Here is a 57212-nt window from a genome sequence, read left to right as displayed (position 1 = left end):
AGATGTCTGGTCGATCGGCTGGCCGATCGCGCTGATCTATGCGGCGGAGCTCGGCATGACGCTGGTGTTGACGCTGATCACCAGCCGTTTCGGGACGGTCGCGATCGTCGCCAACCAGATCGCCTATACGCTGAACAGCATCGCCTTCAATCCGATCGTTGCAATCGGCCAAGCGGCGACTGTTCGCGTCGCCTACCATCTGGGTGCGGGCAGGGACGCCACCGCCCGGCTGGCCGGCAATCTCTCGCTGATCGTCGCAGCCGGCCTGATGGCGCTGTTCGGCACGATCCTGCTCGTGGCGTCGGATGATATTACCCGCCTGTTCCTCTCCACGGCGACCGCCGATTTCGCGGCCATCCAGGCCATGGCACAGAAGCTGATCATGATACTTGCCGCCTTTCTGGTCTTCGATGGCCTGCAGTCGGCCGCCAATGGCGCGCTCCGCGGCCTGAAGGATACAAGGGTGCCGATGATCATTGGCCTCTGCGGTTACTGGCTGCTCGGCGTGCCGATCGCCATCCTTCTATCCTTCGGTGTCGGCATGGACGTGGTTGGCGTCTGGTTCGGCATTCTGGCCGGCATTACCAGCGTCGCCTGCGCGCTCCTGCTGCGCTGGAAGAGCCTTGCTCATATCGCAGTTGCATCTGTTGCCGACCCGTCCGATACACGCCGAGGTCGAAGCATGTTGCGCAAGCTCACCAGTGCGACATAAGAATACCGCAAGAGATGGCCGCCTTGGACAGGATAATGAAGAACAAAACCAGCCGTACCAAAGACCTTCCTTCCGTCAGCGAGGCGGGATCGCGGCGGAAATTGACACGTGCCGAGGAAGTGCGCACGCGGCTTGCCGACGACATCGTCGACGGCAAGCTTTCACCGGGAATGCCGCTGGATGAAACAGAGATTGCCGCGAGCTATGGCGTTTCGCGGACCCCGTTGCGGGAAGCGATCCGGGATTTGGCGGCAATGGGTCTCGTCGAGACGCGACCGCACCGGAGCGCGATCGTCACGCGTCCGTCGCCGGAACATTTGCGGCAGATGTTCCGGGTCATGGCGGAGCTGGAAGCGCTGTGCGCAAGCCTTGCCGCCACCAGCATGACCCTTTCGGAACGGCGCAACCTCGAGACCATTCACGAGGGCCTTGCCCAGATTCTCAAGGAAAACGATCCGAGCCACTATCATGTGCTCAACGAGAAGTTTCATGCGGCGATCTATGCCGGCAGCCACAATGCCTATCTGGTCGAGATCACGCTCGCGACGCGCCGGCGGCTGTCGCCCTTCCGTCGCGCGCAGTTCCTGACATCCGGCAGGCTGGCTAAGTCCTACGCAGAACATGACGCGATACTCGTTGCGATCTTGCAGGGCAATCGTGATCAAGCTGCGACAACGATGCGAGCACACATTTTGACGGTCGAGGATTCCTACGAGGAGTACGCAGGTCTGAAGACCGACTGACCGGGTAACGGGAACGACGCCGCAAAAAACTATTCTCTCCCTTAGATGCCAGCGCGAGAAGGCCGCTGGCAAGCGTCTCGCCTGGTCGCGCGGCGGCAAGATCGTTCGAGTTGACCGCAACCATTTTCGACCTTTCTGTCGAATCTTTGTTGCAATTAATTCTCAATTGCAGAATAAAAGAAACCTACGGGTATCAATCCTTATTGCAATTGATTCTGAATTGCATGCAGGGCCGGATCGACGATGAGGTGCAATTAAGTCCTATTCGCAAAAGGAGGAATTATGCTCAATGGAGTAATGCGGTTGGTGCTGACCGGAATGACGGGGGCGGCATTCGCGGCCGCTCTGGCGGTTGTGCCCACTGTCGCTCAGGAGAAATTCAAGGCGGTCACGACCTTTACGGTCATCGCCGATATCGCCAGGAACGTCGCAGGTGACACGGCGATCGTTGAATCGATCACCAAGCCGGGAGCGGAGATTCACAACTATCAGCCGACACCGGGCGACATCCGGCGGGCGCAGGGTGCGCAGCTGATCCTCTGGAATGGTCTCAATCTCGAGCTCTGGTTCGAGAAGTTCTTCCAGAACCTGAAGAGTGTTCCCGGAGTTGTCGTATCCGAAGGCGTAGAGCCGATAGGCATCACCGAAGGCCCTTACACCGGCAAGCCAAACCCGCATGCCTGGATGTCGCCGACGGCGGCTCTGATCTACGTCGACAATATCCGCGACGCCTTCGTGAAGTATGATCCTGATAACGCTGATGCCTACAAGGCCAATGCCGAGGCCTACAAGACAAAGATCAAGGCTGTCATCGACCCGATCAAGGCGGAACTCGCCAAGGTCCCGGAAAACAAGCGCTGGCTGGTCTCGAGCGAAGGGGCCTTTTCCTATCTCACCCGCGACTTCGGCCTGAAGGAACTCTATCTGTGGCCGATCAACGCCGATCAGCAGGGTACGCCACAGCAGGTCCGCAAGGTGATCGATGCGGTGCGCAAGAACAAGATCGCCGTCGTCTTCTCCGAAAGTACGATCTCGTCCGCGCCTGCCGAGCAGGTGGCACGCGAGACCGGCGCCAGATACGGCGGCGTGCTCTATGTCGACTCGCTGACCGAAGCCGATGGTAAGGTTCCGACCTATATCGATCTGCTCCGTGTCACGTCGGACACGATCGCGAAAGGGCTGATCCAGTGACGAGGCCAGTCATCAACCTCGTCCGCCCCGCATCTTCGGATGCGGGGCCAGGCATCGTGGTGAGGGGCGCCACCGTTACCTACCGCAATGGCCATACAGCTCTTCGGGAGGCGAGCTTCCAGATCCCGACGGGCACTATCGCAGCACTTGTCGGGGTCAATGGTTCCGGCAAGTCGACCCTGTTCAAGGCGATCATGGGCTTCGTCCACCTCGCCAAGGGCGAGATCCGGGTGCTCGGCCTGCCGGTCGCTGAAGCGCTCCGCAGGAACCTCGTCGCCTACGTGCCGCAAGCCGAAGAGGTCGACTGGAATTTTCCGGTCCTGGTTGAAGACGTCGTGATGATGGGCCGCTACGGCCACATGGGCATGATGCGCCTACCGAAGGCGGCCGACCACGACGCCGTTTCGAAGGCGCTTGCGCGCGTCAATATGAGCGAGTTCCGCAAGCGTCAGATCGGGGAGCTTTCGGGCGGGCAGAGGAAGCGCGTCTTCCTCGCCAGGGCGCTCGCACAGGACGGCCGCGTCATCCTGCTCGACGAGCCCTTCACCGGCGTCGACGTCAAAACCGAAGATCAGATCATCAAACTGCTTCGGGAATTGCGCGACGAGGGCCGAGTGATGCTGGTCTCGACGCACAATCTCGGCAGCGTGCCGGAATTCTGCGACCGGACCATCCTGATTAAGGGTACGGTGCTCGCCTATGGCCCGACAATGGAGACCTTTACGCAAGCGAATCTCGAGCAGGCGTTCGGCGGCGTGCTGCGTCACTTCGTGCTGAACGAGGCCGCTGGCGGCAAGCCTCACGCGATCGGCGTCCTTACCGATGATGAACGTCCGCTGGTGCTTCAGGATGGCAAGGCGACGATACGAAAGCCGGACCTGGGTGACGGAGACCGGGAATGATGACCGGTCTCCTCGAACCCTTTACCTATGATTACATGCTGAACGCCATGTGGGTCTCCGCCCTTGTCGGCGGTGTCTGCGCGTTCCTGTCCTGCTATCTCATGCTCAAGGGCTGGTCGCTGATCGGCGACGCGCTTTCCCACTCGATCGTGCCAGGCGTGGCCGGCGCATATATGCTTGGCTTGCCCTTCGCCATCGGCGCATTCTTCTCGGGTACACTGGCTGCCGCTGCGATGCTCTTCCTCAACCAGCGCACCAAGCTGAAAGAAGATGCCATCATCGGTTTGATCTTCTCGGCATTCTTCGGGCTCGGCCTGTTCATGGTCTCGATCTCGCCGACCTCGGTGAACATCCAGACAATCGTGCTGGGCAACATCCTGGCGATTACGCCCGGCGATACGATCCAGCTCGCCATCATCGGCTTCGTCTCACTTGCGATCCTCCTCGTCAAATGGAAAGACCTGATGGTCACCTTCTTCGACGAGAGTCATGCGCGCTCGATCGGCCTCAACCCGACCGCCCTCAAGATCATGTTCTTCACACTGCTGTCGGCTTCGACGGTGGCTGCGCTCCAGACTGTGGGCGCTTTCCTCGTCATCTGCATGGTCGTCACACCAGGCGCAACGGCCTACCTGCTGACCGACCGTTTTCCGCGGTTGCTGGCCATCTCTGTCGCAATTGGTTCAATCACCAGCTTCGCCGGTGCCTATGCGAGCTATTTCCTCGACGGCGCGACCGGCGGCATCATCGTTTGCCTGCAGACACTGATCTTCCTGATCGCTTTCCTCTTCGCACCCAAACACGGAATGCTGGCCGCTCGTCGTCGCGCGGCACAAGCGCTGGAGGCTGGACTATGAGCTTCATCGAGACGCTTCTGTCGCCCTTCCAGTTCGACTTCATGGTCAACGCGCTTATTATCTCCGTGCTGGTCGCAATCCCGATGGCGTTGCTCTCATGCTTCCTCGTCCTCAAGGGCTGGTCGCTGATGGGCGACGCGATCAGCCACGCCGTCTTCCCCGGCGTCGTCATCGCCTACATCGTTGGCTTTCCCTATGGGATCGGCGCCTTCGTCGCCGGCATGTTCTGCGCCGTCGCCACCGGCTTCCTAAAGGAAAACAGTCGAATCAAGCAAGACACGCTGATGGGCATCGTGTTCTCCGGCATGTTCGGCCTCGGCCTCGTCCTCTATGTCAAAATCCAGTCGGACGTGCATCTCGACCATATTCTGTTCGGCGACATGCTCGGCGTCTCCTGGCGCGACATCGGCGGGTCAGCCGTCGTCGCCGCGATCACTGCCGGCATTATCGGCATCAAGTGGAAGGACTTTTTGCTCCATGCCTTCGATCCGGCCCAGGCGAGAGCCGTGGGCCTGCGCGTCAACCTACTGCACTATGGTCTGCTTTCCCTGATCTCGCTGACCATTGTCGGGGCGCTGCAGGCCGTCGGCATCATCCTGGCCATCGCCATGCTGATCGCGCCCGGAGCCATCGCCTTTCTGCTGACGCGGCGGTTCAGAACGATGCTGGTTCTCTCCGTTGTCATCGCAGCGGTCGGTTCCTTCCTCGGCGTCTATCTGTCGTTCTTCATCGACAGCGCACCGGCACCCACCATCGTACTTCTGCTCTCGATCGTCTTTGTGCTGGCGTTCATTCACGCCACGCGCAAGGCAGCGCGGGTCGAGACGTCACAGTCGGCCTGAGGCTCGTTCCCGCAGATCTGACAGACAGGAGCGGGCGTTGCGTTCTGTCACTCAAAGCCAGTTGATCCGCTTGAGGATCATCAGCGTTGCGACCGACGTGACCGCGACGAAGGCAACGATGATGATGAAAGCCCAGGTATCGTTGACGCCAGGGATTCCGCCGACATTCATCCCGAAAAGACCGGCCACTACGCTCGGCGGCAGCAGGAGGGCGGCGAGCGCCGCAAGCCGGTTGGAATTGCGGGCAATGCGTTCGCTGATGACAGTGGACAGGTCGTCATGAAGAATGCCGGTGCGGTCGCGGATGGCGTCGAGATATTCGATGAAGCGCATCAGCTTATCGATGACCTCGCGGAAACGCAGCTTGTCACGCTCCTTCAGCCAGAGAGCGTCGTCATGTTCGATACGGTTCAAGGCATCGCGCTGAGGTGCGAGATAGCGCCGAAGCTGCACGGAGCGGCGGCGAAGCTGTTTCAACCGCTCGCGCACCTCGCTGGCTTCGCCGTGAAAGATCAGCTCGTCCAATTCGTCGACCTCTTCGTCCATCGTGTCGAGCACTGGCTCGAGGTCGCGAACCAGCTTTTCGCTGACGAGAGCGAGCAGTTCTCCCGTCTGTCTGGGGCCTTTGCATTTGTCCAGGGCAAGGCGGATATCGCGCAAGGCGGTTATATAATGGCCGCTGTCGCGAAGGGTCACCAGCCTGTGCTCGTCCGCCCATATATGGAGGGGAACGAGATCGATTTCGGCCGGCCCGGCTTTTTCTTCTTCCGGCGGCCCGGCGCAGACGCTGCGAAGGATGATCAGCAGCCCGTCATCGATGCTTTCGACCCGTGGGCGCGACTCCTCCTGCAGCAAGGCGTCGGCGACCAGCGGATCGAAACCACCTCTCGTTGTCACCCATTCTGCGGCGGCCGGGTGATCGCGCTCGAAATGCAGCCAGACGACGCCGTCATCCGGCGCCCACCGACGCACCGCTTCCATATCGAGGGTGCGACAGCCGCCGCGTCCGTCAAGGAGTACGGCGAAACGCAAACCCGGCTCGGCGCCGTAATTTGCAACGCTCATGACCTGCTCGTGCATGAGAAACCCCCACCGCCAAAGTCCACGTCTCGTAAGCACACATCAATAGCTTAGCGAGTCGCCGCCGGGCGGCAAGACAATCGAATACAATGGTGCCGTAGGGGCAAAACTGCAGGCATCTTAAAATCTTGCAATGGTCGGATCGGGGCGATCCTTTTAGGCGCTCGATGCTCGTCACCGCCGTATGTCAGCAATTCACGAAGCCTTGGCCTCGAACGTGGGAGTAAAATCACCCAGCGATTTCGCCTTGAGGATCGTGCCCTCGATATCCTGCTCCACGATCGCTTCAAGATCGGCGAAACTATCGATGACATAATAGATCGGCTGGAGAATATCGATCCGGTAGGGCGTCCTCAGCACGCTCAGCAGATCGAACGGTCGAAATTCGCACGCCTTGCCTTCCGTTGCCGCCTTCGCTTCGCTTGGCGATGAGACGATGCCCGCGCCGAAGAAGCGGCGGCCTTGCGCCGTATTGATCAGGCCGAATTCGACCGTGAACCAGAAGATCCGGAACAGATGCCATGAATAGCCCTTGCCGAGGCGGACGGCAGTTTCGCCGAAATGCCGAACGAAATTGGCGTAGCTCTGGTTGGTCAGCATGGGGCAGTGGCCGAAAACTTCGTGGAACAGGTCCGGTTCCTCGATATAGTCGATATGCTCGCGACGACGGAGGAACGTTGCGAGCGGGAATTTGCCCTGCGACAGGAGTTCATAAAAGCGCGAGGGCGGAATGAGCGCCGGCACGCCTTCGACGCCGAAGCCGGTGGTCTCGTTCAGGCGTCGGTTCACATCGCGAAGCTGAGGCACCTTGTCCGGGTTCAGCCCCAGCATTTTGACGCCGTCAAGATATTCGCGGCAGGCCGTATCGGTCAGCAGCTTCATCTGACGCCGGTAGAGCTCACCCCATATCGCATCTTCTTCGGGCATGTAGGAATACAAACCATCCGGGCCGGGTAGTTTGGCGGTGTAGGTGCTTTCCTTGGTCACAGGCTTGATCCTCCCAGGCCGGTGCTATTCCTGCCATTATGATCCGGGTTTGGAGGATTTTCTTTTCTTTCCCGGCGGCAATTGCCATAATGGTGGGAAATATTCCCTGATATGATGCAGAAAATGAAAGAACCTGGGAATTTTCGCCGCACGCTTCTGCAACTCATCCAGGCCGACGGCAGCCTTTCGCTGGCAGACCTGGCGGAAAAGGCCGGCATGTCGCAGAGTTCGGCCTGGCGGAAGATACAGGAATTGGAGGCCGACGGCGTCATCCGAAAGCGCGTGACGCTGCTCGATCCCGGAAAACTCGATCTCAAGCTTTGCGTCATAGCGCATGTGACGCTGGAGGATCATCACGAAGAGGCGGTGGCATCCTTCGCTTCAGTGGTGCTGGAGCGGCCGGAGATCATGGAGTGCTACGCCCTGTCAGGTGCCTTCGACTACATGCTGAAGATAAGGGCGAGGGACGTGGAAAGCTACGAAGCCTTCATGACCCGCTACCTCATGCGCAACCCGCATGTGCGTACAGTCGTATCGAGCTTTGTGTTGCGCGAGCTCAAATTCTCGACCGAACTGCCGCTCTGAACCTCATGCCCGATCACCGCGTGCTGTCGCCATGCCAGCTACCCGGCATGTGTATCGGAAAGCCTTCGAATGTCTTCAGTGTATCGAGCACGATCGACGTCTTCACGTGCTGCACCGACTCGTGGGGCAATAGAACGTCGTTGACGAATTTTGAGAGGTCGGCGAGCCCGCGGGTCGCGACTTTCAGGTGATAATCCATTTCACCGGTCAATGCATAGGCTTCGAGAACTTCCGGCAAACCGTTGATCAACTGCGAAAATCTGCGGGCATTGTCTCTGTTGTGGGTCGCAAGCGTCACAGAGATGACCACCAGCATATCCAGGCCCAGCTTCTGTTGATCCAGATAGGCCCGGTAGCTGCGAATATATCCCTCGGATTCCAGTCTCGTCCGCCGACGCGAGCATTGCGAGGGTGAAAGCGCGATCCGCTCCCCCAGTTCGTTGTTCGTCAGTCGGCCGTCTTTTTGAAGTTCCTGGAGCAGGCGCAAATCCAATTTATCGAGCTGTTCATCCATTGCGCAAAATCTCCAAAAAACTCACGAACCGTGCATAATGTCTTCCTCCTGTGTGAAGAATGCAAGAACCTTGCATGCGTTTTGGGTCACACTTTGCACAGTCAAAGTCCAGTTCTTCAGGAGGAGAAAATGGGTCCTTTCCCGCATGATGCTCCGCCGTCGGAAATCACCGCCGACAATCCGGCCGGCACCGATGGCTTCGAATTCGTCGAATTCGCTCATCCTGAGCCTGAGAAGCTGCGCGAGCTCTTCACACGCATGGGTTATGTTGCCGTCGCAAAGCACAAGACGAAAGACATCACGGTCTGGCGTCAGGGCGATATCAACTATGTCCTGAACGCCGAAGTCGGCAGCCATGCCGCTCGTTTCGTCGCAGAGCATGGTCCCTGTGCTCCGTCGATGGCGTGGCGCGTTGTCGACGCCAGAGACGCTTTCGATCACGCGGTGTCGAAAGGCGCTGTCCCCTATGAAGGCGATGACAAGGCGCTCGACGTCCCGGCGATCGTCGGCATTGGCGGCTCGCTGCTCTATTTCGTCGAGAACTATGGGGCAAAGGGATCGGCATACGATGCCGAGTTCGATTGGCTTGGCGAGCGCAACCCGTATCCCCAGGGGATCGGTTTCTACTATCTCGACCATCTCACCCACAATGTCTTCCGTGGCAACATGGACAAGTGGTGGGATTTTTACCGCAACCTGTTCAATTTCAAGCAGATCCACTTCTTCGATATCGATGGGCGCATCACCGGGCTGGTGAGCCGGGCCATCACGTCGCCCTGCGGCAAGATCCGCATTCCGCTCAATGAATCGAAGGACGACACGAGCCAGATCGAGGAATACCTGAAGAAATACCGGGGCGAGGGCATCCAGCACATCGCCGTTGGAACGGAAGATATCTACGAGGCCACTGACAAGCTTTCACACAATGGCCTGCGCTTCATGCCGGGTCCGCCGGAAACCTATTACGACATGTCCTATGAACGCGTGAACGGTCATAGCGAACCTGTCGACCGCATGAAGAAGCACGGCATCCTCATTGACGGCGAAGGTGTGGTGAATGGCGGGATGACGAAAATCCTGCTCCAGATCTTCTCCAAGACCGTCATCGGACCCATCTTCTTCGAGTTCATCCAGCGCAAGGGCGACGAAGGTTTCGGGGAGGGCAATTTCCGCGCCCTTTTCGAGTCGATCGAGGCCGATCAGATCAAACGTGGTGTCATCGGTACTGCGGCGGAGTAAACTCGTAGGGTCACCTCGCGCGTCTGAAAAGACGCGCGAGCGTCGGAGGGTTTTCGGGGAGGAGTTGAGCATGGACCAAGCATCGATCCAGATGTCAGACAGTGAAGCAGCGACGGCAAACAAGCTGAAATATATGCCGGGGTTCGGCAACGATTTCGAAACGGAGTCGCTTCCCGGCGCCTTGCCCCAAGGCCAGAACAGCCCCCAGAAATGCAACTACGGTCTTTATGCCGAGCAGCTTTCGGGCTCGCCGTTCACTGCGCCGCGCGGGACGAACGAAAGGTCCTGGCTTTATCGCATTCGCCCGGGCGTGCGTCACACGAGCCGCTTCTCGAACGCCTCCTATCCGGACTGGAAGACCGCGCCTTGCCTGGACGAGCATTCGCTTCCCCTGGGCCAGCTTCGCTGGGATCCCGTCCCCGCACCCATCGAGAAGCTGACGTTTCTTCAGGGCGTGCGGACAATGACGACCGCAGGCGATGTCACGACCCAGGTGGGCATGTCGGCACATGCTTACGTCTTCAATGAGGACATGATCGACGATTATTTCTTCAACGCCGACGGTGAACTGCTGATCGTGCCGCAGCTCGGCGCCATCAGGGTGTTCACCGAAATGGGCATCATGGATGTAGAACCCCTGGAAATATGCCTCATACCCCGCGGCATGATGTTCAAGGTGCTGCGCAGCGGCAAACAGCCGGTCTGGCGCGGATATATCTGCGAGAACTACGGCGCAAAATTCACGCTGCCGGATCGCGGACCCATCGGTGCGAACTGCCTGGCAAATCCGCGGGACTTCAAGACGCCTGTCGCTGCTTTCGAGGACAAGGAAAAGCCTTGCCGCGTCCATGTGAAGTGGTGCGGAAAGTTCTATGTGACTGATATCGGCCACTCGCCCCTCGATGTAGTGGCCTGGCACGGAAATTACGCCCCCTTCAAATACGACTTGCGGACGTTTGCGCCGGTCGGCGCGATCCGCTTCGATCATCCCGATCCGTCGATTTTTTCGGTGCTGACCGCCCCAACTGAAGATGCAGGCACGGCGAATGTCGATTTCGTGATCTTTCCGCCGCGCTGGCTGGTGGCCGAGCATACTTTCCGTCCGCCGTGGTACCACCGCAACATCATGAGCGAGTTCATGGGCTTGATCCATGGCCAGTACGACGCCAAGGAGGGGGGCTTCGTGCCGGGCGGCATGAGCCTGCACAATATGATGCTTCCCCACGGGCCGGATGCGCTCGCCTTCGAAAAGGCATCCAATTCCGAGCTCAAGCCTGTGAAGCTGGATCATACCATGGCCTTCATGTTCGAGACCCGGTACCCACAGCAATTGACGAAATACGCAGCCGAGCTTGAAACGCTGCAGGACGATTACCTGGAGTGCTGGGACGGCCTGGAGCGCAAGTTCGACGGAACCCCAGGCATCAAATGATGGCATCAAGTGATGATCGGCCAAGCATCCTCTGGCACGGGAATGGAATATGAAGCTCGCGACGTTAAAAGACTCCACGAGAGACGGCCGGCTCGTCATCGTTTCCCGTGATCTTACCCGTTGTTGTGAAGTCGGTCACATTGCCCGGACCTTGCAGGCAGCACTCGATGACTGGGAACACCTGGCTCCGAGACTTGAACTGATTGCCGAAGGCATCGAGACCGGAGCCCAGCCGGCGATCAGGTTTCACGAACATGACGCCACATCGCCTTTGCCGCGGGCCTACCAATGGGCCGACGGTTCGGCCTACGTCAACCATGTCGAACTGGTGCGCAGGGCGCGGGGCGCCGAGATGCCGGCGAGCTTCTGGTGCGACCCGCTGATGTATCAAGGTGGTTCGGACGGCTTCCTCGCGCCGCGTGACCCGATCCTGGTAGCTGACGAGGCTTACGGGATCGACCTGGAGGGCGAGGTTGCCGTCGTCACCGGCGACGTTGCGATGGGTTCCAGTCCGGAGGCTGCGCGCGACGCCATCCGGTTGGTGATGCTCGTCAACGATGTGTCGCTGCGCGGTCTCATACCGGATGAACTGGCAAAGGGATTCGGTTTCTTCCAATCCAAACCGGCATCATCATTTTCCCCGATCGCGGTGACGCCGGACGAACTCGGAAAGGCGTGGGACGGCGGCAAGCTGCATCTTCCTTTGCTCGTGAGCTTGAACGGCAGGGTATTCGGCAAGGCGAATGCCGGCGTCGACATGACATTTGATTTTGGCCAGCTGATCGCCCATGCCGCCAAAACGCGCAATCTCGTGGCCGGAACGATCGTCGGCTCGGGAACGGTTTCCAACAAGCTGAACGGCGGCCCGGGCAGGCCGGTGGAAGACGGAGGAAACGGCTACTCTTGCATTGCCGAACTGCGGATGATCGAGGCCATCGAGACCGGGTCGCCGAAAACGCCGTTCATGCGGTTTGGGGATCAGGTTCGCATCGAGATGAAGGATCATGCCGGCCATTCGATCTTTGGGGCGATCGAGCAGACGGTCGAAGAATACAGGGGGACCGGGCCGCGATGAACGAGGTCGTTCTCTATGACTACTGGAGATCGTCCGCGAGTTATCGCGTCCGTATCGCGCTCAACCTCCTTGCGATCGACTATAAGATAGTGTCGATCAACTTGCTGCAAGGAGCGCACAAGATGCCGGAATATCTTGCGCTCAACTCGCAGGGCCTCGTGCCGACGTTGGTGATCGATGGAAGAACGCTGACGCAATCGCTGGCAATCATAGAGTACCTCGCCGAGGTTCGGCCGGAATGCGGATTGCTGCCGTTGGATATTGCCGATCGCCAGAACGTGCGTGCCCTCGCATATGCCGTCGCCATGGACATCCATCCGATATGCAACATGCACGTCGTGGCGCATCTCATGACCATGACTGACAAGGCCGACGCCCGGGAAGAATGGATGAAACATTTCATCACGGACGGACTTGGCAAGCTGGAAGCCATGATCGGCAAATTCGATGGAGAGTTCAGCCTTGGGGATACGCCAACGATGGCGGATCTCTGCCTTGTTCCACAAGTCTACAATGCCCGCCGCTGGGGCGTTGATATGACCGATTTCAAGCGCATCGTCGATATCGACGCCAAATGCGCCAAGCTGCCCGCCTTCCAGGCGGCACATCCCGACCGTGTGAGGCCGTAACCGAGCCCGAACCGTGACGAGAACCGAGCTGCCCATGTGGATCCAGCCCGCCTCTGCCATTGCACACCGCTCTCGCGCCCTTCATGATGCCCTCACCCTCAGCATACACGGTCAGACATGCGCATCTTTCTGGTTCGACACGGCGAATCTCTCGGCAACATCAGCGAGAGCGCCTACCGGCAGTTCGGCGATCACAATGTTCCGCTGACGGAATGGGGCTACCAGCAGGCGCTGGCGGCGGGGCGTAGCATCGCTTCCTATCTGGCAGCGCTGCCTCGCGCCGCGCCGAAGGCGACCATTTGGCATTCGCCATATCTGCGGACGCGCCAGACCAAGGACGCAATCATCGAGGCCTCGCCTTCGGATGCCATCGGCGATGTTCATGAGGATTATCTGTTGAGGGAGCAGGATTTCGGCCTGTTTACCGAGATCTACGACCGGGCCGAGCAGCGGCGCAAATTTCCGGAAGAATTCGAGAAATGGGCCAGGCTTCGCAACAACAGCGGCAAGTTCTATGCCCGCCCGCCGGACGGCGAGAGCCGGGCGGATGTTGCCCAGCGGGTGCGGCTGTTTCTACAGACCGTCATGCATGACATCGGCAGCGGTAACGACACCGCGATCATCGTCGGTCACGGCGTCACCAACCGTGCTTTCGAGATGAATTTCCTCCATCAGAGCGTCGAATGGTTCGAGCGCTCCGACAATCCGGGCAACGCCGATGTGACGCTGATCGAGGGCTCGCATGCGCAAGGCTATCGCTCGATGCTTCTGCACACGGCTGACGACCGCGAACCGACCGAGGCGACAGAAATGCGTGGCGCCCATGGTTCGGAACTGACGATCGCGCCGAAGACCCGCGACTAATGCCTCGCTGCGCGAGTATAGAAGCTGGGCGGCTGTATGTTGCGATGGTGGCGGCTCAAGGCTAGAACGGCCTGAAAGCGGAACACTGGGATCGCGCCGCATACTTTTCGCGGCTTTGCAAACCATGCCGTTTGCCACCCGCTTGCCAAAAAACCATAATTGCCCACCTAGATCACACATCGACAACAGGCATGAAGAATTGGATCAACGCTGGATGCGCATACACTACGTTTTTCTTGGTGCATTTCTTGCAATCGCACAGACCGCCTATGCTGAAGTGGCGTCACCGCCTGTTTTGGCGCCCCTAAAGCAACAGGCGCAAGCTGCTCAGTTGAGTGCGCAAGTTCTTACGCGTTTCAGCTACAAGCCCGTTACACTCGATGACGCCTTGTCGGCCAGGATCATGGATCGTTTCATCAAATCACTCGATCCGGACCGTGTGCTCTTCCTGCAAGCGGACATCGACAGGTTCATGTCTGACCGCAGCGAAATCGACGATGCCATCGAACGGAAGGACTTGAAGATCCCATTTGCGATCTTCAACGCGTATGAACAGCGCGTTGTCGACCGTATGAGCTATGCGCGCAACCTGCTTAAGCAGGGCTTCGATTTCAGCGTGCAGGAAAACTATTCCGTGTTGCGCGATAAGGAGCCCTGGCCACAGTCGGAAGCTGAGAGCAATGAGCTTTGGCGCAAGCGCGTCAAAAGCGACTGGTTGCGGCTGAAACTGGGCGGCAAGACCGATGCGGCTATTCGCGAAACGCTCGACAAGCGCTACGCAAACACGCTCGAAGGCGTTTACAAGTTTAAAAGCGATGACGTTTTCCAGTCGTTCATGGACGCCTACGCAACGTCGATCGACCCGCACACGGACTATTTCGGCGCGGCCGCTTCGGCCGACTTCAATATCTCGATGAAGCTCTCGCTGTTTGGCATCGGTGCGGTTCTTCAAGACCGCGACGACTACACGACGATCCGTGAGCTCGTGCCTGGTGGGCCGGCGCAGTTGTCCGGCAAGCTGGCCGTCGGAGACCGCATTACCGGCGTTGGTCAAGGCAAGGATGGGGCGATCAAAGAAGTGGTGGGCACGCGCCTTGATGAAGTCGTGCAGATGATACGAGGAAAGAAAGGTTCCGTCGTGCGGCTGGACATCCTGCCGGCGGATGCTGGAGCAGATGGCCCACATCGCGTTGTCAGCCTTGTGCGTGACAAGATCAGTCTCGAAAAACAGGCTGCCAGCAAGGCCGTGCTGTCCGTGAACGTGGGCGAAGCCACGCGTAAAATCGGGGTGATTACTCTGCCGGTCTTCTATGAGGATTTTGAAGCCAAGAGCAGAGGAGACAATGACTACAGGAGCGCAAGCCGCGATGTAGCCAAGCTTCTCGGCGAACTGAAGCAAGAAAAGGTCGACGGCGTTCTCATCGACGTGCGCAACAATGGCGGTGGTTCATTGGACGAGGCGATTGACTTGACCGGTCTCTTCATCGGCAATGGTCCGGTCGTTCAGCAACGCGGCAGCGATGGTAAGGTCGAGGTCAGAAATGCTGATTTTGCAGCACCTGTCTGGACAGGCCCGATGGGTGTCTTGATCAATCGCGGGTCGGCGTCGGCTTCGGAGATTTTTGCCGCGGCAATCCAGGATTACGGTCGAGGCGTCATCGTCGGCGAACCCAGTTTCGGGAAGGGTACCGTTCAAACCGTCCTCAATCTCGACCGGATGGTCCGCAACAGCAAACCCGAATTCGGGGAGCTAAAAGTGACCATCGCACAGTTTTTCCGGGTCAACGGCGGTACGACGCAGCTGCGCGGCGTGACACCTGATATCAGCTTGCCGGGGATCTCCGATCCGGCGAGCTTCGGAGAGACCAGTTATGACAACGCTCTCCCTTGGGCCCAGATCAAGCCGGCGAACTACACGCCTTCCGACACTGTCACCACGCTGCTGCCGACATTGCAAAGCCGCCATGATGCGCGGGTTGAAAACGATCCGGACTTTCAGCGCCTGCTGAAAGACATTGCCGACCTGAAGGCGCAGCGCGAGAAAGGGATTATCTCGCTCAATGAAGCCGAACGTCGCAAGGAAGCGACTGCTCGCGAAAATCGGCTCAAGTCGCGAGCGCAGGGAAGCGTTGGCGAGGATCCTGGTGGAGATGATGGTCTGCAGTCGGACGAGCGCAGCCTGAGTGCTGACATTGCCATTGAAAATGCCCGTAAGAATGCAAAGGACGTCTTGCTGAACGAGGCAGCCGCCATTCTTGCCGACGAGGCGGATTTGCAGGCAGGTGCGCCGAAGGTAGCCACAAGGCCATCGGCAAATACAGGCGGAAAATAGTCATACATGATCGGTGCAACAGTATGAGCCGCCCCGCTGCGGCGCTGCCGATGCCAAACCGCTGTCAATGTAGAGCTCCGTATCCGCATGAACTATCTCCTGGCGAATTATGCCCTTTCCATCGGTGCGGATCGCCGCACCGATGCCATATCCCGTGGCTAGATCGGAACAGGTTCGTGAAGCGGCCGCATTGGAGAAGGAAACGAGATGCAGTTGAACGGCGAATTGAACCCGAACGATCCCGAATTCTTTGAGCTCCTCACAGGCAGCTTCCGGCGCCTTGTCGGCACGGCTCTCGTACCCAAGGATCGGGGACCGGAGTGGCTCTACGGCGATGCCCCTTTTGTGGTTCTTGCCCACAATACCGCGCCGGATCCCGTCTTCGTCTATGCCAATGGTGCAGCACAGAGGCGGTTCGGATATAGCTGGAGCGAGTTCGTAAAGCTGGAATCCCGGCTGTCGGCTGGCCCCAGCGAGCGTGGAGCGCGCCAGGCGTTACTCGATGCGGTGACGCAAAACGGGTTCATGGCGGGCTATCGTGGCTTGCGGGTCATGAAATCGGGGAGCCGCTTCTGGATGGAAGATGGAATAGTCTGGCAGCTCCGGAACGCGGAAGGGCAGGATTTCGGGCAGGCTGCGACATTCTCAAAGTGGGTTGAGGTCCCTCCCTCCTAGATCATCAACTGCGCTGGGGAGTCACGCCGGGCTTTCTTGATCGAGTCGCTGCCGGAACGCCTCACAGTTCCAACTGCGTATGATCCTGCCTCCAGCGGGTCTGGCGTCGATCGGGAGGCAATCGAAGGGTCCGATTTTGGTGGCTCGTGTGCCTTGCTGCGGTCAGTGAACGCATCGTTAGCGAGGCGGTCTAGCCGTGACTGATAAGCTTCTGAACATAGAAGCCTTGCCCATCTCAGTCTCTTCTGCCTTTCTTTGTCGAAATACCATCCGGAGAAGCCAGATGCCAGAGCCCGATCCAGAGGAGAAGATCGACGCGACGTTCCGAAACGGCTCTCTAACGGCTGCGGGGATCATTCTCGGCTTTTCGCTGAGCTTCATCGGTCGCTGGGTATCGAATCCCAACGACTGGAGCGCCATCGACATCGCACCGATGGTGTTGCTCACCGTGGGCATCGCGCTTCAGGTGAAAGTGTTCGCTGACCTCTTGGCGCGGGATTCCTTGATCGCCGAAAAATACGACCGCGCGCGGCGACTGTTTCTGATCGGCCTTGTCATCGTGGCGATAGGGATGGGGATTGCGTTGCTGAATGATATTCTGGGGTTGGGGTCGATGCAGATGCTGGGGTGAGACGTGCCCGCGCGGCGAAATTTTAGCCAAACGATCAAATGTGGAAGGTACCAATTGCCGTTCGGGCGGCAGAGAGAGATTTTAGTTGTCAGTAATACGATCGTCCGGCAACATCACTGGCTAGCTGCTAGAATTGCGAAGTATTGCCACCAGCACGTTGGGGAGACGGGCATGTGCGCAGAGCTTGTTGAACGTCGATTGGCGGCTATTCTGGCTGCCGATGTGGTGGGGTACAGCCGTCTCCTCGAGGCGAACGAAGAAGACACTCTCAACGCCCTTCGTCAGCATCGCCGGGAGCTTTTCGATCCTGCTGTCGCATCTCATGGCGGGCATATCATCAAGGTAATGGGCGATGGTTTCCTGGTCGAGTTCAGCAGCGTGCTGAGCGCTGCTCGCTGCGCGGTGGAAATCCAGCGTGGCATGCTGGAGCGCAATACCGGGCTTCCGCCGGACAAGCATTTTTTGTTCCGAATAGGCTTAAATCTGGGTGATATCGTCTTTGATGCGGATGACTTTCATGGGGACGGCATCAATGTGGCGGTCCGGCTGCAAGCCCTTGCAGCTCCTGGCGGTATCGCCTGTTCAGCGGCCGTGCGCCACGAAGTCGCAAACAAGCTCGACATCGAATTCGCGGACCAAGGCGCGGTGACAGTCAAGAACATTGCCCGTCCGGTCCACGTCTATTTTGCCGATTGGGGCAATGTCGCTTCCGTCGAGGCGTCTCCGCTTGCCGCGGTCAGCCACACGCGGGCGCCCGCCAACAGGCCGTCGCTTGCAATCCTGCCATTCGCCAATATCAGCAACGATCCGGAGCAGGAGTTTTTCAGCGACGGCATCACCGAGGATCTCATCACCGACCTGTCGAACGTTTCAGGTCTCTTCGTGCTGAGCCGCCATACCGTGTTTGCGTGGAAAAACCGTAGCGAAAACCTGCAGCGCATCGCCGCCGAACTTGGCGTTGCCTATATCGTGGAAGGCAGCGTCCGCAAGGCAGGCAACCATGTGCGGATCAATGCAGAACTGATCGAAGCGGCCAGCGACGGCCATGTCTGGGCCGAGCGATACGACCGCGAACTCACCGATATTTTCGAAATGCAGGACGAGATCCTGAAAGCGATCGTCGAGCAACTGAAGGTCAAGCTGCTCCCGGAGGAGAAGAAGGCAATCGAGCAGGCGCCGACAGGAAATGTCGAAGCTTATACGCATTTTCTCAGGGGCCGCGAATACTATCATATAGCCTCGCGCTCCAATCACCTGATGGCCAGGCAGAGTTTCGCCAGAGCCATCGAACTGGATCCTGGCTATGCCCGCGCCTATGCCGGTATTGCAGTTTGCGATGCCCGTCTGCGCTCTCAGTTCGGCGCGGAGATTTCAGTGGAGGATATTCTCGCCAATACCGCAACAGCGCTGACGATCGATCCTAATCTGGCAGAAGCCCATGCCGCCAAGGGATTTGCTCTGGCGGTGGCCGGCAATCGCGCGGCGGCAATTTCGGCATTCGTACAGGCTTTGTCGCTCGATGCGAATTGTCATGAGGCCAACAGATACTATGCCGAATTCTGCGTCACCGACGGCCAGTTCGAACTCGCGGCGACGTATTTTCAGCGCGCTATGGAAATCAAGCCGGCCGATTACGGCGCTCCGATCATGCTTGTGAACGTCTTCCGCTCACTCGGGCAAATGGATAAGGCCAGTAGGCATGCCCGGATCGCTCTGACGAAGGCGGAGGAGGAGCTTCGGCTTCATCCGGAGAACGCCAATGCCGCCTGCCTCGGCGCAACGGCGCTGGCCTTTCTCGGTGAAGGGGGTAAGGCATTGGAATGGTTGGCGCGCGCGCTCGCGACTGATCCCACCGACATCAACATTCAGTACAATGCCGCCTGCACCTATTCACTGCTCGGCGAGATCGACAGGGCGATAGATCTGCTTGAAGTATGGATGCCTCAGGTTGGTGCCGAGATGCGGCTGTGGTTCAAGAACGATTCCGACCTCGACCCCATCCGCAACCATCCGCGTTATTTGAACCTGCTCGACTTACCTGAATAAAACCCGCCGCGGGGCAGCGGATATTTCTAGTCCTATTTTATTACTTGCTAAATTTTCTGAACGCGGTGAAGATCAACTTAAACTGGCATTCATGAAAGTCTATTGAGGGGGAGCGGATGGGCACCCGGTTCAGACTTTTTGTGCAGCCTCCATTTGAAGATGCTCGGGCAAGACCTGAGATTGTGGAAGTGTCGTCGCCGTCGGGCAGCCTGACCGCTGGCCCGGCCGACGATCGCATGTTTGTCGTGGAGCCGGTCGGGAAGGTCGGTCCCTACGGTGTGAACCGGGGACCGCTCGGAACGCCTTTTATGTATCTGCCGCCTTGGACCGGAAGGATCATTGAGCCGGCCACGCCTGACGCGCGGGGCAATTTCGACTACCTGCGGCCTTCGATGCCCGGCTTCGAAGCCGCGCATGTCTTCGGTTGCGTGCGTTTCACGCTTGATGTGTGGGAACGCTATCTCGGTCAGCCGATCACCTGGCATTTCCGCGATCATTATGACCGTCTGGAGATCTCGATCCTGCCGCAATGGGACAACGCCCAATATGGCTACGGCTTCCTCGAAGTGGGCAGTCAGTTCGAGAAGGATGGCAGCATCCTCCCGTTCAGCTTGGATTTCGACGTCGTTGCCCATGAAGTAGGGCACGCGATCATCTTTAGCGTCTTGGGCGTGCCGGACCCGGCAGCCGAATATCCGGAATATCTCGGTTTCCAGGAGGCTTTCTCGGATTGCGTGTCGCTGATCGCAGCCATGCATTTTCCGTCCGTGATCGACAACGTTCTCGAGGAGACGCACGGTAATCTGTACCGAGCCAATCGCCTCTCGCGCTTCTCGGAGTTTTCGCCGCATCGTCAGATACGCTCGGCAAACAACAAACGGACGATGGACGAGTTCGCGCATGGCTGGAAGGATGAGCACGAACTCTCACAGCCGCTGACCGGCGCGATATTCGATATCCTCGTCGATATCTTTCATGAGAGACTGGTCGCGCGCGGCCTGATTGCGCGGGCTGTTGAAGATCTGGCAGATGTTGCCGAATTCGATCCGACCGTTGAGGCGTCTGTACAGTACGCTTTCGATCGCGCCTTCGAGCGGAACTCGGAGGGGTTCGTCGCAGCATTGCTCGAGGCACGAGATATTGTCGGCGCCTATCTGGCGGAAACGCTCTGGGCTCTTGCTCCCGACTTTCTGGATTATGGCGATGTCGCGGAAACGATGCTTGCGATTGATCGGAGTGAAAGTGGCGGTCAATTCGCCAGGATCATCACCAGAAATTTCAGGCAAAGGACGATCGGCGTGTTGCACGCCGGCGCACATCTTAAAGGCGGCGAGCATTGCAGCCATGTCCATTCCGCGCGAATCTTGCTGCCGATCGATCATTTCGATCTTCCGAAGATGAGCTATCGCGAGAAGGTTCTGCTGTCGAGATCAGGCATCGGCCAATAGTGAGGTAGATGGAGGGAAAAGTGGCACATCAAGAAAATCTGCTTAGTATTTCATCGGTATATCTGTTCGGGCGTGAACTTCAGGACGTTCTTCTCAGGGGTGGCACCTCTGCGCCTCTAGGCCCGCCTCAAGCAGGTGCGAATAATTTCCTGAGGAACCAATTTGCTGAGCCGAGTGCGACGCTTGCGCGAATCTACGCTTTCTCATTCGAGGGTGCCTTTATTGAACTGGCCAGGCCGGCAATTTTTCTTGTCCACGGCGTTGGCATGGATCCTGACAATTCCCCTCCGCGGAACGCCGACGGTGATATCGAATACGAAAGATTGTACCGATCACCTGGCGCAAGTGCGCTGACAGGCCTCGGCTCCCAAATTGGAGCTCTCGCTGAGGATATTAGGGTCTGGATTTACGAGAAGGGCGATCTCTCGATGAGACTCGATGCCCAAACAGGAACCTTTGAACAAATCTTGCTCTCGGCCGAGGTCTCTGTTGATCCCAGAGGAATGGCGAGTGGAATGTCCAGATCTGGCGGAGCATTATCTCGTTCCGGCGGGGTTATGTCGAGATCGGGTGGATTCATGCCTCGCAGATCAAACGACAGTGATTGATTTGCGGATACGAGCGATCAAGGGAGGTTAGTATGCCTACAAAATCTGAAGATCAACACGACATTGACATTAAATATCTGAGCGGCAAGCCTGTGAAGGCAGCAACTGAAAAGGATACTCGCTTCTCACTTGGTGGCACCGGCTTCGTCAAGGGGATGATTATCTATATAGCGCGTAATTCAAACGGCACCGATCAGGTTGACGTGGAAATATGTCCTGATCCTGATGCCGACAGCACGGAGAAACTGTGGCCGGTCATTGCAAGGCCTGCGCATGGCCTTGAGCCGACCGATCCCGCAAATCCCTTATGGGTCGCTGTTAAACTGGACGATCAGTTCAAAGACGCCTATCAAGGATTTTTAGTTGTCTAATTATCTGGAGATCCAGTGAATTCGGATGACGCCCTCCGTTTTCGCGACCGCAGTATCGATGGTGACCTGTCGTCGGAAAGGTGGGTGCGGTCGCTATGGATACGTGACCCACGGGACCAGTTGCCGGGTTGAACCGTTATCTCACCGGCTACGGCCGATGCTCGCATACATCCCCGTCGTTCGGAACTCGGTCGGCGTGATGCCATAAACACGGCGAAAAACCTTGGCAAAATAGTTCGCGTCCTCGAAGCCGCACATGATCGAGACTTCCTTGACCGGCAGGAAGTCGGCCTTGGTCAAGAGTTTGGCGGCCCGCTGCAGGCGTTGCTGCAGCACATATTCGGCCGGCGGCACGCCTTCGCTTTCGGCGAAGCTTCGGGAGAAGTGCGCACGGCTGAGGCCCACAATTGCCGAGAGCTCGCTGACCGGCAGCGGTTTTTCCAGATTGGCGTTGATATGGTCGATCACCGGCTGCATGGCGCTCTGTTCGGCCATGAAGGCCGACGAGCCGAAAATGTCGTCGTAAAGAGCCATGGCGGCTTCATAGGCAATCGCCGAGGCTGAGCCGGGGGTGTTCGCACCCTTGACGAGGCGCAGGCTGCAATCGGCCAAATGATCGATGGTCGATTGCTGCAGCTTCAGGACCGGGCCTGCCAGAGCTAGCACCATCTGGTGGATGCGCAGCGTCTCCTCGCCGTTCATCGAGATCCAGAAATATTCCCAGCGCTCGCCCTTTTCCAGCCAGTAGCGGTGATTGTGCGGCACCAGCACCATCATCGTATCGCCGCTCTGGAGCTTGTAGTTGCGGTTCTGGTAGCGCAGGTGGCCGGTGCCGCTGATCGTGTGCTGCAGCACCGTAAACGGTGTCTGGCCGCGCTTCCGGCCGTCCCAGTCATAGGTCTCGTTTTCGCGCAACTCGTAACCGGCGCTCGTCGGCATGGCGTGCAGGCGCTGGCGTCCACGCGGCAAAGAAACGGTTCTCATCGACTGTCCGTTGGCGATCAAATCCTGCAGCACAAAATTACCCTCGAAAGCATAATCCTTCTCTGGCCGCCCTGTCGAATATGCGCATAATCCCGTCTCACAAGAGGAAGAGAGCGCGGTCGAAAGAATGGCCGGGAGGAATACAAACACCATTTTCCGGCATTTTTAGACGGTATGCGCCAGCGTGCCGTCCAATCCTCCCTTGCTGTCTTTCTCCCTAGCATTTGATCGGATCGAGGTGAAGGATATGAGTTTCAAAATCGCTATTATCGGGGCAGGCAGCGTCGGCTTCACCAAGAAGCTGTTCACGGACATTCTTTGCGTGCCGGAATTCAAGGGCATTGAATTCGCGCTGACGGACCTCAGCGAACATAACCTTCAGATGATCAAGGCAATTCTCGACAAGATCGTCGAGGCAAACAAGCTGCCGACGAAGGTGACGGCGACAACGGATCGCCGCAAGGCGCTGGAAGGCGCCCGTTATGTCATCAGCTGCGTTCGCGTCGGGGGTCTCGAAGCTTATGCCGACGATATCCGCATTCCTCTGAAATACGGTATCGACCAGTGCGTTGGCGATACGATCTGCGCCGGCGGCATTCTCTATGGCCAGCGCAATATTCCCGTCATCCTCGATTTCTGCAAGGACATACGCGAGGTTGCGGCACCAGGCGCGAAGTTCCTGAACTATGCAAACCCGATGGCCATGAACACCTGGGCTGCCATCGAATATGGCAAGGTCGATACGGTTGGCCTCTGCCACGGCGTCCAGCATGGCGCCGAACAGATTGCCGAAGTGCTCGGCGCCAAGTCACAGGGCGAACTCGATTACATCTGCTCGGGCATCAACCATCAGACCTGGTTCGTCGATCTGCGTCTCAACGGCCGCACGATCGGCAAGGACGAGTTGATCGCCGCCTTCGAGGCGCATCCCATCTATTCGCAGCAGGAAAAGCTGCGCATCGACGTGCTGAAGCGCTTCGGCGTCTATTCAACCGAGAGCAATGGCCATCTCTCCGAATATCTGCCCTGGTACCGCAAGCGGCCGGACGAAATCACCCGCTGGATCGATATGTCGGACTGGATTCATGGCGAAACCGGCGGTTATCTGCGTCACTCGACGGAGACCCGCAACTGGTTTGAGACGGAATTCCCGCAATTCCTCGCTTCGGCCGAAAAGCCGATCGATCCGGCCAAGCGCTCCAACGAGCATGCAAGCCATATTCTCGAGGCGCTGGAAACCGGTCGCGTCTATCGCGGTCACTTCAACGTCAAGAACACCGGCGTTATCACCAATCTGCCATCCGACGCGATCATTGAGTCGCCCGGCTTCGTCGATCGCTTCGGCATCAATATGGTCTCCGGCATCACCATTCCGGAAGCCTGCGCGGCAACCTGCATCTCATCGATCAATGTCCAGCGCATGTCGGTGCATGCGGCGATTTCCGGCGATATCGATCTCCTGAAGCTCGCCGTCCTTCACGATCCGCTGGTTGGCGCCGTCTCGACGCCGGAAGAGGTCTGGCAGATGGTCGACGAGATGGTCGTTGCCCAGGCCCGCTGGCTGCCGCAATATGCTCATGCCGTTTCGGCTGCCAAGGAGCGGCTGGCAAATTCCAAGGTGAAGACGAGGGAGTGGGAAGGGGCTGCGCGCCGCCATGTCCGCTCCATCGAGGAGCTTCGTGTTGAAAAGGCGGCGCTGAAACAGGCCGTCTAAAGTCAGGGTGAGGGAGGCTGCGGCGGCTCTTCGGGAGGAAGGTCGCCCGCGCTGAAGCTTTCTTCATTGTCGTTTGAGGAGAAGCGGAGACGCGTACGAGCGCTCCGGAACAAGAGGGAGAGACGATGACGAATTTCCATAGGATCGGCATCCTGGCAGGACTGGCGCTTGGCGTTTCAGTCGCGGCCCTGAATGCCTACGCGTCCGAGCCGACGGTGCCGCCGGCACCGCCGGCTTTCCCGGCGGAAGGCAAGATCAAATATGTGTCGCGCGACTCCATCCTGGAGTTCAAGGCGCTGCCCGAATATCACGAGCCGGACTGGGTGACGAAGAATTTCGTCGATACCGGCAAGCTGCCGGCGGTCAAGGATCGCCTGCCCAAGGAACCAATGGTTTTCAAGACCGAGAACATGCCTGACGGTCCCGGCGTCTATGGCGACGTGATGCGCCATGTCATCGGTGGCCGGCCGGAAGGCTGGAACTATGGCGCCGGCCAGACGCAGGGCTGGGGCGGCATAGACATCGGCCTCTCAGAATGCCTGACACGCACAGCACCGCTCTTCCAGGTGGAAGCCAAGGATACTGAGCCGTTGCCGAACCTCGCTAAGAGCTGGGAGTGGTCGCAAGACGGCCACAAGCTGACCATGCACCTGATCGAGGGTGCTAAATGGTCCGACGGCGCGCCCTTCAATGCCGATGACCTCATGTTCTATTGGGAAGACGAAGTCATCGACCCGAACGTTTCGCCGCTCGGTGGCGGCGCATCGCCGGAAGCCTTCGGCGAGGGAACGACACTCACGAAGATCAATGACTACACGGTCGAATGGACCTTCAAGGAAGCCTTCCCGAAGCAGTATCTCTATACGATGGCTTACCCGAACTTCTGCCCGGGTCCGTCCCATATTCTTAAACCCCAGCATCCGAAGTATTCGAAGAACACCTACGATCAGTTCAAGAACGCCTTCCCGCCGGAATTCATGAACATGCCGGTCATGGGCGCCTGGGTACCGGTCGAATACCGGCCGGACGATATCATCGTCATGCGCCGCAACCCTTACTACTGGAAGGTCGACGAGAAGGGCAATCAACTGCCTTATCTCAACGAGCTGCACTACAAGCTCTCGACCTGGGCCGACCGTGACGTGCAGGCGGTTGCCGGTTCTGCCGACTTCTCGAACCTCGAACAGCCGGAAAACTTCGTGGCCTCGCTGAAGCGTGCCGCCGAAAAAACCGCTCCGGCGCGTCTCGCCTTCGGCCCGCGCCTCATCGGCTATAACCTGCGCATGAACCTCTCGGCCAATGGCTGGGGTGATCCTGATGCCCGCAGCCAGGCGATCCGCGAACTCGACCGCAACGAGGACTTCCGCAAGGCTATAACCATGGCGGTCGACCGCAAGGCGATCGGTGATTCCCTCGTCAAGGGACCGTTCACGGCGATCTATGCAGGCGGCCTCTCCTCCGGCACGAGCTTCTACGATCGCAACTCGACCGTCTACTATCCCTTTGATCTAAAGGGTGCCAAGGCGCTGCTCGCCAAGGTCGGACTGAAGGATACCGACGGCGATGGCTTCGTGAACTTCCCGGCCGGAACAGCTGATGGCAAGAACGTCGAGATCGTGCTTCTCGTCAACAATGACTACACGACCGACAAGAGCCTTGCCGAAGGTGTCGTTGGGCAGATGGAGAAGCTCGGCATCAAGATCATCATCAATGCTCTTGATGGTCCCAAGCGGGATAATGCGCATTATGCCGGCCAGTTCGACTGGCTGATCCAGCGCAATACAACCGAGCTCGCCTCCGTGGTGCAGAACACCGAACAGCTTGCCGCTGTCGGCCCGCGTACCAGCTGGCACCACCGCGCCGGCAAGGATAATCAGCTCGACCTCCTGCCTTATGAAAAGGAGCTTGCCGACATCGTCAACAAGTTCCGCACGAGCCAGGACAATGACGAACGCGTGGTACTCATGAAGCAGTATCAGAAGATGGCGACCGAACATGTGGATACCGTCGGACTGACGGAATATCCGGGCGCGCTGATCATCAACAAGCGCTTCTCGAACATTCCCGAGGGTACGCCGATCATGATGTTCAACTGGGCCGAGGATTCCGTCATCCGCGAGCGTGTGTGGGTGGCTGCCGACAAGCAGGGCAAGTACGAACTCTTCCCTCAACAGCTTCCCGGTAAGCCCGGGGACAAGGGTCCCATAAACTAAGAGCTCCCTCCCGAACGACAAGAGCTTCCGGTCGCGCGTGCTGCGCGCGGCCGGTCAGAATCAACAAGCCGGCCGCGCTGAGACGAGCGACTGGCGGCAAGGAGAAGCGAACCGTCTGATGTTACGATTCCTGCTCATGCGCATCGCCTCGGCGATCCCCGTCCTCTTCATCCTGAGCGTGGTGACCTTCGCGATTATCCAGGCACCCCCCGGAGATTATGCCGATTACATCCGTTCGCAGTTGATCAATCAGGGCGGAGCTTCCTTCGCGCAAGCCGATGCCCAGGCTCAGGCCTACCGCATCGAACATGGCCTCGATCAGCCGATTGTCATCCAGTACGTCAACTGGATCACGGGAATCGTGACCAAAGGCGATTTCGGCTACAGCATGTTCTACAACAAGCCGGTTGCCGACGTGGTCGGCGAGCGCCTGCCGCGCACGCTGGCCCTGGCGCTGGTCTGCCACATTTTCGCGTCCATCCTCGGCATCACTTTCGGCATCTGGGCGGCGACCCGCCAATATAGCTGGATCGACAGCCTGCTCTCCGGCATCTCTTTCCTCGGCATGACCGTGCCGCGCTTTCTCATGGCGCTGATCATCGTCTACCTTCTCGTCTTCCAGTTCAACGTCACGGAAATCGGCAGCTTCTTCTCGCCGCAATATGGCGGAGCGCCCTGGTCCTGGGCGAAATTCATGGATCTCGTCAGCCATGTCTGGCCGGTTGTCGCGATCGCCACCTTCGGCGGGCTCGCCTACAACATGCGCGTCATGCGCGGCAATCTGCTCGATACGCTGAACGCCCAATATGTCGAGACAGCGCGTGCCAAGGGGCTTTCGGGCGGCGCCGTCGTCATGCGCCACGCCGTTCCAAACGCGCTCCATCCGCTCGTCATGTATCAGGGCGTCGTGCTTCCCTACATGCTGACCGGCGAGATCGAAACCGCGATCATCTTCGCCCTACCGACAGTTGGGCCGGCGATCGTCGGCTCGATGGCGATCGGTGACGTCTATGTCACCGCGACTTTCATGCTGGTGCTGTCGGCCACGCTGATCGTCGGCAATATCATCGCCGACATGCTGCTTGCCATGCTCGATCCGCGGGTCCGTCAATATGGAGGAGCCTGATATGTTTGCCTTCGACTCTTCCACGCCGCCGCCACCACACGAGGAAACGGTCAAGAATACCAGCCATGGCAATGAGAGCTATATGGCGCTGGTCTGGCGCCGGCTGCGGCGCTCCTGGACCGGCATGATCGGCCTCATCCTCGTCGGCCTCTTGATCATCATGGCGATCTTTGCCGATTTCTTCGCGCCGATGGACCCGAAGGCGACCGATGTCGGCTTTGCGCCGCCGCAGCTCGTCAGCATCCATGACAAGGAGGGCAGTCTCGTCTGGCCGCGCGTCTATGCGCTGGCAGATTCCGAAGAGCTCGATCCGGTTACCTTCCAGCCGATCGTCGGCCTGGATTATGACAATCCGCGTTCGCTCGGCTTCTTCGTCAAGGGATCGGACTATAATCTGCTTGGTCTCATCCCGGCCAATCGCCATTTCTTCGGCACGGTCGATGGCCAGCCGGTGCATTTCCTCGGCACCGACAAGTTCGGCCGAGACGTGCTGTCTCGCGCCATCATCGGCTCGCGCATCTCGCTGATGATCGCACTGACGGTGGTCTTCATCGTCACTGTCGTCGGCACGACGGTCGGTATGGTGTCGGGCTATTATGGCGGCGCCTTCGATGTCTGGGTGCAGCGCTTCGTCGAGCTGGTGCTCGCCTTCCCGCAACTGCCGCTTTATCTCGCGCTGACATCGCTGATCCCGATCACGGCACCCACCAACGTCTTCCTCGCCTTCGTGATCTTCGTCATGTCGGCGCTCGGCTGGGCGCAGATGTCGCGCGAGGTGCGCGGCAAGACGCTGGCGCTGGCGCGCATCGAGTATGTGCGCGCGGCGATGGCGGTCGGTGCCACCGACCGGCGCATCATCTTCCAGCATATTTTCCCGAATGTGATGAGCCATGTGATCGTTGCGGTCACCATCCACATTCCAAGCGTTGTATTGCTGGAATCTTTCCTCGGCTTCCTCGGCTTTGCCGTAAAGCCGCCGCTGATCTCCTGGGGTCTGATGTTGCAGGATACGGCCAACTATTCCGTCATCGGAACCTACCCCTGGATTCTCGCTCCCGTCGCCTTCGTGCTGATCACCGTCTTTGCCTTCAATGCGCTGGGTGACGGTCTGCGCGATGCGGTCGATCCCTATTGAGGTGATGAAGATGGCCCTTGCTCTCGTCAGTTCTTTCGCCCCGCCCGTCCGTCACGATCATGACGGCCGCAAGGAGAACCCTGTTATCGATGCACGCAATATCGGCGTGAACTTCAAGGTCGAGCATGGCATCGTTGAAGCCGTGAAGGACATTTCCTTCCAGCTTTATCGCGGCGAAACGATCGCTATAGTCGGTGAATCCGGCTCCGGCAAATCGGTGACGGCCCGCACCGTCATGGGGCTTCTTTCCAAACGTGCGGTGATCTCGCCACGCTCGAGTGTCGAATATGACGGCGCCAATATCCTGAAATTCTCCGAGAAGGCCCGCCGCAAACTGCGCGGCGACCGCATCTCGATGATCTTTCAGGAGCCGATGAGTTCACTGAACCCGATCTATACGATCGGCAGCCAGATCGTAGAGGCGATCCGCGTCCATCGGAAGATGAGCCGCAAACAGGCCAACGCCAAAGCGCTGGAGCTTCTGAAGCAGGTACAAATCCCCGATCCCGAGGCACGGTTGCGGCAATATCCGCATCAACTTTCGGGCGGTCAGCGCCAGCGCGTGATGATCGCCATGGCGCTTGCCAATGATCCCGATGTCCTGATTGCTGACGAGCCGACGACGGCACTCGACGTGACCGTTCAGGCGCAGATCCTCAACCTCATCCGCAACCTGCAGACGGAATTGCGGATGGCGGTGATCCTGATCACCCATGACCTGACGGTCGTGCGCAAGTTCTCCGACTATGTCTATGTGATGCAGCATGGCGAGATGCGAGAGCACAATATAACCGAGCAGCTCTTCGCCAATCCGCAGCATCCTTATACCAAGCATCTTCTGGCATCCGAGCCGCGCGGCCAGGCCAACCCGCTGCCGGAGGGATCGGATATCATTCTTGATGCTCGTGGCGTGCGTGTCTCCTTCATGCTGCGTCATGGCGGTTTCTTCCGGCCGGAACTGCGCGAACTGGTCGCCGTCGACAGCCTCAATCTGACGCTGCGTCGGCATGAGACACTGGGCCTCGTCGGCGAATCCGGCTCGGGCAAGACGACGTTTGGCCAGGCTATCCTCAGGCTCAACGATACTGATAATGGCGAGATCTATTTTGACCGGCAGCCGATCCACGGCAAGTCGCGGGCGGAAATGCGCCCCTTGCGTTCACGCATGCAGATCGTCTTCCAGGATCCGTTCTCCTCGCTCAACCCGCGCATGACGATCGGTCAGATCATCGAGGAAGGGCTTGTCGTCAACAATCTCGGTGCCACCAAGAGTGAGCGGCTGGACCGCGTACGCGAAGCGCTGACTGCCGCCGGCATGCCGGGCAATATCCTGTCGCGTTTCCCGCATGAGTTCTCCGGCGGCCAGCGCCAGCGCATCGCTATTGCAAGGGCGATCGCGCTGGAGCCGGAATTCATCCTGCTCGACGAGCCGACCTCGGCGCTCGATTTGTCGGTCCAGGCGCAGATCATCGAACTCTTACGAAAGCTGCAGGACGAGCGAGGCCTGAGCTATCTCTTCATTTCGCACGACCTGAAGGTCGTGCGTGCCCTCTGCCACCGTGTCATCGTCATGCAGCACGGCAAGATCATGGAAGAGGGTCCCGTCAACGAAGTCCTTTCCAAACCCAAGACACCCTACACCGAACGGCTCGTCAAAGCCGCTTTCGAGGTAGCGTAATTTCAGAATGCCGGAGGTTCATATGGCAAATCCCAGAATAGCGTTCATTGGAGCTGGCTCCACCGTTTTCATGAAGAATATCGTCGGCGATATCCTGCAGCGTCCGGCGCTGTCGGGCGCCACGATCGCGCTGATGGACATCAATCCGCAGCGGCTCGAGGAAAGCGCCGTCGTCGTCAACAAGTTGATTTCGACGCTTGGTGTGAAGGCGAAGGCGGAGACCTATGGCGATCAGCGCAAGGCTCTGTCAGGTGCCGATTTCGTCGTCGTCGCCTTCCAGATCGGCGGCTACGAGCCCTGCACTGTGATGGATTTCGAAGTGCCGAAAAAATACGGCCTGCGCCAGACGATCGCCGACACGCTCGGCGTCGGCGGCATCATGCGCGGTCTCCGCACCGTGCCGCATCTCTGGAAGATCTGCGAGGACATGCGCGCCGTCTGCCCCAACGCTATCATGCTTCAATATGTAAACCCGATGGCGATCAATACCTGGGCGATTTCAGAGAAATACCCCGACATCAAACAGGTCGGCCTCTGCCATTCCGTCCAAGGCACGGCGATGGAGCTCGCCCACGATCTCGACATCCCCTATGACGAGATCCGCTATCGCTCGGCCGGCATTAACCACATGGCCTTCTACCTGAAGTTCGAGCACCGTCAGCCGGATGGTTCCTACAAGAACCTCTATCCCGATCTCGTACGCGCCTATCGTGAGGGACGTGCGCCGAAGCCGGGCTGGAACCCGCGCTGCCCGAACAAGGTGCGCTACGAGATGCTGACGCGGCTTGGCTATTTCGTCACTGAGAGCTCGGAGCATTTTGCCGAATACACGCCTTACTTCATCAAGGAAGGCCGCGACGATCTGATCGAGAAATTCGGCATTCCGCTCGACGAATATCCGAAGCGCTGCATCGAGCAGATCGCCCGCTGGAAGGGGCAGGCGGAAGCCTATCGTTCGGCCGACAAGATCGAGGTCAAGGAATCGAAGGAATATGCTTCCTCGATCATCAATTCGGTATGGACGGGCGAACCCTCGGTTATCTACGGCAATGTGCGTAACAATGGCTGCATCACCTCGCTGCCGGCCAATTGCGCAGCCGAAGTGCCGTGCCTCGTCGATGCCTCCGGGATCCAGCCGACCTTTATCGGCGACCTGCCGCCGCAGCTGACCGCGCTGATCCGCACCAATATCAACGTCCAGGAACTGACGGTTCAGGCGCTGATGACGGAAAATCCCGAGCATATCTATCATGCTGCGATGATGGATCCGCATACGGCTGCTGAGCTCGACCTCGACCAGATCTGGTCGCTGGTGGACGAACTGCTCGCCAGCCACGGCGACTGGCTGCCGGAATGGGCGCGGCCGAGCAAGGTCCGCGCTGCCTGAGCTGCATTAATGCGATCAGCGCCGGTCGTTATGCCGGCACTGATCGCGCTCGATGATTATGACAATCGGCCTTCGTCGTCGATCAGGGTCAAACGGCAGGGCGCCGCATCGCTCCACCGCCAAAGCACGAGATTGAGATCGTCGTTTCTCGCTGCTGGAGCAAAACTTCTGACCAGGAGACCGTGATAGCCGCCAGACACGAGCTGGCGGGCGAAAGCCTGTGTCCGAGCTTCTCCGCTTGCCTTCATCTCGTCGCGCCAGTTTGCCGCGGCAATCGCTGCCGCATCCATGCCTTCCGCCTCAAGGGCAGCCTTATCTCTCGTGTCGAACACGCGCTCGAGCTCAGCTTCGTAGCAGACGAGGGTCGTGGGCTGCAGGCTGCCGACCTGATTGGCTTCCCGAAGTGCCGTCAGCACCGAGAGCGACGTATAAAGCGCCGGCGTTCCCTTGGGGTTGAAGCGGCCGCCATAAAGCTCTGCACCCCGGCCGGAGAGCGGGTGGCGTGCATAGATCGGGTTCAGTGCGCGATATAGCTTTCCTTCGTAGCGCATCGGCCGGGATCAGGCGTGGATACCGGCATCAATTGCATCGATATAGTCGAGGACTTCCTCCGCCCGTCCGTCGCGAACGAGCTGCATAGCCGTCTGGCCGGAAAAGCCTGACAGGGGCTCGGAACGATACCAGGCATACGCCATCAGCGCCGAGCCGAAGCGGGGTTCCACCTTGTTGACGACCTCGATCATTTCGCGCAGGCGCCGTTGCGTCCTGTGAGAACGCAGGCGGTCCTTGCGCTGGATCGCATCCTTGCCGAGACCGGCCGTGCGGGCGATCTCCTCGCTGGTTGTGCGAAAGGCATCGGCGATCTTGCGCGGGGCAAACAGACCGTCATCTGCATATTGTGCGAGGCCCATGATCCATCTCCATGCCAGTTGTTCTGACAATATATAGCGTCAAAATAAGCGGCATTCAATGATCGATGGCTATTTCGGCAATCGTTCCCGATCATCTCGACCGCCTAGGAGCCTATCGCCGTGTCCGTGGCCAAAGAACAGCGTTTCGGCATTGTCGATGAAGATTCTCCGGGTCAATTCGGGTGTACCAATCGCTTCCTGCATTCTGTCGATCAGGTCGGCATCGTCGGGCATATCGCTCCAGAGTTCGGTGTGCGGCCAGTCGGTGCCCCAGAGTAGCTTTTCAGGATGGCTGGCCGCAAGCGCCTGCGCCACCTCGGCAAAACCGGCATAGTTGCGCTCGCTTGTCAGGCGGTAGGGCGCCGTGAGCTTGATGTAGCCGCCGGGACTATCGGCCAGTCGCTGGAGTGCTGGAACATGCTCGCACCAGGCCCCATCGGCGAGCGGCATGAAGCCCAGATGATCAATGACGAAACGAACGCCAAGCTGCGGCAAGCGACCAGCCAGATCACCGATCTGATCGGGGCTGATCTGCAGCTGCAGCGACCAGCCGAAATCGCGAATGGCCGCCGCAAGTTTCTCGGCCGCTGCAAGCGGCAGGCCGCCCTTGTTGCGGGTATTGATGCGCACGCCGCGCACGCCGAGCCGGTCGAGACGGGCAATCTCCTCGGGGACTGTCTCGGGATCGATGACGACGATACCACGCAGGCGGTCCGGAAAGGCAGTCAACGCCTCGATCAGAACCTGGTTGTCGAGGCCATAAACGCTCGGCTGCACGAGAATGCCCCTGCCGACGCCAAGCCGGTCGGCAAAGGTAATCCAGTCGGCCGTCGTTGCAATATCGGGCGTATAGCTGCGCGGCGTATTGAGCGGTGCCCCGGACCGGAAGACATGGAAATGCGTGTCGATCGTGCCTTGTGGCAGCGGGTAAGCCGGAAGACGCGTCAGTGGCAATCGCGGCAGGCAGAGTGGGGCTTCGCTATCCACCATGCTCATTTCGTTTCCAACTCCTCGTGCTGGAGGAAATCGAAGTCAACGCCTTCGTCGGCCTGCAGCACGTGGGTGTGAAAGAGCTTTGCATAACCGCGCGCCGGCTCGGGCGTCGATATCGTTTCAAGCTCTGCCATGCGCCGGTCAAATTCACTTTGGTCGATGGCAATATCTATGCGCCGCTCTTTGACGTCGAGGCGGATACGGTCTCCTGTCCGGACGATCGCCAGCGGTCCGCCGGCTGCCGCTTCCGGGGCAATATGCAGAACGATGGTGCCGAAGGCGGTGCCGCTCATGCGGGCATCGGAAATGCGCACCATGTCCTTGACGCCCTGCCGGGCAAGTTTGCGCGGGATCGGCAGATAGCCGGCTTCCGGCATGCCTGGCGCCCCCTTCGGCCCGGCATTGCGCAAAACGAGAACATCCTCGGCGGTAACATCGAGGTCGTCGCTGTCGATCCGCAAGGTCATGTCCTCAACGGAATCGAAGACGACCGCGCGGCCTTCATGCTGCAGCAGATCCTTTGATGCGGCAGACTGCTTGATGATGGCGCCGCGGGGCGCGAGATTGCCGTAGAGCACGGCAATCGTGCCGATCGGCTTCAGCGGTTTTTCTATGGTGCGGATGATCGTCTGGCCGGGCTCGTCCGCCGCAGCATCAATGACCTCGCCGATCGTCTTGCCGCAGACCGTCCGCTGGCTCCCGTCGATTTCATGGCGCAGGGCTTTCAGCAGCGTCTGCACGCCGCCGGCTTCATGAAACTGTTCCATATAATGCTGGCCGGAAGGCTGGAGATCGACAAGCAGCGGAATGATCTTGCCGAGCCTGTCGAGTTCGGCCATGTCGAGGCGCAGGCCGAGCCGCCCGGTGATGGCAGCAAGGTGGACGACGGCGTTGGTCGAGCCGCCCATCGCCTGCAGTGCGACGAGGCCATTGCGGATAGCTGCGGGTGTCAGGATATCGCGTACGGTCGGCGCGTCCGGGTTGGTTGCAAGTCCGGCGGCGATGCGGCCGGTCTCTTCGGCGAGCCGCACACGCTCGGATTCGGCTGCCGGAGCCGATCCCGCCCGCGGCACGCAAAGACCCATCACCTCGGTCAGGTTGGCCATGGTGCTTGCCGTTCCCATGACTGTGCAGGTACCGACCGAACTGGCGAGCTTGTTGTTGACGTCGGTGATTTCTGCTTCATCGATTTCGCCGGCGCGGAAGCGTCCCCAGAAGCGGCGGCAATCGGTGCAGGCGCCGAGCCGCTCGCCCTTATGGTGGCCGACGGCCATCGGCCCAGTCGGCAGGAAGATCGCCGGGATCTCGCTGCTCGCTGCGGCCATGATCTGTGCCGGCAAGGTCTTGTCGCAACCGCCGATGAGGATCACCGCATCCATCGGCTGGGCGCGGATCATCTCTTCGGTTTCCATCGCCATCAGGTTGCGCAGATACATCGAGGTCGGCGAGGCGAAGCTTTCGTGGATGGAAATAGTCGGAAAAACCATCGGCATGGCGCCCGCCAGCATGACGCCGCGCTTGGCCGCCTCGATCAGCTGCGGCACATTGCCGTGGCAGGGATTGAAGTCGCTGTAGGTATTGGCAATCCCCACGATCGGGCGATCCAGAGCATCGTCCGAATAGCCCATTGCCTTGATGAAGGCCTTTCGCAGGAATAGGGAGAAACCCTGATCGCCGTAACTCGTCAGCTTGCGACGCAGACCGCTCGACATTGTTCCTCCCTCGTCCTCCAAATCGATGCCAAGCCTAGTTGGATATGTAAGATTGTCAATAAAGAAGATGTGACTGTAGATCTGCCTGTTGCCGTCGCCATAGAATTCTATAGGAAAAACTCAAGATAATTCGCGATATTTTCAGATCTTGTCTCAACTTTCGCATTGGCTTTCGGAGAGTTAACGTCTAAATTATCGATAAAATGAGATGGAGCGAAGCATGACGGAGAGTGGGCGAAGGCGAATAGGGGTCATCGGCGCCGGCTGGGTCAGCGAGTATCACCTGCCGGCCTGGAGGAGGCAGTCGGCCCGTGCTGAGGTCGTCGCGATTGCCGACCCTTCATCGGAAGCCCGGACAGCCAGAAGCAGGCCTTTCGGTATCCTCCGCAACTATGCGAGCGCGCAGGATATGCTGACCGAGGAAGTGCTGGATGCCGTCGATATATGTGCCCCGCGTGAGGCCCACGTGGAACTTGTACGACTGGCGGCCACGAAGGGCATCGATATTCTCTGCCAGAAGCCCTTGGCGCCCGATTACGATCAGGCGGTCGCCCTCGTTGCCGGTCTGCCCTCATCGATCCGGCTGATGGTGCATGAGAACTGGCGGTTTCGCGCCTATTACCGCCGGCTGAAGGCGTGGCTGCAGGAGGGTTTTGCCGGCGAGATCAGGCAGGTCCAGTTCGAATTTTTCTCGAGTGGCATGATTGCCGATACCGAGGGGAACAGGCCGGCGCTCATCCGGCAGCCGTTTTTCCGCAGGCAGCAGCGTCTGCTGGTCATGGAAGTGATGATCCATCACCTGGATACGCTTCGCTACCTGCTTGGCGAGATGGAGGTGGTTGCCGCACGGCTCGAGCGCAGCAATGACGATATTATTGCCGAGGATGTCGCTGCTGTCGTTCTGCGCCGTCTGGACGACGGGGTGATCGTCACTGTAAACGCCAATCTCGCAGTGCATGGTGCGCCGCCGGCGCCGCGGGATCATTTACGGATCTTTGGTACCCAGGCCACGCTGGAGCTGAACGGAAACCGTCTTTCGGCAAAGGGCAATGTCGCGCGCGTGGAGGAGTTCGATGCCGATGCTGTCTATCAGGGCGCCTATGATGCGACGATCGCGCACTTTCTCGACGGACTGGACGGCCGGGCGGCGATGGAGACGGTGCCTGACGATAATCTGAAGACGCTGGCGCTGGTGGAAGAGATCTATAGGCTGAGCCGGTTCGACCCCGAATGCAAACCGCGATAAAATGGCCCGCCGCCGGAGGACCTATTCATGACGCTCAATGATATCAGTGAAGACGAGATCGAACACGACGATCTGAGCATTGCGCGGGCGCTCGAAGAAGACATCATCTTCGGGCGGCTGGCGCCCGGCACGCGTCTGACTGAGGACACGCTGCTCGCGCGCTTCCACGTCACGCGACATTTCGCACGTCAAGCGATCGTCCAGTTGGAGACGATGGGCATCGTCGTGCGCGAGCGCAACAAGGGCGCCACTGTGCGTTCGCTGACGCCGCGGCAGGTGCAGGAGATCTATGACGTGCGCGAACTGCTCCAAAGGCAGGCCGCACTCTGGATTCCGCTACCGGCGCCCGACGAGCTGATCGCGGAATTGACGGCCCTGCATGAGGAGCATGGCCGGCACGTCGAAGCCGGCTATCTTCGCGGTGTGCACGAGACGAACGACAGGTTCCACCTGACGCTCTTCAGCGCCTGCGGCAACTCCCATCTCGTCCAGTCGATCGAACTTTATATGCGCCTCAGCCTGCCGGTGCGCGCCAACTCGATGTCGAGCAAGGAATCGCTGCGGATTTCGCACGAGCATCACCGGTTGATGATCGAGATGCTGAAGGGCAGGGATAACTGGGTTCTGGCCCAGCTCTGCGTCGATCACCTGCAGCCGAGCAAGAAGCGCTATCTCGCATATGTGAGCGAACACTGAGGCTGTTATTCGAAAGGTCAGGGAGCGCAATTTGGAGGATTGCGCTCCCACTGGCCTGCCGTCTCACCAGTCCAGGCGCAGGAGAGACACGCCTTGACGCGGCAGGGAGAAGTGCAGATCGACCTTGCCGTCCTTGACGGAAATCGAGGCCTTTTCGTCGATCTGTACGAGCTTTCCGGAGGCTTCGAGTTTGGCGTAATCGGCGCCCTGCGGATCCTGCGGCTTGCCCATTTCCTTCCAGACGCGGAAGGAGTTGGAATGTTGCTCATCCATCCGGAAGTGCTTGAGCGAGGCCGGTCGGTTGTCCCAGCCGTCGATGGAGAGGCTGACATTGGCAGCGGGGCCTGCCTCGTCGTCGTCATGATAGTGCCAGACGAGAACCGAGACACCCTTGTCGTCGCGGGTCGCTACAACATTGACGTCGGGCTTGTCGCGAACGCCGTGGCTCATGATGTCCTCGATATCGCGGCGATAATCGCTTTCTGATTCCAGCCATTCGCCGCCGAGTTTGCCGAGCATGCGGAAGCCGTTCAACACCGCCTTGTCGACGCCGTTGGTCGCCAGATCCCGGAAGCCGTCGAAATAGGGCTGGTCCTCGAAGAGGAAGGCCCAGGTAACCGCGCCCTCGATCTCGATATTGGCGCGACGCGACAGTTCATAGGTACGGATCATGCTCTCGACGACATAGACGCTGTAGAGCGGGCCGTTGCGATAGCCGTTTTGTGGATGAACGCGAGCCGAGCAGGCGGCGCACCCTTCAGGGTCCGATTCGCCGATGACGACGGGCAGATGCCGCAATTCCGGGAACTCGTTGATGATGGCGAGATTGGTCTCGATGTCTCGCAACTGCTTGTGCAGGCCCATGCGCACATGGCCGTCGAAGATGACCGGATTTCCTTTGGCATGGAAGGCGATGAAATCGAGCGGCGGCTTGTTTTCGACGACGTGGCGCAGGAAGGCTCGTAGAAAGGTCTGTGCCTTCTCATTGGCGAAAGCGCCGCAGGTGTGTGGTCCGCCGACGCGCGCCTTCGGCAGGGCGCGCTTCACGGCCCGTGCGCTCGCATCATACATGGCGCAGAATTCCGGGATCGTGCCGGTCCAGTAATGGCCGTCGGGCTCGTTCCAGACTTCCCAAGGCCACGAGGAAACGACGTCCTCGCCGTAGCGATCGGCCAGATGCCTCGCCCAGGCCTCGATCAGGTCGCCCCATTTCTTCAAGTCGTTCGGCGGGGCGGTCCAGCCGGTGGTGATCGTTGCGTAACGGTCGGCCGGCTCCCAATGATGCTTGTAGGGGCCGTCGAAATCGGAAAGCGCTTCCGGCGTGAAGCCGATCTGAATCAGCGGGATGTTGCCGGCTTCGACATAGGTGTCGAAGATCTGGTCGATGATCGTCCAGTCATAGACGGGATTGCCGTTGGCATCCTCTGTATAAGCATTGGTCGAGCCCCATTTCAGCGCTGGCTTGCCGTCGCCGCTCGTCAATAGATTATGCGCGCGGATGCGCGGCGCAACGGGGCTGAGCTCCGTCAGCTCTTTCAGGAGCTTCTTGCCATGCGGGGAATAGGTGTAGTTCGGCTCGTCATAACCGAACCAGTTCCACAGCGGCTTGTAAGGCCCTGTCGGCTTGCTGGCGTGAACGTTGATGGTCACGTCATAGGAACTCGTCATCGTCTTTTCCTCTTGAACGGTCACGCCTCAGCCTCCTCCCGAAGGCCAACCGACCAATATGGTGATGAGGTGCGGCTGTCTTGGGAGGGTGCCGCGCTCGTCGCAAAAGCTATGCGAAATGACCATTTTGTCAATAATATAAAAAGCCGCGCTTGTGAGGCGGTGAGAAAATGCCGGTAATTCCGAGTGTTTTTAGCGTTCTAAAAATTACCTGTTGCCGTTTGGCGAAAAATTGTCGATAAATGCTGTGGCGAAGCTGAACGTCTGGAGGAGTCATATGGATCTCTCGATCCCTATGCAGACGCTGTCGCCGGAACGCGATCGATAACGGATTACAGGAAGCGCCCGCTCGTGCGGGCCGAGGAGGAGGAGCGTCCGATGAAGTTCCCTAGATTTGCAGTGATTGCCCTATTGTCTCTCGCCGCCCTCCCTGCCTATGCGCAGGATTTCATTGCCGGTATTCCGCGCAACGAAACGCTGATCATTCAGGGCACGCCGCAACAGAATGCAGACTGGTTCAACGTGTGGGCGCCGGGTGGCGGCGGTGCTGCCAATGTCAACGGCCTGCAGCAACTGACGACCGACACGCTGTGGTTCATCAATCCTGAAGGCGGCCCTGATGCATGGCAGAATGCCCTGGCCACCGAGCCTCCAGCCTATAATGCCGATTTCACTCAGATGACGGTGAAGCTGCGCAATGGCATCTACTGGAGCGACGGTGTCGAATTCACCAGCGACGATGTGGTCTATACGGTGAAGACGCAGATCGACCATCCCGGCATGTCCTGGAGCGCGCCCTTTACCGTCAATGTCGCCAGCGTTGAAAATCCCGATCCGCAGACGGTCGTCTTCCATCTGAAGAAACCCAATTCGCGCTTCCACACGCTGTTTACCGTGCGCTGGAACGCCGCCTGGATCATGCCGAAACATGTTTTCGAAAAGGCCGGCGATCCGCTGTCGTTCAAGAACAACCCGCCGGTCTCGCTAGGCGCCTATGTTCTGCAGAGCTACGACAAGGGCGGCAACTGGACGATTTGGAAACTGCGCGACGACTGGCAGCGCACCTCGATCGGCATGGCCGCCAAGGAGCCGCCGCAGGTCAAGTATGTCGTCTATCGTGCCGCCGGAAATCCCGAGGCTCGCGTCATCGAGCAGCGCAATCACAATCTCGATGTGATCAATGACATGGCGCCCGAGGGCATGTTTGCGATGATGCGCGACAGCAAGAGCGTCGCCTCCTGGCTGAAGGGTTTCCCCTTCGCCCATCCCGATCCGACCCTGCCGTCTGTGCTGCTCAACACGAAGAAAGCGCCCTTCGACAACAAGGATGTCCGGTGGGCGCTGGCGCTGATGATCGATATCCGCGCAGTGGCGTTGGGTTCTTACCGTGGCGCTGCCAATCTTGCTGCCCTTGCCACGCCGCCGACGGGTTCGGCGCCCGATGATTATTATGCGCCGATGCAGGATTGGCTCACCAATTTCGAGCTCGATACCGGCAGCCGCAAGATCAAGCCCTATGACCCCAACATATCCGCCCAGATCGCTACTATGGTCCGCGGCCAGTGGGGCGATCAGATCCCGACCGATCCGAAACAGCTTCAGCGCACCTTCGGCTTCGGCTGGTGGAAGCAGGACGTTCAGGCCGCAGGCGAACTCTTACAGAAGGCGGGCTTCAAGAAGAGCGGCAAACAATGGCTGAAGCCTGACGGTACGCCGTTTACAATCCGCCTGCAGGTGGAAGGCGACGCCATCCCGACACTGGCGCGTGCCGGCACGGTCATCGCCCAGCAGTGGAGCCAGAACGGCATCGCCACAAAGGTGGATGTTGCCGGTCCGACCAACGGCCAGCGCCTGAGCACCGGCGATTACGAAGCGGCGATCTACTGGAGCATCGAAACCTGGGGTGGTCATCCGGATCTGTCCTTCTTCCTGGACAGCTACCATTCGGAGTTTATCAAGCCGCTCGGCCAGATCCAGCCGCCGCGCAACCTTCAGCGCTGGCAGGATCCGCGCCTCGATCAGATCATCGCGAAGAACCGATCCATTGCCTTCGATTCTCCTGACGTCACCAAGGTCGGCCAGGATTTCCTGAAGCTCGCCGTCGAGGAGATGCCGATGATCCCGCTGATGGCCTATAACAAGTTCGCTCCGTTCGACACGACCTACTGGACCAACTATCCGAGCGCTGAGAACCCCTATTCGGCTTCGGGGCCGAACTGGTCGAACATTCGTTACATGGTCGTCGGCCTGAAGGCCAACCCGGACGCTCCCAAGAACTGACAGCGTCGACCTGCGGAGTGGCCGGGCAGCCGGCCGCCCCTTTCTGCTATTGGAGGGTGGATGCCATGAATGGCTTTCTGATCTATGCGGGCAAGCGTTTCCTGCAGTTCCTTTTCGTCGTTATTACCGGCATCACGCTTGCGTTCCTGATCGCACATTTCTCGCCGGTCGATCCGGTGGAGCAGACCGTGTCGCTGCTGACGAGCTTCGGCTCGACCGATCCGCAGGCGGTCGAAATCCTGCGCCAGTCGCTGCGGGAGCTCTATGGAACGGGCGGCCCGCTTCTCGATCAGTATTTCACGTTCTGGGGGCGGGTGTTGACTGGCGATTTCGGTCCCTCGCTGTCCTCCTTCCCGACGCCTGTCATGACCGTGATCGGCCGCGCCTTGCCTTGGACTGTCGGCCTTCTGACGCTCGCGACCATCATCGCCTGGATCATCGGCAACCTGCTCGGCGCGCTTGCCGGCTATTTCCGAAACAGCCGGCTGCTCAAGCTCGCCGGCATCGTCATCATGGCGCTGCAGCCGATCCCGACCTACATTATCGGCCTCAGTCTCGTCATTCTCTTCGGTTTCATCTGGCCGATCCTGCCGATCAGTGACGGCGCCCAGGTCAACCTTGCGCCGGCCTTCAACTGGGCCTTCATCAGCTCGGTGATCGAGCACGGCATCCTGCCGGCGCTGACCCTGGTGCTCGTGGGTATCGGCGGCTGGTTCATCTCCATGCGCTCGCTCGTCTCCAACATCGTCACCGACGACCATGTTATTTATGCCGAGCTTGGTGGCGTGCGCTCAAGCCGCATCTTTTCGCACTATGTGGCCCGCAACGCCATGCTGCCGCAGGTCACGGGCCTGGCACTCAGCCTCGGCAATGTCTTCGGCGGCGCCGTCATCGTCGAATTCGTCTTCAATTACCCTGGTATCGGCAAGCTCCTGATCTCGGGCATCTATTCTGGCGATTACAGCCTGGTGCTCGGCGTGACGACCATTGCCATCATTGCCGTCGCGTCCGCCGTCTTCTTGATCGACATCATCTACCCGCTGATCGATCCGCGCGTGAAACTGGGATAAGTGCGATGTTCAAGATCCTTAGAGACCTGCTCCGCTACAACAAGGAATTCCTCTTCGGGACGATCCTGATTCTGATCATTGTCGGGTTGATCGTCTCATCCTTCTTCTCGCCCTATGACGAGACGGCCATCTATGTCGTGATCCCCGATATGCCACCGTCAACCGAGTTCTGGTTCGGCACGACGTCGCGCGGACAGGATGTCTTCTGGCAGATCGGCGCGTCGCTGCGCAATACGCTCATCTTCGGCATCATCGTCGCCGTCATCAGTCGCCTCGTTGCGCTGGTCGTCGGCCTGGTCTCAGGTTACATCGGGGGGCGCACCGACCAGGTCATCATGGGCATCAACGATACGCTCGGCGCGCTGCCCAATATTCCGATCCTGCTTCTTCTGGTCTTCGTACTGCGTGACCAGATGACATGGTCGATGCTCGCAATCGTCGCGGCCCTGCTCGGCTGGACGCATGACAGCCGCCTCATCCGCTCCGTGGCGCTCTCGCTGCGCCATCGGGAGTTCACCCGGCATGCGGTCTTTTCCGGCATGCGCACGTCGCAAATCCTCATCCGCGAGCATCTTCCCTATGTCATGCCGATTGTCTTCTTCACCACGATGAACAACCTGATCTGGGCGATCGGCCTTGAAGTGACGCTCTCCATTCTCGGCTTTTCCGACATCAACCGGCCGACCGTCGGCGGCATGATCTATTGGGCCAATGCCCATTCCGCCATGGTCGCCGGTGTCTGGTGGTGGATCGCCTTCCCGATGCTCTTCGTAGTGATCCTCTTCCTCGGCCTCTTCATGCTCGCCATGTCGGTCAACGAATATATCGATCCGCGCTCGCGGCTCGCCCGGATGGGAGCCTGAGACGATGCAGAACCTTTTGAGGAAAGCGCCCTTGACCCTCGTCGAAAATTCCCGGGACGCGCTGACGATCGACGGGCTGAAATGCTATTACGTCAACGACTATTTCGGCGTGCGGCGCGAGATCCGCGCGGTCGACGATATCAGCCTGACGGTGCGCAAGAACGAGATCTACGGCATCGCCGGAGAATCTTCGAGCGGCAAGACCTCGCTGATCAAGACGCTTGCCGGCGCCATTCGCCCGCCGATGCGTGTCGTCGGCGGCACGGTCAATTTCAACTTCGGCGGGAAGCAGATCGACGTCTATGGCGAGCCGCAGAAAATGAAGGCCGCGCGCTGGCGGCACCTGTCCTATATCATGCAGGGCTCGATGAACGTGCTGAACCCGGTCCGGCGTGTGAAGCATGCCTTCAACGATTTTGCCTCCCAGCATATGGATCTCGATCCAGTCGCTTTTCGTCAGCGTGTCGAGGCGCATCTTGCCCGCCTGCATCTCGACCCGCATGTGCTCGAAGCCTTTCCGCATCAACTCTCAGGCGGCATGCGCCAGCGACTGACTATTGCACTGGCGACCGTCTGTGAACCGGAATTCATCATTGCCGACGAGCCGACGACGGCGCTCGACGTTTTGGTGCAGCAGGATGTTCTTGCGCTGATCAAGGAAGTCCAGACGCGCATGCAGGCCTCGGTCATCTTTGTGACACACGATATGTCCGTGCATGCCGCGATCACCGATCGCTTAGCCATCATGTATGCCGGGCGGCTTGCCGAAGAAGGGCCGACCCAGGCGATCTTCGACAATCCGCAGCATCCCTACACGGTTCATCTGATCGGCAGCCTGCCGCGGATCGGCGATACGAAAACCAGAAAGAGCCTGCAGGGCAAACCGCCGGCGCTTTCCAATCCGCCGCCCGGGTGCCGCTTCCACCCGCGGTGTCCGATCGCGATCGAGAGATGCTCGAAAGAAGTGCCCGTCATGCAGCCAAGCGCGACCGGCGGGCGTGTCGCCTGTTTCAGGGCAGGGGAGTATAAGATCCAATGAGTGGCGAACACCTTCTCGAACTTGAGAACGTCACCAAACTGTTTCCGATCGGCGGCTTCTTCTCGCGTGCCAAGATGGCGGCGGTCAACGACGTCAGTTTCGCGCTTGAGACCGGCCGGCCCGAGATTTTCACCATTGTCGGCGAATCCGGCTCCGGCAAGTCCACGCTTGCCAAGATGATTCTCGGCAGTGAAAAGGCCGACCGCGGCACGATCCGCTTCGATGGCGCCGATATCGGCGATATTCGCAGTCGCAGTGCCCGCGAAGCCTTCATGGCCAGGGTCCAGCCGGTTTTCCAGAACCCGTTCGAAGCCTTCAACCCTCTGACGCGCATCGACGAATACCTGTTTGCCACCGCTCATCGTTTCAAGGGTGCCAAGAGCCGCGCTGAGAGGGAGGCGCTTGCCGACGCGGCCCTGCAGCGGGTCGGCCTCTCCATTGCGGAGGTCCGCGGACGTTATTCGCACGAATTGTCGGGTGGCCAGCTTCAGCGCATTGCGGTGGCGCGTGCGCTCATTCCGGAACCGAAGCTGATCGTCGCCGACGAGCCGGTCTCGATGGTGGATGCGTCGCTGCGCATGTCGATCGTCAATCTTTTCCGCGAACTGCGTGATACGCTCAAGGTGTCGATCATCTACATCACCCACGATCTGGCGACGGCCTATTACATCGCCGATCGGGTCATCATCATGCGCAAGGGCGTGGTGGTGGAAAGCGGTGACGCGCGCGCTGTGCTCGACAATCCTCAGCATGAATATTCGATCGCGCTGAAGAATGCCGTCTTGCCGCCCGATCCGCATGAGGCGTCGGCGATCATTCGCCAGCGCCAGCAGGAGGGCGCATCGGTGCCCCGGAAGATTGCGCGCGCCTGATCCCCTGATGGTCAGAGCTTGGCCGTACCCGACAGAAGGTGCAGCCAAGCCGTGGTCTCAAAAGGTGCGGAAACGCAGGTTGGCTGCAGAGAGCTCGCTGACGGTGGCGCAGCCCATGAGCTTCATGCCGCGCTCGATTTCCGTTCTCATCTGCAGGAGCGCCCGTTCGACGCCGGCCTGACCGGCGGCGGCAAGCGGGAAGAGGTAGTAGCGGCCGACGCCGACGGCCTTGGCGCCGAGCGACAGGGCCTTCAGTACATGGGTGCCGCGCTGAATGCCGCCATCGACCATGACATCGATACGGTCGCCTACGGCATCGACGATTTCCGCAAGCTGGTCGAAGCCGCTTCGCGATCCGTCGAGCTGACGTCCACCGTGATTGGACAGCACGATACCGGTGCAGCCGATATCGATGGCGCGCTTGGCATCCTCGACTGTCATGATGCCCTTCAGGCAGAACTGTCCGCCCCAGGTCTTCACCATTTCTGCAACGTCGTCCCAGTTCATGGCGGGATCGAGCATCTCGGTGAAATAGCGGCTGATCGACATGGTGCCGCTGCCCATGTCCACATGGCTGTCGAGTTGCGGCAGGCGGAATTTTTCATGCGTGAAATAATTCATCGCCCAGGCCGGTTTGACCGCAAATTGCGCCATGCCAGCGAGATTGAGTTTGAAGGGAATGGCAAAGCCGGTACGCTTGTCGCGCTCGCGGTTGCCGCCGGTGATGCTATCGACCGTCAGCATCATCACCTGGACGCCTGCCTGCTTGGCCCTCGCCATCATTTCGCGATTGAGGTCGCGATCCCTGTGGAAGTAGAACTGGTAGACCTGCGGCCCGCTGCTGATCTGCCGCGCTTCTTCCAGGCTGATCGTCCCGAGCGATGAGACGCCGAACATCGTGCCGAATTTGCCGGCGGCATGGGCAACCGCCCTTTCGCCCTCATGATGGAAGAGCCGCTGCAGGGCCGTCGGCGAACAATAGACCGGCATCGCGAGTTTCTGTCCCATGACGGTGACCGACATATCGACTTCGCTGACGCCGCGCAGCACGCTTGGAAGAAGATCGCAGCTTTCGAAGGATGACGTGTTGCGCCTGTAGGTCACCTCGTCATCCGCTGCGCCGTCGATATAATTGAAGATCGGCCCGGGAAGGCGTTGTTTGGCGAGGCGGCGGAAGTCATGGAAATTATGGCAGTCTGAAAGGCGCATACTCGTATCCAATCGAGGGCTGGCATGTCATGCCTCCGCATGTGGCTCAGCCGATGAACGGCCGCGAGACCTCCTCGTCTTCGCGATCCATGACCTATGGGATACGATTATTATCGCACCAATCTCAAGCTCTCTTGAGTGCGCTCCCGTCGCCTCCTCGGATAAATATGCAATTTTTCCGACAGGCCTTCGAGATCTGATCAGCGACCAGCTTTGACCGCGAGCCAAATGACGTGCCGTGCTCCGCCGCGCTTGCCGTTGGCACGCGTATTGACCGCATCGACGGCAAAGCCACTATCCTTCAGCCGGCGGGTGAAGGATGGATCCGGTCCGGAGGACCAGACCGCGAGCACGCCGCCAGGGCGGAGTGCTTCGCGGGCGGATTTCAGGCCGGCGAAATCATAAAGCCGGTCGTTGGATTTGCGGGTCAAGCCATCGGGGCCGTTATCGACATCGAGCAGGATGGCGTCATAGCTGGCCTTGCCGGCGCGGATAGCTTCCTCGACATCTCCCTGATGGATTGCGACACGCGGATCGTCGAGGCATCCCTTGAAGACCTCGGCCATCGCACCGCGCGCCCAGGCGATGACCGCAGGCACCAGTTCGGCAACGACGACGCTTGCATCTTCTGGCAGGATCGCGAGCGCAGCCCGCAGCGTAAAACCCATGCCGAGCCCGCCGATCAGGATTTTTGGCTTTGGATGCGACTTGATGCGGTCGTGAGAGAGCGTGGCGAGCGCTTCTTCGGAACCGCTGAGCCGGCTGTTCATCAACTCGTTGGCGCCGAGCATGATCGAGAATTCGCTGCCGCGCTGTTTCAGCCGCAACTCACCGCCTTCGCCGGGAATGGTCGCGGAATCGAGTTGGATCCAGGGGAGCATGGCAGTTTCGTCTCGGTAAAGGGGACCGTCCACTAGCATAGGCCGGCAGCCGATGCCAACAAACCTCTCTCAGACCACACGCATGAAATGGTCCGCCTCATATTCGACCACGGCCCTTGCCGATGCGGTCGCAGATTGCAGCGGTCGACGAAGAGGCCGAGCAGGGCCGTCTGACAATCTTTGAAATGTGATCCGCCTCAGAGCCCGGCGCCTTTCCACAGGGCATGAAAATGGTGGACTGGCCCATGGCCGGAACCGACCGTCAATTCGCCCGCAGCCGCGACCGCTTGCGCAAGATAGGCCTTGGCGGTTGCGACCGCCATCTGCGGCGAAACGCCCTTGGCAAGCTCCGCAGCAAGGGCGCTGGACAGGGTGCAGCCCGTGCCATGCGTATTCTTCGTCGGCACACGCCTGGCTTCGAACCAATGAAGACCGGAAGCGATCGACAACACGTCCGGGCTCTCGTCGCTTTCGAGATGGCCGCCTTTGACCAGCACGGCAGCGGGACCAAGTGCCCGGAGGCGCTCGGCCTGTGAGGCCATCTGCTTACGGTTTTCGGCACACTCTTCGTGCAGCAGCGCGGCGGCTTCCGGCAGATTTGGGGTGAGGAGCGTAGCGAGCGGCAGCAGATGCCGTGTGAGCGCATCGACGGCTTGCGGGTCGAGGAGGGCCGCTCCTCCCTTGGCGATCATGACGGGGTCGACGACGATGGGGATGCCGCGATGGGGCGCCAGCGCCTCGGCAACCGCTTCGGCGATGCCGGCATTGGCGATCATGCCGATCTTGACGGCATCGACGCGAACATCGGCAAAGACGGCCTTGATCTGCTGGGCGACGAAATGCGGCGGCACGAGATGCACGCCGGTCACACCCAGCGTGTTCTGCGCCGTCAATGCCGTCAGCGCCGCCATGCCATAAACGCCACGGGCGGAAAAAGCCTTGAGATCGGCCTGGATGCCGGCGCCGCCGGATGGGTCGGAGCCGGCAATGGACAAAACGTTGCGGATCATCGGCTGACCTTTCTGATTTCAGCGGCAATGCGAAGCGTCGCAGCCTTCGGATCGGGCGTACCGCAGATCGCTGAGACGACAGCGAGCCCATCGGCGCCTGCTGCAAAGACGGAAGCGACATGCTCGCTCTTCAGGCCGCCGATCGCAACTGTTGGAACGGGTGCAGCCTTTACCAGTCTCGCCAGCCCGTCAAAGCCGATCGGCTGCTTGTGGTCCGTCTTGGTTGGGGTGGCAAAGACCGGTCCGATACCGGCATAATCGACGATACCGGGGTCTATTGCCGTTGCCAGAGCTTCGGTCTCCACCGACAGGCCGAGGATCATGTCCGGTCCGATCATCGAACGTGCGGCGGCCGGCCCCGTATCGTCCTGGCCGATATGTAGCCCGTCGGCTCCGATTGCAACGGCCGCCTCCACATCGTCATTGACGATCAGCAGCGCGCCTGTACCCTTCAGGACCTCTTTCAGGGCAAGACCGGTTTCCACCATTCTTGCCCTTCCGCCATGTTTGTCGCGAAGCTGCACCATGGTCGCACCACCCGCGACGGCGAGCCGCGTCGTCTCGACCATGCCGATAGCGGCGCAAAGATCGGGATCAAGGACCAGGTAGAGGGAAAGATCAAAGCGTTTCATGTGACATTGATCCTGACTTTTGCATCCAGTGTCGGGCCGTCAAGCGCGGCGAGTGCGTCGAGGAAGCGCCAGGAGAAGGAGCCCGGGCCGGCAGCGTCTTTCGCCGCCTCTTCGCCGGCAACCGCGAAGGTGGCGAGAGCCGCAACTGCGGCTGCAAAGGGATCGTCGGCAATGGTTGCGGCAAAGGCGCCGGTGAGGCAGGTCAGCGAGCAGCCGAGTGCAGTGACCTGCGGCATCAGCGGCGAGCCGCCTTCGATGCGCAGCGCTTGTGCGCCATCAGTCACGAAATCAACGACCCCGGTGACAGCGACGACTGCGCCATGCCGTTCAGCGAGCAACCGGGCAGAAGCCTCGGCCTGCTCCACCGGGTCACGGCTGTCGACGCCCTGGCCGCGGCTTTCGCCGCCGGCAAGCGCGATGATCTCCGAGGCATTGCCGCGGATGATCGTCGGGCGAAGCGCCAGCAGATCGGCAACCGCCTTGCGGCGGAAGCCGGTCGCGTAGTGGGCGACCGGATCGAGAACCCACGGCTTGCCGCCTGCATTCGCAGCACGTGCTGCTGCCTGCATGCCGTCGATCCATTGAGTGGAGAGCGTGCCGATATTGACGGTCAAAGCGCCAGCGATCGCAGCAAATTCTCCGGCCTCCTCGGCTGCATGAACCATGGCAGGCGACGCCCCGGCCGCAAGCACCACATTGGCGGCGATGTTCATGGCGACATAATTGGTGATGCACTGCACGAGCGGCGGCTTGGCGCGCATGGCCGTCAACAGTGCTCCGGGTGTCTTGTTCTCCATAGTACCCCTTTCAGGCGGGGCAGGCGCGGGAACGATCATGCAAGAGAGCAGACTGCCACCCGAGCGACTCCCTCCGCCGGCATTATCCGGTTCAGGTTCGAAGGGTGCTTCTCAGCCCGTTCTTGCAAACGGGCGCCCCTGTCTCTCAACGGCACTCTTTCTTGCAGAGAATAGTGCCGCTGTCACTGGCAAAATGACGGTTTTACGAAGGCGACACACTCCTGGCGCCACAGCGTTGTTTGGAGCTTGCCAACCTCTCGCATGGTCTCCTAAAAGCCCCCGCGGTTGAGCTTGGCAAGCCCGATCCAATCAACGCAGCGGGGCCGGAAGCAGGTTAGCCGTAAAGTCCTGATAGGAAACCGGACGCAGGAACCTGTAGATCGCCAATGTCCCGACCGATGTCGACCTGCCGTCGGCGGTTGCCGGGTAGGGGCCGCCATGCACCATGGCGGGCGATACTTCCACCCCGGTTCCGAAGCCATTCACGAGCAGTCGTCCAGCAAGCATTTCCAGCTTGGGCACGAGGCGCCTTGCTTCCGGCTCGTCTTCGCTGGCGATGTGGAGGGCGACGGTCAACTGGCCTTCGAGGCCGTCGAGGACGCGCTCGAGTTCTGCGAGATCGCGGCAGCGCACGATAAGGCCGGCCGCGCCGAAGACCTCGTCCTGAAGTTCGTGATGCGCGAGGAATGCCGCAGCCGTCGTCTCGAAGAGAGCAGCAGTGCCTTCGAATTCACTGCCCGGCTTGCCATTTGCGACGAGGCGGACCTCCGGATGCTTTTCCAGCCGGGCGACGCCATCACAGAATGCCTTGGCGATAGAGCCCGTCAGCATTGTCTGCGCGTCGACATCGGGCAGAAGCTCCCGCGTCTTGGCAATGAAAGTATCGAGACCTTCGCTATCGACGGCGAGAATGAGGCCGGGATTGGTGCAGAATTGTCCGGCACCCAGGACCAGCGAGCCTACAAAAGACGTTGCAATCTCTGCCGCGCGGCTTTTCAGGGCGTTGGGGAAGAAGATAACGGGGTTGATGCTGCTCATTTCGGCATAGACCGGGATCGGCTGCTTGCGCTCGGAAGCGATCTTCATCAGCGCTGTGCCGCCGCGGCGCGAACCTGTGAAACCGACTGCCCGAATTCTTGCATCGGCGACGAGCTTCTGTCCGACCTCGAAGCCGGTATCGAAGAGGAGCGCGAAGGTGCCGACATGCAGGCCGGCCTTGGCGACGGCACGTTGTACGGCCCGGCCTACAAGTTCCGACGTGCCCGGATGGGCAGAATGCGCCTTGACGACAACAGGGCATCCAGCTGCGAGCGCAGATGCCGTGTCACCGCCGGCAACGGAGAAGGCGAGGGGAAAGTTCGATGCGCCGAAAACCGCCACGGGGCCGAGGGGAACGTTGCGTAGGCGCAGATCAGGCTTCGGAACAGGCTTGCGGGACGGATCCGCGCCGTCGAAGCGAAGCTCCTGGAACCGGCCTTCACGAACCTCCTTTGCAAACAGCCGAAGCTGTCCGATCGTGCGGCCCCGCTCGCCCTCGATCCGTCCGCGCGGAAGTCCGGTTTCTGCCACTGCACGGACGACCAGCTCATCGCCGATCGCTTCGATTTCGCTGGCAATCGTCTCAAGAAAGGCTGCCCGCGTTTCCAGGTCGGTTTCCCGGTAGGAGGCGAAGGCCTCCCATGCAAGCTTGGTCGCCTCTTCGACGTCTTCTGCTGAGGCGCCACCGAAAGAAACGGGCAGAGCCGCGCCGGTGGCTGCCTCGACGCCATAAAGCTCGCCGCGCGTGCCGCGCTTTTCCGATCCCGCAACGAGCAGGCTTCCATTGATAGTCATAATGGGGTTCCTTTCAAAAAGATTCGGCATCTATATAGGCGTTCGCTTTCTCATTTTCACGACATCTTTACCCAATGGTCCGGGAAAATGGGTAGCCTCGACACCGACCTTGTTGCCCAGGTGGCTGCTACCATTGTCGTCTCATCAGCCAAGTCCTGCGGTTCAAAGGGCTCGTGGCGGCGAGGACGTAGCAGTGGACCAAAGAGCTGCTGGCGCGAAGGGACGAAGCGCTGGCTCGAGACGCTTCGCAAGCGTCTGATCAGGGTGCGGAAAACCGCGCCTTGATCAGTTCGTGGTCCGCGATCGCCACGCCATCGGCATCGACGGCCGGAACGGTCACGGCATCGCTCACCACAAGGCCGCGCGTGAACAGCCAGTCGAGCCGGGCGAAGGGCGGCTGTGGCACGCCGTCCGGGCCGGCGCGGCGCGTATACGCGAAATCATTGCCCGTTTCCCAATGGTAGCCGGCTTCAGCAAGCAGGCCGAAAAGAGGCTCATGTGCTCGCGGCTCGCGTGAGCCACTGGGGAGCATATTGGTATTGAAATCGCCGCCGATCACGACGGGCAGGTCGCCGGCGAGCCTTTCGACGGCCTCAATCAGCCGCCTCGTCTGCCTGGCGCGATCCTCGACATCGGTCTTGCTTTCCAGATGGACGCTGACGGCAAGGATCGGTCCGAATGCGGTTTCGACCTTCGCGGCAATTGCCATACGTCCGCCGATGCGGCCCTGGCCGTCCTTCGCATCCGTCCACCATGTGCCACCGTCATCGAGACGGATGAGTGCCGCGTCCTGCAATGGCAGGTGAGAAAGCAGTGCATTGCCATGGAAGCCGACTGAATTCGTCTCCCACTTATGCCGTTCGCGCTCGCGGGAGTTTCCAAGACCGAGTTCCACGAATTCCACGCCGAAAACATAGGACATGCCGAGATCACGAGCGAGATCGGCAACCGTATGACGGTTGCCGGCACGCGCCATGCCAAGATCGGCCTCGCTCAGAAGCAGGATATCGGCGCCGCTCTGGCGCACGAGTTCAACGGAGGGGGCATGATACTTCAGCCGCTCGGCATTCCACGCCGCGACGACGAAGCTGTTGCCAATATCGCTGCCGCCGGAGATCTTCGCTACTTCGATGGTCGCAAGCGCCGGCAGGATTGCTGCGAGCCTGTCATGTTCAGCCTGCGTCATGTCCGCGGAACGCGCCTCATCGAAAAAGGCGACCGAGGGAACGGCAAGGACCTCCACGGCGACCGCAACGAGATTGCGATCGCCGGCGGCGAGATCAGAGAAGCTCATCACCTCTGCCAGGCTCAGGCATCGACGGTGGCAGCGCCCGTGGGAGCCGGAGCAACGAGGACTGCGCCGGTGTCGGCCGAATAGAGATGGATCGAATCCTGGTCGATCGCGATGCCGATGCGGTCGCCCGTCTTCAGTGAGACCGAACCGGTCATGGCGACGGCGAAAGGCAGGCCATCGAAATCGGCATGCACGACGCGGCTCGCGCCGAGCTCTTCGATGAAGTCGGCGGTCGCAACGAGCGCGCCCGGCGCATCCGGAGAGACGAGGCGGGCGGCTTCGGCGCGCACACCGAGAACGACGCGCTGGCCGGCAAGCTGCTTGCCGCGCTCGTTGGGAAGAGCGACCATCCGGCCTTCATCGTAGATGAAGACACCGTTTTCGTTGACGCGGCCTTCCAACAGGTTCATTGCCGGCGTCCCGACGAAGCCGGCAACGAAACGGCTTGCCGGATAGTGATAGACTTCTTCCGGCGTGCCGACCTGTTCGACATAACCGGAGTTCATGACAATGATACGGTCGGCGAGCGTCATCGCCTCGTTCTGGTCATGGGTCACGAAGATCGAGGTGGCGCCGAGGCGGCGATGCAGGCGGCGGATTTCCGCACGCATGGCGATGCGCAGTTTTGCGTCGAGGTTGGAGAGCGGCTCGTCGAAGAGGAAAACCTTCGGCTCGCGGATCATGGCGCGGCCCATGGCAACGCGCTGGCGCTGGCCACCCGAGAGTGCTGCCGGACGACGCTCGAGGAAGGGTTCAAGGCTGAGTGCCTTGGCGACTTCGGCGATGCGGCGGTCACGCTCGGCCTTCGGCACACCGGAAACTTTCAGCGCATAGCCGATGTTTTCGGCGACACTCATATGCGGATAGAGCGCGTAGTTCTGGAAGACCATGGCGCAGCCGCGTTCGCGTGGCTCAAGCTGGTTGACCACGCGACCGTCGATGGCGATTTCGCCGCCGGAGATTTCTTCCAGGCCGGCAATCATGCGCAAGAGAGTGGACTTGCCGCAGCCGGACGGGCCGAGGATGACGATGAATTCGCCCGACTGGATTTCGAGATCGACGCCGTGAACGACGGCGTTCTTGCCATAGCTTTTCTTCACGCCACGGATGGAGATCGGTGCCAAGGGTCTGTTCCTTTCACTTCTCGGTGGAGATTAGGCCGCGCACGAACCAACGCTGCATCAGGATTACGAGGATCAGCGGCGGCGACATGATGATCAATGTTCCGGCCATCGCGACGTTCCAGTCGGGCAGGCCGAATTCGGAGGGGATGAGTGTCTTGAGCTGCGTGACGGCAATGCCGAACTTCGGATCGGTGGTGATCAGCAGTGGCCACAGATACTGGTTCCAGGCCCAGACGAACATGATGGTGAAAAGTGCAATCATGTTCGGGCGTGACAGCGGCAGCAGCACGTCCCAGAAAAAGCGGACCGCACCTGAGCCATCCATCTTCGATGCTTCGGCAAGCTCATCGGGAACCGTCAGGTAGAATTGGCGGTAGAGGAAGGTACCGGTCGCGGTGGCGACCATCGGCAGTACGAGACCCGGATAGGAATTCAGAAGACCCCATTCAAGCTTGATCTGGATGCCGGTGACCTGCGCGACAAGCCAGCTGATACCGGTGACATCGAGGATCGCCTGGAAGGGCTGAAGCGCATTGGCGGCGATCGAATAGGTCGGGACGATGCGCACCTCCAGGGGCAGCATCAGCGTGATGAAGATGATCCAGAAGATCAGATAGCGGCCGCGAAAGCGGAAATAGACGATCGAGAAGGCGGCCATGGCCGAGAGCAAGACCTTGCCGGCGCCGACCGTGGCAGCGAAGATGACGCTGTGAAACAGCTTGTTGCCGAGATCGGCACGAACCCAGGCTGTCTGTACGTTCTCCCAGAAATGGCTGCTCGGAACCAGCGGCAGCGGCACGTGGTTGACGGTCTCTAGATCGAGTGTCGATGCGACGACGACGATCAGGAAAGGCAGGAGTGCGATCACCAGGCCGAGTGCGAGCAGGGTGTAGCAGACAAAATTGAATATTGGCGTGCGTTCGATCATGTTTGCGACCTCACTTGTAGTGCACGCGCCGCTCGATGAAGCGGAACTGGAAAATGGTGAGCAGGATGACGAGCCCCATCAGGATCATGGATTGGGCCGCGGCACCCGAATAATCGAGGCCCCTGAAGCCGTCGAAATAGATCTTGTAGACCATGAGATCCGTGGCGCGCGCCGGACCGCCCTGGGTCATTACGTCGACGATACCGAAGGAATCCTGGAAGCTCTCGGTGATGTTGATGACCAGCAGGAAGAACAGGGTCGGGGTCAGCAGCGGCAGTTGGATATCCCGCATGCGGCGCAGCGGCCCCGAGCCGTCCATGGCGGCCGCCTCGATCAGCGAGCGTGGAATGCCCTGCAGTGCCGAAAGGAAGAAAATAAAGTTGTAGCCGATATATTTCCAGGAAAAGGCGATGACGACGGCGATCATGGCATCCTTGCCGTCAAGCGCCGGGTTCCAGAGCCCGGGCCAGACGTGGTTGATGACCGACAGAAGACCAGCCTCCGGCGCCAGGATGAAGCGGAAGGCGAGGCCGAGAGCGGGAGCGGCAATCGCATAGGGCCAGATGAAGACCGACCGGTAGATCTTGTGGCCGCGCAGTTCACGATCCGTCAGAAGCGCCAGGATGAGCGCCAACCCCATAGCGATAACAGTCGAACTGAAGCCGAAGATCATGCTGCGGGTGACGGAGTCCCAATAGATCGGATCGCTCAGCAGCAGTTTGAAATTGTCGAAACCGACCCAGGCGTTGCCGCCGCCCCATGGCTGCTCGAGCGTGAACGCCCAATACAGCGCCTGCGCGCTTGGCCAGTAGAAGAAGACGAAGATCAGCAGCAGCATCGGGAATGCGAAGAGAAGGCCGATCGTCGTCGAGGAGAAAGTGACGCGCTTTTCCATGAGTGGTCGTTTTCGTCCTGGTTTGGTTCTGGCGCGGGCGGCGATCTCGCTTCCGCAGCCTGTAGGGAATGTGCAAAGCCGCACCCGGCACGCCAAAGCGGCCGGGTGCGGCTCATATCAGTCGATCAGGGGAGCTGAACGCCCTTGTAGGTCTGCTGGAAGCGACGCAGGAGCTGGTTGCCGCGGTCAGCAGCAGAGTCGAGCGAAGCCTGGACATCGGCATTGTTGACGAAGATTGCCTGCAGGCCGTTCGCGATTTCGGTGCGGACCTGGAGAAGGCCACCGAGACGGATGCCCTTGGCAGACGTGTCGCCGGCCGGGGAAGCGGTGAGGCTCTGAATGGCAAGTTCGCGACCGGCATAGGGAGCCTTGTCGTAGAAGCCCTGTTTCTTCAGGTATTCGAAGCCAGAGTTACGAACCGGGATATAGCCGGTAACCGTGGACCAGGTGAGAGCTTCTTCCGGCTTTGCGATGAAGTTGAAGAAAGCAGCGGCAGCCTTGTATTCGGCGTCCGAATGACCCTTCAGAACCCAGAGCGAGGCGCCGCCAACGTAGGAGCTGTGGCGGGTTGCGTCGCCATAGGTCGGGAGCATCGAAACGCCCCAGTTCATGCCCTGCTTGGCGGTACGGCCGACGTTGCCATGGTCGCCGACGGACGTCAGGATGACCTGGCAATCGCCAGCAGCGAAGGCTTCAACGAAGGTCTGGCCGACAGCCTTGTTCTTGATGACGGCGAGCTTGTTGTCGTACCAGGACTTCAGGTCCTTGACGTAGCTGACGAGCATCGGGTTCTTGTTGAACACCAGTTCGGCGTCGAGGCCTTCAAAGCCGTTCTTCTTCGTAGCGATCGCTTCGCCGTTGACGGCTTCGAACTGCTCGACGTACTGCCAGACTTCGTTGTTGGAGATGTCGAAGCCGAGCGGGCAAGCGTAGCCAGCGTCCTTCAGAGCCTTGAAGTCTTCGCCTGCTTCCTTCCAGGTCACCGGAGCATGGTCCTTGCCGATCTTGGCGAAGGCGTCCTTGTTCCAGTAGAGCAGCGCCGTCGAGGAGTTGAAGGGGAAGGAGTACATCTCGCCCTTCGACGTTGCGTAGTAGCCGGCGATGCCGGAGAAGTAATCGTTCCAGTCAACATTGTAGCCCATGTCCTTCATGAGCTTGTTGGCCGGGTAGTAGGCGCCCGAAAGCATGATGTCGAGCGTACCGGCATCCGAAACCTGAGCGATGGTCGGCTGTTTGCCGGCGCGGAAGGCTGCGATCGT

At 59.6% G+C, this 57212-nt stretch carries 52 protein-coding genes and 1 riboswitch (2 of these 53 cut by a window edge); of the genes, 32 read left to right on the top strand and 20 right to left on the bottom strand.

The genetic code is table 11. The features are described from left to right. From ACK9YZ_RS28600 to ACK9YZ_RS28575, 6 genes are all read left to right on the top strand, one after another. On the top strand, nucleotides 1-712 hold the final stretch of the coding sequence (locus ACK9YZ_RS28600; RefSeq protein WP_416066968.1) for an MATE family efflux transporter. 719 nt of this gene lie to the left of the window's left edge; 712 of the gene's 1431 nt are visible here — the last part of the coding sequence; its start codon lies off the left edge, out of view; its stop codon occupies nucleotides 710-712. A 35-nt stretch (nucleotides 713-747) separates the two neighbouring features. Then, a complete protein-coding gene (locus tag ACK9YZ_RS28595) occupies nucleotides 748-1455 on the top strand; it encodes a GntR family transcriptional regulator (protein WP_416066967.1) in 708 nt (235 codons plus the stop codon). Nucleotides 1456-1737: 282 nt separating this feature from the next. Further along, nucleotides 1738-2646 carry a metal ABC transporter substrate-binding protein gene (locus ACK9YZ_RS28590; RefSeq protein ID WP_416066966.1) on the top strand — a complete coding sequence of 303 codons (909 nt, stop codon included), beginning with the start codon at nucleotides 1738-1740 and terminating at the stop codon, nucleotides 2644-2646. Continuing rightward, a complete protein-coding gene (locus ACK9YZ_RS28585) occupies nucleotides 2643-3548 on the top strand; it encodes a manganese/iron ABC transporter ATP-binding protein (RefSeq protein WP_416066965.1) in 906 nt (301 codons plus the stop codon). The genes ACK9YZ_RS28590 and ACK9YZ_RS28585 overlap by 4 nt, the downstream gene beginning before the upstream one ends. Next, entirely contained in the window at nucleotides 3545-4405 is an 861-nt protein-coding gene (locus ACK9YZ_RS28580) for a metal ABC transporter permease (protein ID WP_416066964.1), read from the top strand. The genes ACK9YZ_RS28585 and ACK9YZ_RS28580 overlap by 4 nt, the downstream gene beginning before the upstream one ends. Further along, on the top strand, nucleotides 4402-5247 hold the full coding sequence (locus ACK9YZ_RS28575) for a metal ABC transporter permease (protein WP_416066963.1): 846 nt from the start codon (nucleotides 4402-4404) through the stop codon (nucleotides 5245-5247). The genes ACK9YZ_RS28580 and ACK9YZ_RS28575 overlap by 4 nt, the downstream gene beginning before the upstream one ends. A 51-nt stretch (nucleotides 5248-5298) precedes the next feature. Here ACK9YZ_RS28575 and ACK9YZ_RS28570 read toward each other — a convergent pair whose 3' ends face one another. Continuing rightward, a complete protein-coding gene (locus tag ACK9YZ_RS28570) occupies nucleotides 5299-6312 on the bottom strand; it encodes a CorA family divalent cation transporter (protein ID WP_416066962.1) in 1014 nt (337 codons plus the stop codon). Between the two features lie 210 nt (nucleotides 6313-6522). Then, entirely contained in the window at nucleotides 6523-7314 is a 792-nt protein-coding gene (locus ACK9YZ_RS28565) for a phenylalanine 4-monooxygenase (RefSeq protein WP_416066961.1), read from the bottom strand. A 123-nt stretch (nucleotides 7315-7437) separates the two neighbouring features. Between ACK9YZ_RS28565 and ACK9YZ_RS28560 the strand changes: the two genes are divergently transcribed. Continuing rightward, a complete protein-coding gene (locus ACK9YZ_RS28560; protein ID WP_220332720.1) occupies nucleotides 7438-7899 on the top strand; it encodes an Lrp/AsnC family transcriptional regulator in 462 nt (153 codons plus the stop codon). 13 nt (nucleotides 7900-7912) lie between these two features. Here ACK9YZ_RS28560 and ACK9YZ_RS28555 read toward each other — a convergent pair whose 3' ends face one another. Beyond that, nucleotides 7913-8413 (bottom strand): Lrp/AsnC family transcriptional regulator, encoded by a 501-nt coding sequence (locus ACK9YZ_RS28555; RefSeq protein WP_183733751.1) that lies wholly within the window; start codon nucleotides 8411-8413, stop codon nucleotides 7913-7915. A 129-nt stretch (nucleotides 8414-8542) separates the two neighbouring features. On the opposite strand from ACK9YZ_RS28555, the gene hppD reads away from it, so the two are divergent. The 12 genes from hppD to ACK9YZ_RS28495 all read left to right on the top strand — a co-directional run bounded on the left by hppD (nucleotide 8543) and on the right by ACK9YZ_RS28495 (nucleotide 21763). Then, nucleotides 8543-9652 (top strand): 4-hydroxyphenylpyruvate dioxygenase, encoded by a 1110-nt coding sequence (gene hppD / locus ACK9YZ_RS28550; RefSeq protein ID WP_416066960.1) that lies wholly within the window; start codon nucleotides 8543-8545, stop codon nucleotides 9650-9652. A 70-nt stretch (nucleotides 9653-9722) separates the two neighbouring features. Further along, nucleotides 9723-11084, top strand: coding sequence for a homogentisate 1,2-dioxygenase (gene hmgA / locus ACK9YZ_RS28545; protein WP_416066959.1), 1362 nt, complete (start codon nucleotides 9723-9725; stop codon nucleotides 11082-11084). A gap of 49 nt (nucleotides 11085-11133) precedes the next feature. Beyond that, complete coding sequence (locus ACK9YZ_RS28540) at nucleotides 11134-12159, top strand: fumarylacetoacetate hydrolase family protein (RefSeq protein WP_416066958.1); 1026 nt, start codon at nucleotides 11134-11136, stop codon at nucleotides 12157-12159. Then, nucleotides 12156-12788, top strand: a complete 633-nt coding sequence (maiA, locus tag ACK9YZ_RS28535; RefSeq protein WP_416066957.1) for a maleylacetoacetate isomerase — start codon at nucleotides 12156-12158, stop codon at nucleotides 12786-12788. The genes ACK9YZ_RS28540 and maiA overlap by 4 nt, the downstream gene beginning before the upstream one ends. 117 nt (nucleotides 12789-12905) lie before the next feature. Next, the gene (locus ACK9YZ_RS28530) at nucleotides 12906-13652 is read left to right on the top strand and encodes a histidine phosphatase family protein (RefSeq protein WP_416066956.1); all 747 of its coding nucleotides are present in this window, start codon (nucleotides 12906-12908) and stop codon (nucleotides 13650-13652) included. 214 nt (nucleotides 13653-13866) lie between these two features. Then, a complete protein-coding gene (locus ACK9YZ_RS28525; RefSeq protein ID WP_416066955.1) occupies nucleotides 13867-15984 on the top strand; it encodes a carboxy terminal-processing peptidase in 2118 nt (705 codons plus the stop codon). Nucleotides 15985-16191: 207 nt separating this feature from the next. Then, the gene (locus ACK9YZ_RS28520; protein WP_416066954.1) at nucleotides 16192-16659 is read left to right on the top strand and encodes an MEKHLA domain-containing protein; all 468 of its coding nucleotides are present in this window, start codon (nucleotides 16192-16194) and stop codon (nucleotides 16657-16659) included. 283 nt (nucleotides 16660-16942) lie between these two features. After that, on the top strand, nucleotides 16943-17290 hold the full coding sequence (locus ACK9YZ_RS28515; protein WP_416066953.1) for a hypothetical protein: 348 nt from the start codon (nucleotides 16943-16945) through the stop codon (nucleotides 17288-17290). A 171-nt stretch (nucleotides 17291-17461) separates the two neighbouring features. After that, nucleotides 17462-19336, top strand: coding sequence for a TPR end-of-group domain-containing protein (locus ACK9YZ_RS28510; protein ID WP_416066952.1), 1875 nt, complete (start codon nucleotides 17462-17464; stop codon nucleotides 19334-19336). 116 nt (nucleotides 19337-19452) lie between these two features. Beyond that, entirely contained in the window at nucleotides 19453-20784 is a 1332-nt protein-coding gene (locus ACK9YZ_RS28505; RefSeq protein ID WP_416066951.1) for a hypothetical protein, read from the top strand. 20 nt (nucleotides 20785-20804) lie between these two features. Beyond that, a complete protein-coding gene (locus tag ACK9YZ_RS28500; protein ID WP_416066950.1) occupies nucleotides 20805-21392 on the top strand; it encodes a hypothetical protein in 588 nt (195 codons plus the stop codon). Between the two features lie 32 nt (nucleotides 21393-21424). Then, nucleotides 21425-21763, top strand: coding sequence for a hypothetical protein (locus ACK9YZ_RS28495; protein WP_416066949.1), 339 nt, complete (start codon nucleotides 21425-21427; stop codon nucleotides 21761-21763). Between the two features lie 141 nt (nucleotides 21764-21904). Here ACK9YZ_RS28495 and ACK9YZ_RS28490 read toward each other — a convergent pair whose 3' ends face one another. Then, nucleotides 21905-22780 (bottom strand): helix-turn-helix domain-containing protein, encoded by an 876-nt coding sequence (locus tag ACK9YZ_RS28490; protein WP_416066948.1) that lies wholly within the window; start codon nucleotides 22778-22780, stop codon nucleotides 21905-21907. 214 nt (nucleotides 22781-22994) lie between these two features. Here ACK9YZ_RS28490 and ACK9YZ_RS28485 point away from each other — a divergent pair, with 214 nt between their 5' ends. The 6 genes from ACK9YZ_RS28485 to ACK9YZ_RS28460 all read left to right on the top strand — a co-directional run bounded on the left by ACK9YZ_RS28485 (nucleotide 22995) and on the right by ACK9YZ_RS28460 (nucleotide 32000). Further along, a complete protein-coding gene (locus ACK9YZ_RS28485; RefSeq protein ID WP_416066947.1) occupies nucleotides 22995-24461 on the top strand; it encodes an alpha-glucosidase/alpha-galactosidase in 1467 nt (488 codons plus the stop codon). 125 nt (nucleotides 24462-24586) lie between these two features. Then, nucleotides 24587-26674 (top strand): ABC transporter substrate-binding protein, encoded by a 2088-nt coding sequence (locus ACK9YZ_RS28480; RefSeq protein ID WP_416066946.1) that lies wholly within the window; start codon nucleotides 24587-24589, stop codon nucleotides 26672-26674. Nucleotides 26675-26792: 118 nt separating this feature from the next. Further along, complete coding sequence (locus ACK9YZ_RS28475) at nucleotides 26793-27800, top strand: ABC transporter permease (RefSeq protein ID WP_416066945.1); 1008 nt, start codon at nucleotides 26793-26795, stop codon at nucleotides 27798-27800. Between the two features lies 1 nt (nucleotide 27801). Continuing rightward, a complete protein-coding gene (locus tag ACK9YZ_RS28470; protein WP_416066944.1) occupies nucleotides 27802-28935 on the top strand; it encodes an ABC transporter permease in 1134 nt (377 codons plus the stop codon). A 10-nt stretch (nucleotides 28936-28945) separates the two neighbouring features. Next, complete coding sequence (locus ACK9YZ_RS28465) at nucleotides 28946-30613, top strand: ABC transporter ATP-binding protein (protein ID WP_416066943.1); 1668 nt, start codon at nucleotides 28946-28948, stop codon at nucleotides 30611-30613. A 22-nt stretch (nucleotides 30614-30635) separates the two neighbouring features. Further along, the gene (locus ACK9YZ_RS28460) at nucleotides 30636-32000 is read left to right on the top strand and encodes an alpha-glucosidase/alpha-galactosidase (protein ID WP_416066942.1); all 1365 of its coding nucleotides are present in this window, start codon (nucleotides 30636-30638) and stop codon (nucleotides 31998-32000) included. Between the two features lie 56 nt (nucleotides 32001-32056). On the opposite strand, the gene ACK9YZ_RS28455 is transcribed toward ACK9YZ_RS28460, so the two are convergent. The 4 genes from ACK9YZ_RS28455 to ACK9YZ_RS28440 form a co-directional block, all read right to left on the bottom strand. Beyond that, on the bottom strand, nucleotides 32057-32551 hold the full coding sequence (locus ACK9YZ_RS28455) for an RES family NAD+ phosphorylase (RefSeq protein WP_416066941.1): 495 nt from the start codon (nucleotides 32549-32551) through the stop codon (nucleotides 32057-32059). A gap of 9 nt (nucleotides 32552-32560) precedes the next feature. Then, on the bottom strand, nucleotides 32561-32911 hold the full coding sequence (locus ACK9YZ_RS28450; RefSeq protein ID WP_416066940.1) for an MbcA/ParS/Xre antitoxin family protein: 351 nt from the start codon (nucleotides 32909-32911) through the stop codon (nucleotides 32561-32563). 69 nt (nucleotides 32912-32980) lie between these two features. Further along, nucleotides 32981-33907, bottom strand: coding sequence for an amidohydrolase family protein (locus ACK9YZ_RS28445; RefSeq protein ID WP_416066939.1), 927 nt, complete (start codon nucleotides 33905-33907; stop codon nucleotides 32981-32983). After that, complete coding sequence (locus ACK9YZ_RS28440) at nucleotides 33904-35616, bottom strand: IlvD/Edd family dehydratase (protein WP_416066938.1); 1713 nt, start codon at nucleotides 35614-35616, stop codon at nucleotides 33904-33906. Before ACK9YZ_RS28440 ends, ACK9YZ_RS28445 begins: the two co-directional genes overlap by 4 nt. A 220-nt stretch (nucleotides 35617-35836) precedes the next feature. Here ACK9YZ_RS28440 and ACK9YZ_RS28435 point away from each other — a divergent pair, with 220 nt between their 5' ends. Beyond that, on the top strand, nucleotides 35837-36862 hold the full coding sequence (locus ACK9YZ_RS28435; protein WP_416066937.1) for a Gfo/Idh/MocA family protein: 1026 nt from the start codon (nucleotides 35837-35839) through the stop codon (nucleotides 36860-36862). A gap of 27 nt (nucleotides 36863-36889) precedes the next feature. Continuing rightward, nucleotides 36890-37558, top strand: a complete 669-nt coding sequence (locus ACK9YZ_RS28430; RefSeq protein ID WP_416066936.1) for a GntR family transcriptional regulator — start codon at nucleotides 36890-36892, stop codon at nucleotides 37556-37558. Nucleotides 37559-37621: 63 nt separating this feature from the next. Here the strand turns inward: ACK9YZ_RS28430 and ACK9YZ_RS28425 are convergent, their stop codons facing one another. After that, a complete protein-coding gene (locus ACK9YZ_RS28425) occupies nucleotides 37622-39250 on the bottom strand; it encodes a GH39 family glycosyl hydrolase (protein WP_416066935.1) in 1629 nt (542 codons plus the stop codon). A 354-nt stretch (nucleotides 39251-39604) separates the two neighbouring features. Here ACK9YZ_RS28425 and ACK9YZ_RS28420 point away from each other — a divergent pair, with 354 nt between their 5' ends. The 5 genes from ACK9YZ_RS28420 to ACK9YZ_RS28400 all read left to right on the top strand — a co-directional run bounded on the left by ACK9YZ_RS28420 (nucleotide 39605) and on the right by ACK9YZ_RS28400 (nucleotide 45350). Continuing rightward, a complete protein-coding gene (locus ACK9YZ_RS28420; protein WP_216760346.1) occupies nucleotides 39605-41506 on the top strand; it encodes an ABC transporter substrate-binding protein in 1902 nt (633 codons plus the stop codon). Nucleotides 41507-41571: 65 nt separating this feature from the next. After that, on the top strand, nucleotides 41572-42576 hold the full coding sequence (locus ACK9YZ_RS28415) for an ABC transporter permease (RefSeq protein WP_416066934.1): 1005 nt from the start codon (nucleotides 41572-41574) through the stop codon (nucleotides 42574-42576). A gap of 5 nt (nucleotides 42577-42581) precedes the next feature. Next, nucleotides 42582-43439, top strand: a complete 858-nt coding sequence (locus ACK9YZ_RS28410; RefSeq protein WP_216760348.1) for an ABC transporter permease — start codon at nucleotides 42582-42584, stop codon at nucleotides 43437-43439. A 4-nt stretch (nucleotides 43440-43443) separates the two neighbouring features. Further along, nucleotides 43444-44478 (top strand): ABC transporter ATP-binding protein, encoded by a 1035-nt coding sequence (locus ACK9YZ_RS28405; RefSeq protein ID WP_216760349.1) that lies wholly within the window; start codon nucleotides 43444-43446, stop codon nucleotides 44476-44478. Continuing rightward, a complete protein-coding gene (locus ACK9YZ_RS28400; RefSeq protein ID WP_216760350.1) occupies nucleotides 44475-45350 on the top strand; it encodes an ABC transporter ATP-binding protein in 876 nt (291 codons plus the stop codon). Before ACK9YZ_RS28405 ends, ACK9YZ_RS28400 begins: the two co-directional genes overlap by 4 nt. A gap of 57 nt (nucleotides 45351-45407) precedes the next feature. Here ACK9YZ_RS28400 and ACK9YZ_RS28395 read toward each other — a convergent pair whose 3' ends face one another. The 11 genes from ACK9YZ_RS28395 to ACK9YZ_RS28345 form a co-directional block, all read right to left on the bottom strand. Next, nucleotides 45408-46559 (bottom strand): alpha-hydroxy acid oxidase, encoded by a 1152-nt coding sequence (locus ACK9YZ_RS28395; RefSeq protein ID WP_416066933.1) that lies wholly within the window; start codon nucleotides 46557-46559, stop codon nucleotides 45408-45410. A 200-nt stretch (nucleotides 46560-46759) separates the two neighbouring features. Continuing rightward, nucleotides 46760-47440: a spermidine synthase gene (locus tag ACK9YZ_RS28390; protein WP_216760352.1), complete on the bottom strand. Its 681-nt coding sequence runs from the start codon at nucleotides 47438-47440 to the stop codon at nucleotides 46760-46762. 197 nt (nucleotides 47441-47637) lie between these two features. Further along, nucleotides 47638-48450: a bifunctional hydroxymethylpyrimidine kinase/phosphomethylpyrimidine kinase gene (gene thiD / locus ACK9YZ_RS28385; protein ID WP_416066932.1), complete on the bottom strand. Its 813-nt coding sequence runs from the start codon at nucleotides 48448-48450 to the stop codon at nucleotides 47638-47640. Further along, nucleotides 48447-49082 (bottom strand): thiamine phosphate synthase, encoded by a 636-nt coding sequence (gene thiE, locus ACK9YZ_RS28380; RefSeq protein ID WP_416066931.1) that lies wholly within the window; start codon nucleotides 49080-49082, stop codon nucleotides 48447-48449. The genes thiD and thiE overlap by 4 nt, the downstream gene beginning before the upstream one ends. Continuing rightward, nucleotides 49079-49879 carry a hydroxyethylthiazole kinase gene (gene thiM / locus ACK9YZ_RS28375; RefSeq protein ID WP_416066930.1) on the bottom strand — a complete coding sequence of 267 codons (801 nt, stop codon included), beginning with the start codon at nucleotides 49877-49879 and terminating at the stop codon, nucleotides 49079-49081. The genes thiE and thiM overlap by 4 nt, the downstream gene beginning before the upstream one ends. A gap of 51 nt (nucleotides 49880-49930) precedes the next feature. Next, nucleotides 49931-50029, bottom strand: a riboswitch (TPP riboswitch). Between the two features lie 159 nt (nucleotides 50030-50188). Continuing rightward, nucleotides 50189-51712, bottom strand: coding sequence for an aldehyde dehydrogenase (NADP(+)) (locus ACK9YZ_RS28370; RefSeq protein ID WP_416066929.1), 1524 nt, complete (start codon nucleotides 51710-51712; stop codon nucleotides 50189-50191). Between the two features lie 259 nt (nucleotides 51713-51971). Then, a complete protein-coding gene (locus ACK9YZ_RS28365) occupies nucleotides 51972-53006 on the bottom strand; it encodes an endonuclease/exonuclease/phosphatase family protein (protein ID WP_416066928.1) in 1035 nt (344 codons plus the stop codon). Between the two features lie 14 nt (nucleotides 53007-53020). After that, entirely contained in the window at nucleotides 53021-54130 is a 1110-nt protein-coding gene (gene ugpC / locus ACK9YZ_RS28360) for a sn-glycerol-3-phosphate ABC transporter ATP-binding protein UgpC (RefSeq protein ID WP_416066927.1), read from the bottom strand. Nucleotides 54131-54143: 13 nt separating this feature from the next. Next, on the bottom strand, nucleotides 54144-55058 hold the full coding sequence (locus ACK9YZ_RS28355; protein ID WP_416066926.1) for an ABC transporter permease subunit: 915 nt from the start codon (nucleotides 55056-55058) through the stop codon (nucleotides 54144-54146). A gap of 10 nt (nucleotides 55059-55068) precedes the next feature. After that, nucleotides 55069-55953, bottom strand: coding sequence for a carbohydrate ABC transporter permease (locus ACK9YZ_RS28350; protein WP_216760360.1), 885 nt, complete (start codon nucleotides 55951-55953; stop codon nucleotides 55069-55071). A gap of 125 nt (nucleotides 55954-56078) precedes the next feature. Then, nucleotides 56079-57212 carry the 3' portion of an extracellular solute-binding protein gene (locus ACK9YZ_RS28345; protein ID WP_416066925.1) on the bottom strand. Its footprint extends 225 nt past the window's final position, so only the last 1134 of its 1359 coding nucleotides appear in the window; its start codon lies off the right edge, out of view; its stop codon occupies nucleotides 56079-56081.

This window comes from Rhizobium sp. ZK1 (assembly GCF_047782645.1).
Lineage (GTDB): Bacteria > Pseudomonadota > Alphaproteobacteria > Rhizobiales > Rhizobiaceae > Rhizobium.
The sequence above is the reverse complement of the archived record's forward strand: the minus strand, read 5'-3'. Positions and strand labels throughout refer to the sequence as shown.

Excerpts from the sequence above, each read along its gene's own strand:
- ACK9YZ_RS28595 (WP_416066967.1), top strand. The coding sequence starts at position 748 with ATGAAGAACAAAACCAGCCGTACCAAAGACCTTCCTTCCGTCAGCGAG.
- ACK9YZ_RS28590 (WP_416066966.1), top strand. The coding sequence starts at position 1,738 with ATGCTCAATGGAGTAATGCGGTTGGTGCTGACCGGAATGACGGGGGCG.
- ACK9YZ_RS28580 (WP_416066964.1), top strand. The coding sequence starts at position 3,545 with ATGATGACCGGTCTCCTCGAACCCTTTACCTATGATTACATGCTGAAC.
- ACK9YZ_RS28575 (WP_416066963.1), top strand. The coding sequence starts at position 4,402 with ATGAGCTTCATCGAGACGCTTCTGTCGCCCTTCCAGTTCGACTTCATG.
- ACK9YZ_RS28570 (WP_416066962.1), bottom strand. The coding sequence starts at position 6,312 with ATGAGCGTTGCAAATTACGGCGCCGAGCCGGGTTTGCGTTTCGCCGTA.
- ACK9YZ_RS28560 (WP_220332720.1), top strand. The coding sequence starts at position 7,438 with ATGAAAGAACCTGGGAATTTTCGCCGCACGCTTCTGCAACTCATCCAG.
- ACK9YZ_RS28555 (WP_183733751.1), bottom strand. The coding sequence starts at position 8,413 with ATGGATGAACAGCTCGATAAATTGGATTTGCGCCTGCTCCAGGAACTT.
- hppD (WP_416066960.1), top strand. The coding sequence starts at position 8,543 with ATGGGTCCTTTCCCGCATGATGCTCCGCCGTCGGAAATCACCGCCGAC.
- hmgA (WP_416066959.1), top strand. The coding sequence starts at position 9,723 with ATGGACCAAGCATCGATCCAGATGTCAGACAGTGAAGCAGCGACGGCA.
- ACK9YZ_RS28540 (WP_416066958.1), top strand. The coding sequence starts at position 11,134 with ATGAAGCTCGCGACGTTAAAAGACTCCACGAGAGACGGCCGGCTCGTC.
- maiA (WP_416066957.1), top strand. The coding sequence starts at position 12,156 with ATGAACGAGGTCGTTCTCTATGACTACTGGAGATCGTCCGCGAGTTAT.
- ACK9YZ_RS28530 (WP_416066956.1), top strand. The coding sequence starts at position 12,906 with ATGCGCATCTTTCTGGTTCGACACGGCGAATCTCTCGGCAACATCAGC.
- ACK9YZ_RS28525 (WP_416066955.1), top strand. The coding sequence starts at position 13,867 with ATGCGCATACACTACGTTTTTCTTGGTGCATTTCTTGCAATCGCACAG.
- ACK9YZ_RS28520 (WP_416066954.1), top strand. The coding sequence starts at position 16,192 with ATGCAGTTGAACGGCGAATTGAACCCGAACGATCCCGAATTCTTTGAG.
- ACK9YZ_RS28515 (WP_416066953.1), top strand. The coding sequence starts at position 16,943 with ATGCCAGAGCCCGATCCAGAGGAGAAGATCGACGCGACGTTCCGAAAC.
- ACK9YZ_RS28510 (WP_416066952.1), top strand. The coding sequence starts at position 17,462 with ATGTGCGCAGAGCTTGTTGAACGTCGATTGGCGGCTATTCTGGCTGCC.
- ACK9YZ_RS28505 (WP_416066951.1), top strand. The coding sequence starts at position 19,453 with ATGGGCACCCGGTTCAGACTTTTTGTGCAGCCTCCATTTGAAGATGCT.
- ACK9YZ_RS28495 (WP_416066949.1), top strand. The coding sequence starts at position 21,425 with ATGCCTACAAAATCTGAAGATCAACACGACATTGACATTAAATATCTG.
- ACK9YZ_RS28485 (WP_416066947.1), top strand. The coding sequence starts at position 22,995 with ATGAGTTTCAAAATCGCTATTATCGGGGCAGGCAGCGTCGGCTTCACC.
- ACK9YZ_RS28480 (WP_416066946.1), top strand. The coding sequence starts at position 24,587 with ATGACGAATTTCCATAGGATCGGCATCCTGGCAGGACTGGCGCTTGGC.
- ACK9YZ_RS28475 (WP_416066945.1), top strand. The coding sequence starts at position 26,793 with ATGTTACGATTCCTGCTCATGCGCATCGCCTCGGCGATCCCCGTCCTC.
- ACK9YZ_RS28470 (WP_416066944.1), top strand. The coding sequence starts at position 27,802 with ATGTTTGCCTTCGACTCTTCCACGCCGCCGCCACCACACGAGGAAACG.
- ACK9YZ_RS28465 (WP_416066943.1), top strand. The coding sequence starts at position 28,946 with ATGGCCCTTGCTCTCGTCAGTTCTTTCGCCCCGCCCGTCCGTCACGAT.
- ACK9YZ_RS28460 (WP_416066942.1), top strand. The coding sequence starts at position 30,636 with ATGGCAAATCCCAGAATAGCGTTCATTGGAGCTGGCTCCACCGTTTTC.
- ACK9YZ_RS28455 (WP_416066941.1), bottom strand. The coding sequence starts at position 32,551 with ATGCGCTACGAAGGAAAGCTATATCGCGCACTGAACCCGATCTATGCA.
- ACK9YZ_RS28450 (WP_416066940.1), bottom strand. The coding sequence starts at position 32,911 with ATGGGCCTCGCACAATATGCAGATGACGGTCTGTTTGCCCCGCGCAAG.
- ACK9YZ_RS28445 (WP_416066939.1), bottom strand. The coding sequence starts at position 33,907 with ATGAGCATGGTGGATAGCGAAGCCCCACTCTGCCTGCCGCGATTGCCA.
- ACK9YZ_RS28440 (WP_416066938.1), bottom strand. The coding sequence starts at position 35,616 with ATGTCGAGCGGTCTGCGTCGCAAGCTGACGAGTTACGGCGATCAGGGT.
- ACK9YZ_RS28435 (WP_416066937.1), top strand. The coding sequence starts at position 35,837 with ATGACGGAGAGTGGGCGAAGGCGAATAGGGGTCATCGGCGCCGGCTGG.
- ACK9YZ_RS28430 (WP_416066936.1), top strand. The coding sequence starts at position 36,890 with ATGACGCTCAATGATATCAGTGAAGACGAGATCGAACACGACGATCTG.
- ACK9YZ_RS28420 (WP_216760346.1), top strand. The coding sequence starts at position 39,605 with ATGAAGTTCCCTAGATTTGCAGTGATTGCCCTATTGTCTCTCGCCGCC.
- ACK9YZ_RS28415 (WP_416066934.1), top strand. The coding sequence starts at position 41,572 with ATGAATGGCTTTCTGATCTATGCGGGCAAGCGTTTCCTGCAGTTCCTT.
- ACK9YZ_RS28410 (WP_216760348.1), top strand. The coding sequence starts at position 42,582 with ATGTTCAAGATCCTTAGAGACCTGCTCCGCTACAACAAGGAATTCCTC.
- ACK9YZ_RS28405 (WP_216760349.1), top strand. The coding sequence starts at position 43,444 with ATGCAGAACCTTTTGAGGAAAGCGCCCTTGACCCTCGTCGAAAATTCC.
- ACK9YZ_RS28400 (WP_216760350.1), top strand. The coding sequence starts at position 44,475 with ATGAGTGGCGAACACCTTCTCGAACTTGAGAACGTCACCAAACTGTTT.
- ACK9YZ_RS28395 (WP_416066933.1), bottom strand. The coding sequence starts at position 46,559 with ATGCGCCTTTCAGACTGCCATAATTTCCATGACTTCCGCCGCCTCGCC.
- ACK9YZ_RS28390 (WP_216760352.1), bottom strand. The coding sequence starts at position 47,440 with ATGCTCCCCTGGATCCAACTCGATTCCGCGACCATTCCCGGCGAAGGC.
- thiD (WP_416066932.1), bottom strand. The coding sequence starts at position 48,450 with ATGATCCGCAACGTTTTGTCCATTGCCGGCTCCGACCCATCCGGCGGC.
- thiE (WP_416066931.1), bottom strand. The coding sequence starts at position 49,082 with ATGAAACGCTTTGATCTTTCCCTCTACCTGGTCCTTGATCCCGATCTT.
- thiM (WP_416066930.1), bottom strand. The coding sequence starts at position 49,879 with ATGGAGAACAAGACACCCGGAGCACTGTTGACGGCCATGCGCGCCAAG.
- ACK9YZ_RS28370 (WP_416066929.1), bottom strand. The coding sequence starts at position 51,712 with ATGACTATCAATGGAAGCCTGCTCGTTGCGGGATCGGAAAAGCGCGGC.
- ACK9YZ_RS28365 (WP_416066928.1), bottom strand. The coding sequence starts at position 53,006 with ATGAGCTTCTCTGATCTCGCCGCCGGCGATCGCAATCTCGTTGCGGTC.
- ACK9YZ_RS28355 (WP_416066926.1), bottom strand. The coding sequence starts at position 55,058 with ATGATCGAACGCACGCCAATATTCAATTTTGTCTGCTACACCCTGCTC.
- ACK9YZ_RS28350 (WP_216760360.1), bottom strand. The coding sequence starts at position 55,953 with ATGGAAAAGCGCGTCACTTTCTCCTCGACGACGATCGGCCTTCTCTTC.